The organism is Candidatus Aminicenantes bacterium, from assembly GCA_026393855.1.
Classification (GTDB): Bacteria; Acidobacteriota; Aminicenantia; order Aminicenantales; family UBA4085; genus UBA4085.
This window is the reverse complement of sequence record JAPKZJ010000011.1, coordinates 1-57671: the sequence shown is the minus strand read 5'-3', so window position 1 is coordinate 57671 and position 57671 is coordinate 1. Positions and strand designations below refer to the sequence as shown.

The 57671-nt window shown below is 64.9% G+C and carries 46 protein-coding genes and 1 pseudogene (1 of these 47 running past the window's edge); 28 read left to right on the top strand and 19 right to left on the bottom strand.

The genetic code is table 11. The features are described from left to right. The 7 genes from NTZ26_01600 to NTZ26_01570 form a co-directional block, all read left to right on the top strand. Positions 1 to 339, top strand: partial view of a hypothetical protein gene (locus tag NTZ26_01600; GenBank protein MCX6559185.1) — the end only. Its footprint begins 387 nt before the window's first position; 339 of the gene's 726 nt are visible here — the last part of the coding sequence; the start codon falls outside the window, past its left edge; it ends in the stop codon at positions 337 to 339. Then, a complete protein-coding gene (locus NTZ26_01595) occupies positions 336 to 1703 on the top strand; it encodes an MFS transporter (GenBank protein ID MCX6559184.1) in 1368 nt (455 codons plus the stop codon). The genes NTZ26_01600 and NTZ26_01595 overlap by 4 nt, the downstream gene beginning before the upstream one ends. A gap of 74 nt (positions 1704 to 1777) precedes the next feature. Continuing rightward, positions 1778 to 1996 carry a hypothetical protein gene (locus NTZ26_01590; protein MCX6559183.1) on the top strand — a complete coding sequence of 73 codons (219 nt, stop codon included), beginning with the start codon at positions 1778 to 1780 and terminating at the stop codon, positions 1994 to 1996. Continuing rightward, positions 1993 to 3522: a 5'-nucleotidase C-terminal domain-containing protein gene (locus NTZ26_01585; GenBank protein ID MCX6559182.1), complete on the top strand. Its 1530-nt coding sequence runs from the start codon at positions 1993 to 1995 to the stop codon at positions 3520 to 3522. Before NTZ26_01590 ends, NTZ26_01585 begins: the two co-directional genes overlap by 4 nt. Before the next feature lie 18 nt (positions 3523 to 3540). Then, positions 3541 to 4110, top strand: coding sequence for a thymidine kinase (locus NTZ26_01580; protein MCX6559181.1), 570 nt, complete (start codon positions 3541 to 3543; stop codon positions 4108 to 4110). 56 nt (positions 4111 to 4166) lie between these two features. Next, positions 4167 to 5369, top strand: a complete 1203-nt coding sequence (locus NTZ26_01575; protein ID MCX6559180.1) for a phosphopentomutase — start codon at positions 4167 to 4169, stop codon at positions 5367 to 5369. Positions 5370 to 5383: 14 nt separating this feature from the next. Beyond that, positions 5384 to 6187, top strand: a complete 804-nt coding sequence (locus tag NTZ26_01570) for a purine-nucleoside phosphorylase (protein ID MCX6559179.1) — start codon at positions 5384 to 5386, stop codon at positions 6185 to 6187. 368 nt (positions 6188 to 6555) lie between these two features. On the opposite strand, the gene NTZ26_01565 is transcribed toward NTZ26_01570, so the two are convergent. Next, the gene (locus tag NTZ26_01565) at positions 6556 to 9669 is read right to left on the bottom strand and encodes a carboxypeptidase regulatory-like domain-containing protein (GenBank protein ID MCX6559178.1); all 3114 of its coding nucleotides are present in this window, start codon (positions 9667 to 9669) and stop codon (positions 6556 to 6558) included. 188 nt (positions 9670 to 9857) lie between these two features. On the opposite strand from NTZ26_01565, the gene udk reads away from it, so the two are divergent. From udk to NTZ26_01550, 3 genes are read left to right on the top strand one after another with little or no spacing between them, the layout of a single operon-like run. After that, a complete protein-coding gene (gene udk / locus NTZ26_01560; protein MCX6559177.1) occupies positions 9858 to 10496 on the top strand; it encodes a uridine kinase in 639 nt (212 codons plus the stop codon). Between the two features lie 20 nt (positions 10497 to 10516). Then, positions 10517 to 11083 carry a phosphoribosyltransferase family protein gene (locus NTZ26_01555; GenBank protein ID MCX6559176.1) on the top strand — a complete coding sequence of 189 codons (567 nt, stop codon included), beginning with the start codon at positions 10517 to 10519 and terminating at the stop codon, positions 11081 to 11083. Continuing rightward, on the top strand, positions 11080 to 12327 hold the full coding sequence (locus NTZ26_01550) for an adenosine deaminase family protein (GenBank protein ID MCX6559175.1): 1248 nt from the start codon (positions 11080 to 11082) through the stop codon (positions 12325 to 12327). The genes NTZ26_01555 and NTZ26_01550 overlap by 4 nt, the downstream gene beginning before the upstream one ends. A gap of 66 nt (positions 12328 to 12393) precedes the next feature. On the opposite strand, the gene NTZ26_01545 is transcribed toward NTZ26_01550, so the two are convergent. From NTZ26_01545 to NTZ26_01505, 9 genes and pseudogenes are all read right to left on the bottom strand, one after another. Then, positions 12394 to 13689, bottom strand: coding sequence for a nucleoside permease (locus tag NTZ26_01545; protein ID MCX6559174.1), 1296 nt, complete (start codon positions 13687 to 13689; stop codon positions 12394 to 12396). Between the two features lie 199 nt (positions 13690 to 13888). Continuing rightward, the gene (locus tag NTZ26_01540) at positions 13889 to 14248 is read right to left on the bottom strand and encodes a type II toxin-antitoxin system VapC family toxin (protein MCX6559173.1); all 360 of its coding nucleotides are present in this window, start codon (positions 14246 to 14248) and stop codon (positions 13889 to 13891) included. Between the two features lie 3 nt (positions 14249 to 14251). After that, a complete protein-coding gene (locus NTZ26_01535; protein ID MCX6559172.1) occupies positions 14252 to 14446 on the bottom strand; it encodes a type II toxin-antitoxin system VapB family antitoxin in 195 nt (64 codons plus the stop codon). Positions 14447 to 14539: 93 nt separating this feature from the next. Then, positions 14540 to 15277: a YjjG family noncanonical pyrimidine nucleotidase gene (locus NTZ26_01530; protein MCX6559171.1), complete on the bottom strand. Its 738-nt coding sequence runs from the start codon at positions 15275 to 15277 to the stop codon at positions 14540 to 14542. Beyond that, on the bottom strand, positions 15274 to 16617 hold the full coding sequence (locus NTZ26_01525; GenBank protein MCX6559170.1) for a thymidine phosphorylase: 1344 nt from the start codon (positions 16615 to 16617) through the stop codon (positions 15274 to 15276). The genes NTZ26_01530 and NTZ26_01525 overlap by 4 nt, the downstream gene beginning before the upstream one ends. Position 16618: 1 nt before the next feature. Continuing rightward, positions 16619 to 16948, bottom strand: coding sequence for a MoaD/ThiS family protein (locus tag NTZ26_01520; protein MCX6559169.1), 330 nt, complete (start codon positions 16946 to 16948; stop codon positions 16619 to 16621). Then, positions 16908 to 18677: an aldehyde ferredoxin oxidoreductase family protein gene (locus tag NTZ26_01515; protein MCX6559168.1), complete on the bottom strand. Its 1770-nt coding sequence runs from the start codon at positions 18675 to 18677 to the stop codon at positions 16908 to 16910. Before NTZ26_01515 ends, NTZ26_01520 begins: the two co-directional genes overlap by 41 nt. 184 nt (positions 18678 to 18861) lie before the next feature. Beyond that, a pseudogene (deoC, locus tag NTZ26_01510) lies at positions 18862 to 19518 on the bottom strand (deoxyribose-phosphate aldolase). Between the two features lie 4 nt (positions 19519 to 19522). After that, the gene (locus tag NTZ26_01505; protein ID MCX6559167.1) at positions 19523 to 19963 is read right to left on the bottom strand and encodes a cytidine deaminase; all 441 of its coding nucleotides are present in this window, start codon (positions 19961 to 19963) and stop codon (positions 19523 to 19525) included. A 207-nt stretch (positions 19964 to 20170) separates the two neighbouring features. Here NTZ26_01505 and NTZ26_01500 point away from each other — a divergent pair, with 207 nt between their 5' ends. From NTZ26_01500 to NTZ26_01460, 9 genes are read left to right on the top strand one after another with little or no spacing between them, the layout of a single operon-like run. Beyond that, a complete protein-coding gene (locus NTZ26_01500; GenBank protein ID MCX6559166.1) occupies positions 20171 to 22657 on the top strand; it encodes an FAD-dependent oxidoreductase in 2487 nt (828 codons plus the stop codon). After that, a complete protein-coding gene (gene ssnA, locus NTZ26_01495; GenBank protein MCX6559165.1) occupies positions 22658 to 23989 on the top strand; it encodes a putative aminohydrolase SsnA in 1332 nt (443 codons plus the stop codon). It abuts the gene before it with no gap. A gap of 16 nt (positions 23990 to 24005) precedes the next feature. Next, a complete protein-coding gene (locus tag NTZ26_01490; GenBank protein ID MCX6559164.1) occupies positions 24006 to 25211 on the top strand; it encodes a YgeY family selenium metabolism-linked hydrolase in 1206 nt (401 codons plus the stop codon). Between the two features lie 9 nt (positions 25212 to 25220). Continuing rightward, the gene (thrC, locus tag NTZ26_01485; protein MCX6559163.1) at positions 25221 to 26447 is read left to right on the top strand and encodes a threonine synthase; all 1227 of its coding nucleotides are present in this window, start codon (positions 25221 to 25223) and stop codon (positions 26445 to 26447) included. Further along, on the top strand, positions 26448 to 27818 hold the full coding sequence (locus tag NTZ26_01480) for an amidohydrolase family protein (protein ID MCX6559162.1): 1371 nt from the start codon (positions 26448 to 26450) through the stop codon (positions 27816 to 27818). It begins immediately after the preceding gene. Next, on the top strand, positions 27806 to 30052 hold the full coding sequence (locus tag NTZ26_01475; protein ID MCX6559161.1) for a xanthine dehydrogenase family protein molybdopterin-binding subunit: 2247 nt from the start codon (positions 27806 to 27808) through the stop codon (positions 30050 to 30052). Before NTZ26_01480 ends, NTZ26_01475 begins: the two co-directional genes overlap by 13 nt. Further along, positions 30049 to 30531 carry a (2Fe-2S)-binding protein gene (locus NTZ26_01470; protein MCX6559160.1) on the top strand — a complete coding sequence of 161 codons (483 nt, stop codon included), beginning with the start codon at positions 30049 to 30051 and terminating at the stop codon, positions 30529 to 30531. The genes NTZ26_01475 and NTZ26_01470 overlap by 4 nt, the downstream gene beginning before the upstream one ends. A gap of 10 nt (positions 30532 to 30541) precedes the next feature. After that, the gene (gene ygeW, locus NTZ26_01465; protein ID MCX6559159.1) at positions 30542 to 31735 is read left to right on the top strand and encodes a knotted carbamoyltransferase YgeW; all 1194 of its coding nucleotides are present in this window, start codon (positions 30542 to 30544) and stop codon (positions 31733 to 31735) included. A gap of 8 nt (positions 31736 to 31743) precedes the next feature. Further along, complete coding sequence (locus tag NTZ26_01460; protein ID MCX6559158.1) at positions 31744 to 33198, top strand: pyridoxal-phosphate dependent enzyme; 1455 nt, start codon at positions 31744 to 31746, stop codon at positions 33196 to 33198. A gap of 5 nt (positions 33199 to 33203) precedes the next feature. On the opposite strand, the gene NTZ26_01455 is transcribed toward NTZ26_01460, so the two are convergent. The 5 genes from NTZ26_01455 to NTZ26_01435 form a co-directional block, all read right to left on the bottom strand. After that, the gene (locus NTZ26_01455) at positions 33204 to 33413 is read right to left on the bottom strand and encodes a hypothetical protein (GenBank protein MCX6559157.1); all 210 of its coding nucleotides are present in this window, start codon (positions 33411 to 33413) and stop codon (positions 33204 to 33206) included. Between the two features lie 472 nt (positions 33414 to 33885). Next, a complete protein-coding gene (locus tag NTZ26_01450; protein MCX6559156.1) occupies positions 33886 to 34317 on the bottom strand; it encodes a putative toxin-antitoxin system toxin component, PIN family in 432 nt (143 codons plus the stop codon). Continuing rightward, a complete protein-coding gene (locus tag NTZ26_01445) occupies positions 34314 to 34604 on the bottom strand; it encodes a type II toxin-antitoxin system Phd/YefM family antitoxin (GenBank protein ID MCX6559155.1) in 291 nt (96 codons plus the stop codon). Before NTZ26_01445 ends, NTZ26_01450 begins: the two co-directional genes overlap by 4 nt. A 168-nt stretch (positions 34605 to 34772) precedes the next feature. Then, on the bottom strand, positions 34773 to 35429 hold the full coding sequence (locus NTZ26_01440) for a phosphoribosylanthranilate isomerase (protein ID MCX6559154.1): 657 nt from the start codon (positions 35427 to 35429) through the stop codon (positions 34773 to 34775). A gap of 30 nt (positions 35430 to 35459) precedes the next feature. Then, positions 35460 to 36041 carry a TIGR00730 family Rossman fold protein gene (locus NTZ26_01435; GenBank protein MCX6559153.1) on the bottom strand — a complete coding sequence of 194 codons (582 nt, stop codon included), beginning with the start codon at positions 36039 to 36041 and terminating at the stop codon, positions 35460 to 35462. A 117-nt stretch (positions 36042 to 36158) separates the two neighbouring features. Here NTZ26_01435 and NTZ26_01430 point away from each other — a divergent pair, with 117 nt between their 5' ends. Both NTZ26_01430 and NTZ26_01425 read left to right on the top strand, forming a co-directional pair. Beyond that, complete coding sequence (locus NTZ26_01430; protein MCX6559152.1) at positions 36159 to 37604, top strand: FAD binding domain-containing protein; 1446 nt, start codon at positions 36159 to 36161, stop codon at positions 37602 to 37604. Further along, positions 37601 to 39871: a molybdopterin-dependent oxidoreductase gene (locus tag NTZ26_01425; GenBank protein ID MCX6559151.1), complete on the top strand. Its 2271-nt coding sequence runs from the start codon at positions 37601 to 37603 to the stop codon at positions 39869 to 39871. The genes NTZ26_01430 and NTZ26_01425 overlap by 4 nt, the downstream gene beginning before the upstream one ends. Before the next feature lie 138 nt (positions 39872 to 40009). Here NTZ26_01425 and NTZ26_01420 read toward each other — a convergent pair whose 3' ends face one another. Together NTZ26_01420 and NTZ26_01415 are read right to left on the bottom strand one after the other, a co-directional pair. After that, positions 40010 to 42115, bottom strand: coding sequence for a DPP IV N-terminal domain-containing protein (locus NTZ26_01420; GenBank protein MCX6559150.1), 2106 nt, complete (start codon positions 42113 to 42115; stop codon positions 40010 to 40012). Positions 42116 to 42159: 44 nt separating this feature from the next. Then, positions 42160 to 43314, bottom strand: a complete 1155-nt coding sequence (locus NTZ26_01415) for a galactose mutarotase (GenBank protein ID MCX6559149.1) — start codon at positions 43312 to 43314, stop codon at positions 42160 to 42162. A 162-nt stretch (positions 43315 to 43476) separates the two neighbouring features. Here NTZ26_01415 and NTZ26_01410 point away from each other — a divergent pair, with 162 nt between their 5' ends. Then, positions 43477 to 43884, top strand: coding sequence for a hypothetical protein (locus tag NTZ26_01410; GenBank protein ID MCX6559148.1), 408 nt, complete (start codon positions 43477 to 43479; stop codon positions 43882 to 43884). On the opposite strand, the gene NTZ26_01405 is transcribed toward NTZ26_01410, so the two are convergent. Further along, positions 43877 to 45085, bottom strand: a complete 1209-nt coding sequence (locus NTZ26_01405; GenBank protein MCX6559147.1) for a Gfo/Idh/MocA family oxidoreductase — start codon at positions 45083 to 45085, stop codon at positions 43877 to 43879. The two genes, NTZ26_01410 and NTZ26_01405, sit on opposite strands and share 8 nt — an antisense overlap. A gap of 176 nt (positions 45086 to 45261) precedes the next feature. Here NTZ26_01405 and NTZ26_01400 point away from each other — a divergent pair, with 176 nt between their 5' ends. Next, positions 45262 to 47244, top strand: coding sequence for a hypothetical protein (locus tag NTZ26_01400; GenBank protein ID MCX6559146.1), 1983 nt, complete (start codon positions 45262 to 45264; stop codon positions 47242 to 47244). On the opposite strand, the gene NTZ26_01395 is transcribed toward NTZ26_01400, so the two are convergent. Continuing rightward, positions 47225 to 49840, bottom strand: a complete 2616-nt coding sequence (locus NTZ26_01395) for a twin-arginine translocation signal domain-containing protein (protein MCX6559145.1) — start codon at positions 49838 to 49840, stop codon at positions 47225 to 47227. The two genes, NTZ26_01400 and NTZ26_01395, sit on opposite strands and share 20 nt — an antisense overlap. A gap of 189 nt (positions 49841 to 50029) precedes the next feature. Here NTZ26_01395 and NTZ26_01390 point away from each other — a divergent pair, with 189 nt between their 5' ends. The 5 genes from NTZ26_01390 to NTZ26_01370 all read left to right on the top strand — a co-directional run. Next, complete coding sequence (locus NTZ26_01390) at positions 50030 to 52135, top strand: M28 family peptidase (protein MCX6559144.1); 2106 nt, start codon at positions 50030 to 50032, stop codon at positions 52133 to 52135. 170 nt (positions 52136 to 52305) lie between these two features. Continuing rightward, positions 52306 to 54453 carry an alpha-galactosidase gene (locus NTZ26_01385; GenBank protein MCX6559143.1) on the top strand — a complete coding sequence of 716 codons (2148 nt, stop codon included), beginning with the start codon at positions 52306 to 52308 and terminating at the stop codon, positions 54451 to 54453. Between the two features lie 18 nt (positions 54454 to 54471). Continuing rightward, positions 54472 to 55959: a hypothetical protein gene (locus NTZ26_01380; GenBank protein MCX6559142.1), complete on the top strand. Its 1488-nt coding sequence runs from the start codon at positions 54472 to 54474 to the stop codon at positions 55957 to 55959. Further along, positions 55956 to 56915: an aminoglycoside phosphotransferase family protein gene (locus NTZ26_01375; protein ID MCX6559141.1), complete on the top strand. Its 960-nt coding sequence runs from the start codon at positions 55956 to 55958 to the stop codon at positions 56913 to 56915. Before NTZ26_01380 ends, NTZ26_01375 begins: the two co-directional genes overlap by 4 nt. 130 nt (positions 56916 to 57045) lie before the next feature. After that, on the top strand, positions 57046 to 57671 hold a 626-nt coding region (locus tag NTZ26_01370), incomplete at its 3' end, for a class I SAM-dependent methyltransferase (GenBank protein ID MCX6559140.1).

The window sequence follows — 57671 nt, the reverse complement described above, 5'->3', positions numbered from 1 at the left end:
CTCTCGCCGGCCATCCTCGACCAGGCCGGCATCCTCTACATCGACGTCCCCTACGAGGAATCCCTGCGCAAGAACCGCCGCCGCTTCAACCCCGACCGCCCCGATTCGATCCTGGAGCACGGCCTGCCGGACGCCAAATTGGAGCGCCTGTACAAGGACGTGGATTGGGACCGCTTCAAGGGGACGGATCCCGGATTCATCCATCTTCCCGGCGGCCGGATCCCGTATGCGGTGTTCGACAACATGCCCGAAAAGACCGACCAACCGGAGGTGCTGGGCGCCCACCTGGAGGAGGTGCTGACCATGCTGTGGACCCGCCGGCAGGAGGTGAGATCATGAGCCTGCTTTCGCGCAACCCGCTCGGCCATTCGCGCGCCTTCCGGCGCCGGCGCTTCCTGAACTGGTTCCCGCTGGGCCTGACCTACGCGACCATGTACATGGGCCGCTACAACTTCAACGTCGTCAAAAACGACATCGGGGCCCTGTACCACCTGGACAAGGCCCAGATGGGCTTGATCGCCACCTTCGGCTTCTGGACCTACGGCTTGAGCGTCATGATCAACGGCCCGCTGGCCGACCGCTTCGGCGGGCGCCGGGCGATCCTGATCGGGGCGCTGGGAGCCGGGACGCTCAACCTGGCCGTCGGCCTGATGTTCTTTAACGGCTGGACCGGCCACGTCCTCTGGAACATGAGCTGGCTGTGGAGCCTGAACATGTACTTCCAGAGCTTCGGCGCGCTGTCCGTGGTCAAGGTCAACAGCACCTGGTTCCACGTCCGCGAGCGGGGCATCTTCGGCGGCATCTTCGGCATCATGATCTCGTCCGGCTACTTCCTGGCCACCACCATCGGCTCGGTCCTGTTGGCGACTTTCGCCAACTGGAACGTCATCTGGTTCGTGCCGGCCGCAGCCATGGGCACGATGTTCCTGGTCGATCTCCTGATCGTCCGCAACCGCCCCAGCCACGCCGGGCAGGCCGATTTCGACACCGGCGACGGCTCCAACGCCCACCAGGCCGAGGACAAGCCGCTGGCTTTAAAAGCGCTGTTCGCCAAGGTCTTCCGCAACCCGATCGTCGTTTTCCTGATCGCGGCCGAGTTCTGCACCGGCTTCGTGCGCCAGGGGGTGATGCTCTACTTCACGGAGTATCTGGCCGAAGTCTATCACCTGCCGAAGACGAATGTGCTCTTCTGGTGGACGGGTGTGGCCTTCATGTTGGGCGGGATCTTCGGCGGGCTTCTGTGCGGCTGGATGAGCGACACGCTGTTCCAGTCCCGGCGGCCGCCCGTGGCCTTCGTGTTTTATCTGGTCCAGGTGGTCATGCTCGCGCTGCTCGGGTTCAGCCTGGGCCGCGGCACCTGGCTCGGCCAGCTCTGGGCGGTCGTCCTGCTGGGCCTGACGGCCATGTTTATCTTCGGCGTCCACGGGATGCTTTCGGGCACCGCCTCCATGGACTTCGGCGGCCGCAAGGCGGCGGCCACCGTGGCCGGGGCGCTGGACGGCGTGCAATATATCGGCAGCGGCCTGACCGGGTTCGGGTTGGGCTGGGTGCTGAAGACGTACGGCTGGGACGGGGTCGCTGCCGCCGGACACGCGCCTTCGCATGCCTGGATCTGGGTGGCCTGCATCATCCCCTTCAGCCTGATCGGAGCCTTCATCATGACCCGCATCTGGAAAGCCAAGCCGTCGGCCGCGGCTCACTGACGGCTGCGTTCCTTGACACGGCCCGGCGAGTCCCCTAGAATCGTCTCCCGATTCTCGGAATCGGAACGCCCCCCATGCTGATCAATGTGAACGGCCGGTCAATCGAGATCTTTTCGGGCGCCAAGGTCGGTGACGTCCTGCGCCGATACTCGCGCGCCGAATGGACGCGGGTCCGGCGGGGCGAGACGAAGGTCTGCGACCGGCACGGCCACGAAGTCGGATTGGACGGCGAGCTGATCGGCGGCGAAGAGCTGATCACGAGCGCCCGCGTCCCGGAGGAGCCCCCGTCATGAAGAGACCCCTTTCGCCCGGATCGATGCTGCGCCTGGCCGGCCTGACCCTGCTGGCGGCGTTTATTCTCTCGTCCTGCGCCGGCCTGCCGCCCGCGACAACCGGGTCGACCGCCCCGTCCGGCCCGGCTTCGACGGCGGCGACGACCGAGACCCATATCGTCATTTTCCACTCCAACGACGTTCACGGCCGGATCGACGCCTTCGCCAAGGTCAAGGTCATCCTCGACGCCGAGAAGAAAACCGGCGCCGACGTCTTCTACGTCTCGGCCGGAGACAATTTTACGGGCGACCCGGTCATCGACCGCTTCGACCCGCCCGGCGAGCCGATGCTGGATCTGCTCGGCCGGATGGGGCTCGCGGTCGTGTGCCCCGGCAACCACGAGTTCGATTACGGGCTGGCGACCGTTCGCAAGTTCGCGTCCCGCTTCCCGATGGTCTCGGCCAACATCGAGGCGCCGGTAGGCGTCTTCCCGGAGCTCCGCCCGTGGACGGTGCTGAAGACCCGGAACGGGACCGGGCTCGTCGTCTTCGGCCTGATCCAGATCGAGCCCGGCAACGGCCTGCCCTCGACCCACCCCGACAGGGTCAAGGGGCTGCGCTTCCGCGAGCCGCTGGCCAAGGCCCTGGAGATGAAGAGCCTGCGCGCCAAGGGCCAAGTCCTGATCGCCCTGACCCATATCGGCCATGATCAGGACCTCCTGCTGGCCCGGCAGATGCCGGAACTCGACCTGATCATCGGCGGCCATTCCCACACCCGCGTCGATCCGGCGGTGACCGTCAACGGCGTGCTGATCGCCCAAGCCGGCAGCGGCAACCTCTTCCTGGGCCGGATCGATCTGTGGCTCCGGGACGGACGGGTGGTCGAGAAGCAAGGCCGCTTGATCGACCTGGGCCAAGTGAAGGACGAGGACGCCTCGATCAAGGCCCTGGTCACCGAATACCGCCGCAACCCGGCCATGGCCCGCGTCTTGGCCGAAGCGCCGTTCGAGATCAGCGGCATGAACGCCCTGGGCAGCCTGATGACCGACGCCATCCGCCGGACCCACGGCCTGGATATCGCTTTCCAGAACAACGGCGGCATCCGGGTCGGCCGGCTGCCGAAGGTCATCACCCTACGCGACGCGTACACCCTGGACCCGTTCGGCAACCAGGTCGTCGAGATCGCCATGACCCCGGCCGAGATCAGGAGCCTGATCAAGGCCGCCTTCGAAAAGCGGGGCGACATCGACCTTCAGGTGTCGGGGATCACTTACGTCGTCCGCACGGACGCGACCCCGCGGGTCCGGGAGATCCTGTTGCGCCTTCCGGACGGGACTCCCCTGCCCGAAGACCGGACCTACAAGGTCGGCCTCTCCAGCTACATCGCCAGCTCGACCAGCTTCACCCACCAAGACCCCGGCCGATCCCTGCAAACCACCACGGTCGACGACCTGATCAGCTTCCTGGAGAAGGGCGCGGACCTGGGGCTTTACCGGGATATCATCCGGGCCATCTGGGAGAAGGCGCCGGCGCCTTCCGGAAACTGACCGGGGCGGGAGATCAAAATGGCTCAGCTTTATTTCCGCTACTCGACCATGAATGCGGGCAAGTCCACCGAAATCCTCAAAATCGCCCACAACTACGAGGAGCAGAACAAGCGCGTCCTGCTCTTCACTCCGGCCATCGACGATCGCTTCGGCCGAGGCCAGATCACCTCGCGGATGGGCCTCCAACGCGACGCCCAGATCATCGATGACGGCACCGACATCCTGCGCCTGGCCCGGGAAGTGGGGCCCGATTGTGTGCTGGTCGACGAGGGCCAGTTTCTGAGCCGCGAACAGGTCGTCTCTCTGACCCGGATCGTCGATCAATTGAACATCCCGGTCATCGTCTACGGCCTGAAGAACGATTACCGCAACCATTTTTTCAGCGGCAGCGAAGCGCTCCTCCTGCTGGCCGACAAGATCGAGGAGGTCAAGGCCGTCTGCTGGTACTGCTCCAAGAAGGCGACCATGCTGCTCAAGTTCAAGGACGGCCTTCCGGTCGGCGACGGTCCGCAGATCGAGATCGGCGGCAACGACAAGTACATCTCGGTCTGCCGCAAATGCTACGGGCAGAAGCTCGAGATCAAGTAGGCCGGCCGGGTCCCGCCTTTGACTATCCGCCGGCCCTGTGCTATTTGTCAGGGCGGATGGCCACTCTCCGCATCAACCGCATCGCCCTGATCGTCCTGGACTCCGTCGGCATCGGCGCGCTCCCCGACGCTGCGGACTACGGCGATGCGGGGGCCAACACCCTGGTCCACGTAGCTGAGCGCCGGGGCGGCTTGCGTCTTCCCCATCTCGCCAGTCTCGGCTTGGGGAACATCCTCTCCCTCCCGGGCGTCTCCCCTGCGCCTGCCCCGCTGGCGTCCTGGGGGCGCATGGCCGAGCGGGCCCGCGGCAAGGACACCCTGGCCGGCCACTGGGAGATGATGGGCCTGCCGCTGGACAAGCCGTTCGCCCTGTTCCCCGGCGGGTTTCCGTCCGATCTGCTGGCCGAGTTCAAGCGCCGGACCGGGGCCGCCGGCCTGTTGGGCAACAAGGCCGCTTCGGGCACGGAGATCATCGCCGAGCTGGGGGCGGAGCATGTGCACAGCGGCTTCCCCATCGTCTACACTTCGGCCGACAGCGTTTTTCAGATCGCCGCCCACGAGGACGTTATCCCCCTGCCGGATCTCTACGAGATGTGCCGGCAAACCCGGGATCTCTGCGACGACTGGATGATCGGCCGGGTCATCGCCCGGCCCTTCGTCGGCGCTCCCGGATCGTTCCGCCGCACGGCCAATCGCCGCGACTTCTCCATGTGTCCCCCCGGGGAGACGGCGCTGGACGTCCTGCGGAGAGACGGATGGCCCGTGACGGGGGTCGGCAAGATCGAGAATATCTTCGCCGGGAAGGGCATCGGCCGCTCCCGCCCCAGCCACGACAACGCCGAGGGTATGAGTCTGGTGCGGGAGGAATGGGCGGCCGGCGGGAGGGGGCTCCTCTTCGCCAACCTGGTCGACTTCGACATGCTCTACGGCCACCGCAACGACGCCGAGGGGTACGGAGCGGCCTTGGAGGCCTTCGACCTTGAGCTGGGCGCCTTCCTGCCCCGGCTCGGCCCCGGCGATATGCTGGTCGTCACCGCAGACCACGGCTGCGATCCTGTCTTTCCCGGGACCGACCACACGCGGGAATATGTCCCGCTCCTGGCCTACGCCCCCGGCCTAACGGGGCGGGCCCTCGGCGACCGAAGCTCGTTCGCCGACGTCGGCGCTTCCATCCTGGACGCGTTCGGGTTGAAGCATGAATTTCCCGGACGGAGCTTCCTGGCCGACATGCGCTCCGCCGGACCCGAGGAGGCCCCGTGAATCACTATGAACAGATGATGGAAGCGGCCGACTTCATCAGGACGGCTTGCCCGCTGCCGCCCCGGGTGGGAGTGATCCTGGGTTCGGGACTGGGGGAATTCGCCGATTCGGTTGCCGAGCCGAGTGGGGTCGCCTACTCCGCCATTCCCCATTTCAAAACCGCCGGCGTCGCCGGCCACGCTGGCCGCCTGGTGCTGGGTCGGGTCGGCTCGGTTTCCGTTGCCGTCTTGCAGGGGCGCATCCACTACTATGAGGGACACGAGATCGACGAGGTGGTCTTTCCGGTGCGGGTTCTGGCCGCGCTGGGGGTCCGCAGCCTGCTGCTGACCAACGCCGCCGGGGGCATCAACCGCGACTTCCGGCCCGGAGACTTGATGGTCATCCGCGATCACATCAACCTGACGGGCGTCAACCCGCTGCGCGGGAGGAACGACGATCGCCTGGGGCCGCGCTTCCCCGACATGAGCACCCTCTACGATCCGGCCTTCCAGGAGATCATCGTCGCCGCCCTGCTCGAAATGGGGCACCCGGCCCGCCGCGGCATCTATGCGGGCCTGGCCGGACCCTCCTACGAGACACCGGCCGAGATCCGCATGCTGGCCGCCCTGGGCGCCGACGCCGTGGGCATGTCCACCGTGGCCGAGGCCATCGCCGCCCGCCATATGGGGCTTCGCGTGGCCGGAATTTCCTGCATCACTAACCTGGCCGCCGGCGTTTCGGCCCAGCCGCTCCGCCACTCCGAAGTGACCGAAACCGCCGAGCGCGTCAAGGGCGACTTCATCCGCCTGCTGAACCGAGTCGTGCCCCAGCTCGCCTAAAAACAGGTTCATCTCCCTCTCCGGGAAACATCAGCGGTTCGGGGTGTCGGCCAACGGCGAAACCGCGCGGGTTCCGGCTTTTTACGCCTCTCCGCGAGGGCACCCAACGGGCGCCGAGGGCTGTTTGAGCACGCAACCATCTAACGGAATCGAAACGGAGAGGGTGGTCGCTAAGACCGGGAGATCTCGAATGCGGAGTTCCGAGGCGCCGAGCGGATTGGCGTAAAAAGGAGTGGTGAACCCGCGCCGCCGGGACGACACCTCGAACCGCGTTTCCCGAATCGGGATAAGAACCAAAAAAAATCCCCCGGCCGCGGGGCCGGGGGATTGTTGGTCTCAAGTCCCCGTCAGGGGACGCTCGATCATCCTCAGTTGAACTTGTAGCGGATGCCCAACTGGACCTGCCAGCGGGATCCGAGCTGGCTCAGAGCGTAGCGGCTGGTGCGATTCGTCCAGCCGATCTTCATCTTGCCGGTGGCGGCGTCGATGCCGTAGCTCGTCCAGGGGATGTCGTTCTGGCTGCTGACGTAGTAGTACAAACCCTTGTTGCGGTCGATCAGGTTGATCAGGTTGATGATGTCGACCGTGAGCTGAAGCTGGTTGTCCTTGAGGGCGGGGATCGGGAGATCCTGGGACAGGCGAGCGTCCAGGCTGTGGAGCCAAGGCTCGCGGCTCGAGTTGCGCGGCACGATCTTGCCGCGATAGTCGTTCAGGCCGGGGTCGCCCTTGATGAACGCGTCGAACGTCGCCCAGTTGCCTTCCTGATCGGCCAGGGCCACGCCGCTGCTGTTGGTGAAGATGACTTCGGACAGGCTGGCAGGCACATAGACCAGGTCGTTGCCCGTGGCGCCGTCGCCGTTAGCGTCAAAGTAGTTGTAGGTGGTCGAGTACGGCCGGCCGGAGCGGGCGCCGTAGAACATGCTGAGGCTCGTCGGGGCCTTGGCGAAGAGCTTGATCTGCCAGGAGAAGGCGGCGCCGAAGCGATGGCGCACGTCGTAGTTGGACCAGGTCAGCTCGGGCTGGTTGACGTTGTAGCGGATCGGGTTGTAGACGAAGTTGGACGCGGCCTGGGAGGACGTGCCGGAGTTGACGTCCTTGGCCTGGCCGTAGGTGTAATAGGCGCTCAACCAGGACTTGTCGCTGAAGTTCTTCTGGAGCTGCAGCGAGACGTTGTACTGGTAGCCCTGAGTGCTGTTGGTCAGGTAAATGACGTCGGTGAAGCTGGTCGAGACGTCGCGTTTGTACATGGTGCGGCCGCCCATTCCGGTTTCCCCGGTGGCGCGCAGGTTGAGATTCTGGTAGAGGATCTCACTCAGGTTGCGGGAGTAGACGAACTCCAGGGTCCCGATGATACCGAAGGGCAGTTCGTGGTCGACGGCCAGGTTGGCCCGCATGACCTGGGGATACTTGAAGTCCTTATCGATCAGGTCGATCTCGCTGGTCGTCCCGACGCCCGCGGCGGGCTGGTTCAGGGGGTCCGCTACGAAGGCAAAGGCCGGGTTCTTGATGTCGAGGCGGGTGAACTCCATGCCGGTGTTGGCGAACTGGTTGGAGATCCAGACATAGGGAGTGCGGCCGGAGAAGATGCCGACGCCGCCGCGAACCTGGGTGGACTTGTCGTTGAACATATCCCAGTTGAAGCCGAGGCGGGGCGAGAACATCAGGTTGCCCGTGGCCGCCTGGTCCGTCCGGATGCCGAAGACGGTGTTGACCAGCGGGTTGGCGGCGGGCGTGCTGTTGATGATCGGCACGTCCAAGCGCACGCCGAGGGTCAGGGCCAGGTTAGGCCGAATGGACCACTTGTCGCCGACGTAGCCGCCGAGTTGGGCCACGCTGAACCCGGCCGCCCATTGCTCGGAGGGGTTGGCGGTGTAGAAGTCATGGTAATACCGCGAGGCGATCCCGTTCTCGAAGTTGTTCAGGCTCGAGAACTCCCAATACCCGTAAAGGTTGCGGATATAGAGGTTGCTGAACTTGAAAAACTCGTTGTGGGTGCCGATGGTCAACATGTGGTTGCCCAGCGACCAGGTCAGGTTGTCGGTGATCTCGAGGATGTTCTGGTTCAGAGCGTTGGCGCCCGAGTACTGCTCGGAGCCGGCGGTCAGGCGGTAGCCGCCGTTGACCAGGACGTTGACCTGGGGGAAGAGGTCGGAGCCGATCTCACGCGCGTCGCGAATCGTGGTGTAGTTGACGATCAGCTCGTTGAACAGGTCGCGGCTGAGCGTGCTGTGCAACTGGAGAACCGTCGAGTTGGTCTTGCTTCGGCTGGTGTAGTAGTCGTCGCCGAAGGGGAAAACCGAGCTCGAGGCCTTGGAGGGGTTGAAGACCTGCAAGCCGTTGATGTAGTTGTGGCGCAGGGTCAGCCGGTTCTTGCTGTTGATGTTATAGTCGAGGCGGAAGAAGAGCTTGTCGTTGTCGTTGTTGACCTTGCGGTAGCCGGCCCCGAATCCGCCGGGATCGTAGCCGTACTTGCTCTTCAGGATGTCGACGAAGCGCTGGGCGTCGGCGACGGTGATGTTGGCCCCGCCGAAGTCGTTGGAGGTGCCGCTGTCGTCGATGACGTAGGTCGTAGGGACGTTGCGGCGTCCCATCTCGGCGCTGAGGAAGAAGAACAGCTTGTCCTTGATGATCGGGCCGCCCAGGCGGAGGCCGTACTGCTTTTCGGAGAAGGTGCCGTACTTGGTGTTGTCCGGGCCTTTGCCGACGTAATTCTCGTTGCGGCCGAAGTAATAGGCCGAACCGCTGAACCTGTTGGTGCCGGAGCGGGTGATGGCGTTCAGGCCGGCTCCGGTGAACCCGCCGTAGCGCACGTCATAGGGCGCCAGGACGATCTCGAACTCCTGCACGGCGTCGAGCGAGATCGGGGCGGACAGGCCGGGCGTGCCGCTGCTGCTCAGGCCGAACAGGTCGTTGTTGACGGCGCCGTCGATCTGGATCGAGTTGTACTTATTGCTGCGGCCGGCGGCCGAGACGGCGCCGCTGCCGCGGGGGTCGATCTGGGGGGAGATGCGGGCGAAGTCGTCGAAGCTGCGGCCGATCGAGGGCATGGTCTCGATGACGGTCGTGCTGATGTTCTGCTCGGCGCCCGTGCGCGACTGGCTGATCACCGGGTTGGGGGCGGTGACCGAGACGTCGACGTTGAGCTTCTCCTGAGCCAGGGTGAACTTCAAGCTGCGGCTTTCGCTCAGCTTCAGGATGATGTCCGTCTGCGACTGGGCCGTGAATCCCGGCATGGTCGCGGTGACGGTGTAGGGGCCGCCGACGCGGGCCCCGAGGATGTCGAACCGGCCGTCGAGGCGGGTGGTCGTTTCGAAGGGGGTTCCGGACGGAGTGTGGACGGCCTTAACGGTCGCGCCCGGCAGGGGCTTGCCGTCGGAGTCCAGCACCGTGCCGGTAAGAGCGGCGCTGGTCACGCCCTGGGCCAGGATCAGCCCGGGCAGAAGCAAACAACTAAGGACGATCGCAACAAGAAATTTTTTCATTAAATAATGTCCTCCCATGGCAATAGAGTAGCCTGGATGATATTACAGGCAGGGCTGAAAATCAACTCGGAAGCGAAAATTTCAGGCACATAAATATCCATATATTTACTGGATAATAATATATTCCTAATAACTTTTTTTTATTCTCGCTTTTTGCCTCGCCGCTCCGCATATGCTATTCTGTCGGCATGAAGCGCAAGCCGCTGATCATCGGGGTGGCGGGCGGCACGGCCTCGGGCAAGACGACCATCGCCAATGCCATCATGGAGTCCATCAATCATCCCCAGATGGTCATGATCCAGCACGACGCCTACTACCGCGACGTCAGCCACCTGCCGCTGGCCGAGCGGGCCAAGATCAATTTCGACCACCCCGACGCCTTGGAGACCGACCTGATGGTCCGGCATATCCAGGAGCTCATCGCCGGCCGGGCCATCGAGATGCCGGTCTACGATTTTTCCACCCACACGCGCCTGGCCAAGGGCCTGGTCAAGAAGCCGGCCAAGGTCATCATCATCGAGGGCATCCTGATCTTCTGCGAGCAGGCTTTGCTCGAGCTGATGGACGTCCGGATTTTCGTCGATACGGACAGCGACCTGCGCTTCATCCGCCGGCTGAAGCGCGACCTTCAGGAGCGCCAGCGCAGCCTGGAGTCGGTGATCGGCCAATACCTGGGCACGGTCCGCCCCATGCACATCGCCTTCGTCGAACCGAGCCGCAAGTATGCGGACATCATCATTCCCGAAGGCCACAACCCGGTCTCCACGGCCATGATGGTGACCATGATCCGTCAGCGCCTGCGCGGAGGCAACCGCGAAGAACCCTAAGCCCCGACCGGAGAAGCCCCATGACTGAAAAGCAGTACATCAAAGCCCAGGACCTGCTGGACGATTCCTTCCGGCTCGGCCTCAAAGTCCTGGACAGCGGCTTTCGGCCCGACTTTATCGTCGGCATCTGGCGGGGCGGAACGCCGGTGGGCATCGCCGTGCAGGAGCTGTTCGAGCACTACGGCCTAGCCACCGACCATATCGCCATCCGCACCTCCTCTTACGAGGGCATCGAGCAGCGGGGCAAGACGATCCGGGTTCACGGCCTGAACTACATCGTCGAAAAAGCCGACGCCGCGCACGGCTTGCTGATCGTGGACGACGTCTACGACACCGGCTTGAGCATTCAGGCCGTCATCGACTCCCTGAACCGCCTATCGCGGCGCAACACGCCCCACGACATCCGGGTGGCCACGGTCTTCTACAAGCCCGGCAACAACCGTACCGGGCGGCCGCCCGAGTACTTCGTCCATTCGACCGAGAACTGGCTCGTCTTCCCCCACGAATTGACGGGCCTCACCCCCGAAGAGATCGCCCGCCACAAGCCCGAGATCAACCGCGTCATCCAGGAACGCCGAACCAAATGACCATCAGCCGCGCCTTCATCGAAGCCATTCCCAAGACCGACCTCCATCTGCATCTGGACGGCTCGCTCCGCCTTCCGACCCTGATCGAGCTGGCCCGGGAGCAGGGCGTCAAGCTCCCGGCCTATGACGAGAGGGGCCTGCGCCGTCTGGTTTTCAAGAATAAATACTCCAGCCTGAACGAGTATTTGGAGGGGTTCGCCTATACCACGGCCGTGCTGCAGACGGGGCCGGCCCTGGAGCGGGTGGGCTACGAGCTGGCCCAGGACAACCAAGCCGAAGGGGTCCGCTACATCGAGGTCCGCTTCGCGCCCCAGCTTCACCAAAATCCCCAGATGACCTGCATCGAGGCCATGGCCGCCCTCAACCGGGGCCTGCTGCGGGCCAAGGACGAGTTCAACGCCCGGGCCGAAGTCAGGAGCGGCGCCGAGCCGCCCTTCGAGTACGGCATCATCGCCTGCGCCATGCGCATGTTCGACTACGGATTCTCGCACTACTTCGACACCCTGCTCAACGTCCACGCCCATTCCGACCGCAAGAGCGTGTTCGCCCTGGCCTCGCAGGAGCTGGTCCGGGCGGCAGTGGAGGCCAAGACCAAGTTCAAGCTGCCCATCGTCGGCTTCGATCTGGCCGGGGCCGAGGCCGGCTTCCCGGCCGAGGACCACGCCAAGGCCTACGCCCTGGCCCACAAGAACTTCCTGAAGAAGACGGTGCACGCCGGCGAGGCCTACGGGCCGGAGAGCATCTTCCAGGCCATCACCGACCTGCACGCCGACCGCCTCGGCCACGCCGTCTACCTGTTCGACGCCGGGATGATCAAGAGCCGCGAGATCAAGGACAAGAAGGCCTATGTCGCCAATCTGGTCGAGTACATCGCCGATCGGCGCATCACCATCGAAGTCTGCCTGACCTCGAACCTGCAGACCAACCCCGCCATCCGCAGCCTGGCCCAGCACTCGTTCCGGCTCATGCGCAAGGCCAAGCTGTCGGCCACCTTCTGCACCGACAACCGGACCGTATCGCAGACCACGGTCAGCGACGAAATCGAGAAGGCGGTGCGGGCCTTCGGCATCACCCCGCACGAGCTCAAGAACTTCATCATCTACGGGTTCAAGCGCAGCTTCTTCCCCGGGACCTACATCAAGAAAAGGGAATATACGCACCAGATCATCGAGTATTACGAGAAAATCGAAAAGCGCTTCGCGCGGGCGGCCCGCTCGCGCGCCGCAGCCGGCCGCAAGCGCTGACCGCCCGGTTCCCTCAACGGCCATGCCGTCGTCGGGGAAGGGCCCCCGGATTTCCCCCCTCGGGGATCAGACCGATTCCGTCTTCAGGGACGATTCCGACGGCTTGGCGCTGCCCATCTGCCGGCCGTCGTGTTGATGACGGAACAGGATGGCGAACAGAACCGCCACGGTCAGCGAGTACAGGGCGAAGGTGATCCAGATCCCCTTCCAGTTGAACTGGACCGCGAGCGGATCGCCGCTGAGCCTGAAATATTTGTCTATGACGATGCCGCTGATCCGGCCGCCTAAAAAAGCGCCCAGGCCGTTCGTCATCATCATGAACAGACCCTGGGCGCTGGCCCGGATCCTCGGTGCGCTTTGCGTCTCCACGAAGAGCGAGCCCGTGATGTTGAAAAAGTCGAAGGCCATGCCGTAGATGATGCAGGACAAGATGATCATCCAGAGCCGCTGGGCCGGGTCGCCGTAGGCGAACAGGCCGAATCGCAGGACCCAGGCGAACATGCTGAACAGCATCACTCTCTTGATCCCGAACTTCCGGAGAAAGAACGGGATGGCCAGAATGAAGAGAGTCTCGGAGATCTGCGAGATCGACATGATGATGGCCGGAAACTTGACGGCCACCGTATTCTTGAACAGATCGATTTTGGCGAAGTCGTGCAAAAAGGTGTCGCCGTAGGCGTTGGTCAATTGCAGGGCCGCGCCCAGCAGCATGGAGAAGAGGAAGAACAGCGCCATTTTGGTGTTTTTAAATAATCGAAACGCATCCAGCCCCAGCGATTGAGCCAGGGTCTGTTGGTCGCCTTTCCCCAGGGGGTGGCACTTCGGCAGGGTGAAGGCATACACGCCCAGGGCCAACGACGCGGCCGACGCCACATAGAATTGGGCCGGAGATTTTTCCAAGCCCGCCAGGCTGACGATCCACAGGGCGACGATGAATCCGATGGTGCCGAAGACTCGAATCGGCGGATAGGCCTTGATCACGTCCAGGCCCTCCGCCTTCATGGAGGAATAGGCGACCGTGATTGCCAGGGCGATGGTGGGCATGTAGAAGATCATGCTCGCCAGCATCACCCAGAAGAGGGTCGTCGGATTGTCGACCAGCGGCACGCAGAAGAGGATGGCCGCGCCGACGAGGTGAAAGACGCCATAGAGCTTTTCCGCCCGGACCCACTTGTCGGCGATGACGCCGGCGATCGCGGGCATGAACAGCGAGGCGATGCCCATGGTCGAGAAGATGGCGCCGAACTCCGTGCCGGACCAGTGCTTGGTCTGGAACCAATAGGCCCCGATCGTCAGAAGCCAGGTGCCCCAGATGAAGAACTGCAGAAAATTCATGATCACTAGTCTTGTTTTCAGTTTCATGGCGTTTTTCATTCTAACAGATTCAGGCCCCCGGAAAAATCCGTCTCAGACGATGTCGCCGGTGTATTTCCCCAGCCATCGGATCCGCAGCTCACGGTAGATCCTGACCAACCGCTCCATCCGCGAGTCGGTCAGGCCCGTCAGGTCCTGCGCGGCGGCGGCCGCCGGGTCCGCCGGACAAGAGATCGACCTTGAATAGTCAGGGGAAGGCGAGGCCGAGCTTCGCGGCGGCCTTTTTAAGCGGGATGTCCAGCGTCCAAACGGGGATGCCGTCAAGAAGGGCGGCGGCCAGCAGATGGACATCGATGAGACCGAGGCCGATGCCCATAAGCCGGCGGCCTTCGATCAAGCGCATGACTTCGTCCTGGCCGGCGGTCCTTGTCCGGGGCAAATCAAGCAGGCAGCCGAGCGTATCCGTACGAGAGGGAAGGTTCCCGCAGGCAAGCTCGCCGATGATGAAGGGATGACAAACGACGTCCCCGTTTTCCAGGAGGGCGGCCAGCCGCTGATTCCCGAGGCGGAAATGATCGACCCAGACGGATGTGTCGACAAGGACCATCGGTCACCAATTGCTTCTGCGTCGGGGGATCGGCTCGAGGTTCTTGGCCGTCCCTCCGAGCCTGGCCAGTCTTTTGGCGCTCTCCCGGGCGATAAGGTATTCCAAGCCTGTCCTGACCAGGGCCGTCTTCTCTTTAATGCCGGTCAATTCCGAAGCCTTGGCAAGAATCGTGTCGTCGATATTGATTGTCGTCCTCATATGCATAGATATGCCTTTATTATGCATATCTGTCAAGTCCCTTCACCATCGATCTTCATCACTATTAAGGACGTATGGCAGCCGGAGAGATTCTCAGTCCGCCGCCTTTTGCCCGAGTCGTTGGCTTAAGGGAAGGGCAAGACAGCCGGGAAGCTCCCGGATGGCCTCAATAACGAAGGCTGGGGCATGTCCGTCCGGAACGGGCATCCGGCCGGGATTGAGCCAGCAGAAATCCATGCCGGCGTTGCGGGCGGCGGCCATGTCCGAGGTCACGCTGTCGCCGACGAAGAGGACGTCGGCCGCGGCGAGGCCGGTCGTCTCGAGCGCGGGCGCGAAGATCCGCGGGTCGGGCTTGGCGATCCCGACTTCCTCGGAGATGACCACGGCCTTGAAAAACCGGGTGATGGGCGAGGCGGCGAAGCGCCGGCGCTGGACCGAGGCGATGCCGTTGGTGATGAGGGCCAGGGGGTACCTGCGGGCTAAGGATCGCACCGTCGCCAAAGCCCCGGGGAAAAGGGGCGGCTGGCCGGACAAGGCTTCCAGGTAGTAGACGCTGATCCTCTCCAAGGGCAGATCCGCCAGGTCGAGCTCCGCGGCCACGCGGCGGAAGCGCTCGACGCGCAGACGAACCTGATCAGTCTCGCCGCGCTCGAAGGCCCGCCAGACGTCGAGGTTGTGGCGGCGGTAGGCTTCGAGAAAAATGCCGAGCTCGACGCGGATATGGAATTCGCGAAGGCAAGCCTTGAGGGCGGCCCGCTCGGCCCGCGGGTAGTCGAAGAGGGTGTCGTCCGCGTCGAAAAATATGCCCTTGTATTTCGTGCCCATCGTCATCCGTTGTTCCAAGGATGGACGCCGTCTTTATCCACCATGTGCAGAATCATCTTCGTCGCGGCCGCGGGCCCGGGACCGATCCGGATCGCCTCGCCCAAGCGCTCCAGGACTTCCGCCGTGCACTCCGGGCGATCGCTGTGGACGGTGACCAGGCCTTGATCCCGCTCGACCCGGTCGCCAACGCGGGCCCGAAAGACGAAGCCGCTGCCGTAGCCGACCGCATCCTCTTTTCTCCGGCGGCCGGCCCCCGTCTCGATGGCGGCCATGCCGACGAGGAACGAATCGATGGCCTCGATAACGCCCGCGGCCGGGGCCTTGTATTCCGACTGCTGCAGGGCGGCGGGTAAGAGCGAATAATCTTCGCAGACCCTGGGATCGCCTCCCTGGGCGGCGATGAAGCGCCGGAAGACTTCCAGGGCCCGGCCCGAGGCGATGGCCTCCCTGAATAGGTCGCAAGCCTGGGCATAGCTCGTCGCCCGCCCCGCCGCCCGGAGCATGCCGTAGCCGAGGGCGGTGGAGACCTGCATGACGTCTTCGGGGCCCCGGCCTTTCAAGGCCTCGATGGATTCGACGATCTCCAGGCCGTTGCCCACGGCCCAGCCGAGAGGCTGGTCCATGCTGGTGATGAAGCCCAGGGTGGGGCGGCCGGCCTTTTCGCCGATCGAGACCATGGCCCGGCACAGGCGCAGCGCGTCCTGCTCGTCTTTCATGAAAGCGCCGCTGCCGGTCTTCACGTCCAGGACGATGCCGTCGGTCCCCAGGGCCAGCTTCTTGCTCATGATCGACGAGGCGATGAGCGGAATGCTGCCGACGGTGGCCGTGGCGTCGCGCAGGGCATAGATTTTTTTGTCGGCGGGCACGATGGCGTCGGTCTGACCGCAGATAGCCATCCCGCATTCGGCCAGCACACCGCGAAATCGCTCGGGGGTCAGGAAGACGTTCAGTCCCGGGATGGCCTCCAGCTTGTCCAGGGTGCCGCCGGTGTGGCCCAGGCCACGGCCGGACAGCATCGGCACCCGCACCCCGCAGGCGGCGACCAGAGGGGCGACGACGAAGCTGATCTTGTCGCCGACGCCGCCGGTGCTGTGCTTGTCGATCGACTTGCCGGGCACTCCGTCCAAGGAGATGCACTCCCCGGAAGCGAGCATCGTGTCGGTCAGGTCGGCCAGCTCCCTCTCATTCAAGCCGCGCAAGTAGACGGCCATCAGCCAGGCCGCGACCTGGTAGTCCGGGATCTCGCCCCTGGCATAGCCGGAAACCACAAAATCGATTTCGTCCCTGTCTAGCTCCAAGCCATCGCGCTTCTTGGAGATGATCTCGTACATACCGCTTGTCGCCATATCAGCCTCCGCCGGCGGGCGAGAAAAGATCGATATGATCGCCGGCTCCGATTCTCGTCTCCAAGCCTTCCCGGAGGCGGATGTTCTCGCCGTTGACCAGGATGATGGTCCCGGTCAACAGCCCAACATCCCGGTCCAGAAGCTCGTCCAGGAAGCTCCCCCCGGCCGCTTCTTCCGCCCTGCGCAGCAGGTCCAGAATCGGCAAGCCGTCGCCTTCGATTTCCACGGCGGCGGCCCTCACGCGGCGGCGCAGGAGCCCGTAGAACTTGACGGAGATCGTCCCGGCCAAGCTATAGCCCCAGCTCGGCCAGGGTTTGCGGCAACGGTGCACCGTTCTTGTCCCAGCCGCGGACGGCGTAATAATCGTCGAGCATCTCGTCGAGCCGCACCAGGCGGTGGCGCGACGGCCCTGTCGCCAGCTCCTCGTTGAAAAACCGCGGCGGCAGGGTGTCGTCGCCGCGGCCGAATCCGGCCCGATTGTTGAAGAGCCGCTCCAGAGTATAGATGCGGCGGCCGACGGCCATCAGCTCCTCGTCGCTGAAATCCAGGCCGGTGACCGTGCGCAGCATCTCGGTGAAGGTCGAGATCCCTAGGGCGAACTGCAGAAAGCGGCAGAGAACGGTCGAGTCCACCATAGCCGAGATATCTTGGAACAAGGCCACGAGCTCGGCCTTGCCCGCGGTGGAAAAGCGGTCCAGGAAAACAGGGTGGCCGAGGATTTCGGGGGCGATCATATAGGCCCGCATATGGCAGCCGCCCCGATTGGACGTGGCGTAAGACAGGGCCATGCCCTGGACACCGCGCGGATCGTAAGCCGGAATCTCCATCCCTTTGACCTGCATGGCCAGCTCGGGGCGGCCGTATTTAGCCGCCAGCCGCTTCGAGCCCAAAGCCAGCTCGGCGCCGATCCCCCGCCGGTAGACCGTGTCGGTCACCCATTCCCGAAGCTTGCCGGCCTCGCCCCAACGCGGGCCCTCCGGCCAGGCGCCGACGTCGCGAAGCTCCATGGCGCAGCCGAGGGTGCTGCCCATAGTGATGGTGTCAAGCCCCAGCTCGTTGCAGGCGTAGTTGGCCTCGGTAATCGCAGTCAGGTCGCTGATCCCCAAATGGGCGCCGAAGGCCCAGACTGTTTCGTATTCCGGCCCTTCGCCCTGCATATCCCGGGTTTTGGTCGTGCGGCCGCAGCCGATCGGGCACTTATAGCAGGCGCTCTGACGCTGCAGCAGCGTTTCGGCGATCTTCTCGCCGCTCGTGCCTTCGGCGTCGTTGAACACGCCGCGCCGGAAGTTCTCGGTCGGGAACATGCCGTGAGCGTTGATGATGTTGACCAGCACCGACGTGCCCAGAAGCTGCAGCGATTTGCCGGTCACCGGGTTCTTGTCGACGGCCCGGTCGACACGGGCCGCCAGGTCCTTGTAACCGGCCGGGTCGGCAATCTCCACCGACCGGGCGCCCGCGGCGGCGACCGCCTTCAGGTTCTTCGCGCCCATGATGGCGCCCATCCCGCCGCGGCCGGCGGCACGGTCCTTGTCGTTCATGACGGCGGCGAAGAGGAGCCCGTTCTCACCGGCCGGGCCGATGCAGGCCACCGAGGTCCGGGGCGGCGTCTCGGCTTGGATGCCCTTCTGCGTCTTCTGGGTGTCGAGCCCCCAAAACGCCGCGGCGTCGCGGATCTCGACTTCGCCGTCCTGGACGAGAAGATAGACGGGTGCCGCGGCCCGGCCCCGGATGATCAGCCCGTCGACTCCGGCCGCCTTGAGCGCCTGGCCGAAGACGCCGCCGGAGCTGGAGTCGCAGATGGTTCCGGTCAGGGGCGAGCGCGAGACGATCTGGAAGCGGCCCGAGGTCATCATCGTCCCGGTCAAGGGACCGGTCATGAAGATCAGGGCGTTGTCGTCGCCCAAGGGGTCGATCGGATCCGGGAAGAGATCGCCGTACAGCTTGACGCCCAGGCCGCGGCCGCCGAGGTAGCGGCGCCGCATCGCGTCGCCGACGTCGACGGTCTCCCGCGTCCCCCGCCCCAGGTCGATCTTGACGATTTTTCCGATCCAGCCGTGCATCATGTCTTCCCTATTCGTAGAACCGGTTGTACGTCGCGAGGTGCGGGCAGGTCAGGCATTTCTTTTTGTAGTAGGCGTAGACGGCCTTGGGCTGCTTGTCGAGGCTGGCGAAGCGCGATGGGCAGATGTGGCAGGGAATCTCTTCCTCCAGGAAGGCGGCCGGGGCGAACTTGTAGAGCGACAGCCCCTCGACGATCCCAACGCTGGCGCTCAATCCCAGTCGCGAGGCCCCGGCCCGGATCAGCCGCCAGGCCTCTTTGAAGTTGCGGATCCCGCCCGAGGCTTTGACGCCGATATCGGGGCCCACGGTTTGGCGCATGAGCCGGACATGGTCCGGGAAAGCGCCGAAAGGCCCGAATCCGGTCGAGGTCTTGACGAATTTGGCTCCGGCCTCGACGGACAGCTTGCAGCCGGCGACGATCTCCTCGTCCGTCAAGTAGCAGGTCTCAAGGATGACCTTGACCAGCGCCGGCCGGGAGGCTTCGACCACGGCCCGGATGTCGTCGCGGACGAAATCGAGCCTCTTGTCCCGAAGCGCCCCGACGGCGACCACCATGTCCACTTCGTCGGCCCCGTTCGCCACGGCCTCGCCGGCCTCGAAAGCCTTGGCGGAGCTCGTGCCGGCCCCGAGCGGAAAGCCGGCCACAATACAGGTCCGCACGCCGCTTCCGGCGAGGCGCTCCTTGACGAAGCGGGTGTAGGCGCTGTTGACGCAGACGGCATAGAAGCCGAAGGCGCGAGCCTCGTCGCAGAGGTTGGTGATCTTCTTCTCGCCGGAATGAGCCGAGAGCTCGGTATGGTCGATCATTTTGACCAGCGCGTCCCGGCTCAAGTCGATCATCGTCTTATTTTCCGACGGGTCGTTTCCGGCCCCGCGCCCGGGCGGGGGCTCTTTTTTTCAAGCGGAAGAGGAACGGCACGAGCTCGGCGACCGTGGTCGATCGGCCGGCGCCCGAGCGGTCGCACATATGGACGACGACGGTCGGCTCGGCGAACTCGGCGATGACCTGCCGGCAGGCGCCGCAGGGAGGGAGAACCTCCGCGGTGCCGCCGATGACCAGGATTTCTTTGATGATCCTCTCCCCGGCGGCGACCATGGCGAAAATGGCGTTCCTCTCGGCGCAGCAGGTCAGCCCCAGGGAGGCGTTTTCGACGTTGCAGCCGCTATAGATCCCGCCGCCGGAGCCGAGGACGGCCGCGCCGACGGGGAAGAGCGAGTAGGGAGCGTAGGCTTTTTCGCGCGCCTGCCGGGCCGCCGCCAGCAATTCCGCTTTGTGATCGGCCATGTTCCTCCGGCGCCCTGAGAGAGGGCGGTGCGCCGGAATTGTAGATTCGCGGCCGGAATAAAGCAAGGGAAAGAGCTCCCCGCCATCCTTGACATACCCGAGGGCGGAATCTATGCTTGTCCCGCGGCGATGCGGGACTCTGAAGCGTCCCCGGACCCGCCGCCGGACGGATCGAATGGGGGCGGCCGCCAAAAACGGAAGGCAGGCATGAACAAAAGCGGCGAATTCCTGACCGAGGCCCAATTCAAGGCTGAAGTCGATAAATGCGAATTTTGCCGTGAAAAGCCCTGCCGCGAGGCCTGCCCGGCCGACGTCTCTCCGGCCGACTTCATCATGGCGGCAAAAGTCGGCGCTTCCTCCGACTATCGCCGGGCCGCGGCGCTGATCATGGGCGCCAATCCCTTCGGCGGCGTCTGTGGCGCCGCCTGCCCCGAGAAGTACTGCGTCCAGGCCTGCGTTAAAGCAGGCGTGGACTCGCCCGTCCGGATCCCCGCCGTGCAAGCCGAGATCATCCGCCGGGCCAAGAAACTACGGATCATGCCCCGATTCACGGCCGGGCCGGAGACGGGCTTGCGGGCCGCCGTGGTCGGCGCCGGACCGGCCGGGCTCGCCGCGGCGGCGCTGTTGGCGCAGTACGGGCTGGACGTCGAGGTCTTCGAGCGCGGGATCCGCGCCGGAGGCATGGCCAACCTCATTCCCGCCGACCGCCTGCCGCAGGATGTCCTGCGCTCGGATATTCGCTTTCTCTCGGGGCTGGGCCGCATTCGCATCCGCTGCCGCCGAACCGTGGACGAGCCGCAAGCGCTGCTCGGGCAAGGCTTTGCCGCCGTCGTCGTCGCCACCGGGCTGGACCTGCCGTTGCGCCTGGGAATTTCGGGCGAAGAGCGGACGCGGGACTGGATCGGTTTTTTGGCTGAACCAATTTCCCGGTCCATGGTCGGCCGGCATGTTGCCGTCATCGGCGGCGGCGCCGTGGCCGCCGACTGCGCCGAGACGGCCGATCGCCGCGGCGCCTCGGTCGAGATGATCTGTCTGGAGACACCCGGGGAGATGCCCCTGGAACCCCACGAGAGGGCGGGATTGCTTCGGGCCGGCATCCTGATCACCGGCCGCGCGGCCGTAACCGCGATCCGCCCCGCAGGGCGCGGATCATCCGCCCGCATCCAGCCCATGCGCCTGCCCAAGGGTCAGTCATTCAGCCCGGGCCGCATGATCCCCGATTCGAAGCAGCCGGCCTTCTCACGGAGCTACGACGAGATCATCGTCGCCATCGGCGCCCGCTCCCGGCTCGCCGTCACGGAAGTTCCCGGTCTCTACTTCGCCGGAGACATGGCCGAGGGGCCGGGCACGGTCGTCTCCGCCGTAGCTTCGGGCAAGAACGCCGCCCAACGCGCCTTGGACGGCATCGCCCGCAAACGCACCCCCAAACAGACCGCCGGCAAAAGCCGCATCATCATGCCCGGTCGTAACCTGCGGCCCGTGCCCCTCACCGCGGACTTCTTCGGCCGGAAGATCCTTTCGCCCTTCCTCCTTTCGGCCTCCCCCGCCAGCGACGGCCTCGAACAAATGCGCCTGGCCTACAAGGCCGGCTGGGCCGGCGGTGTTTTGAAAACGGCCTTCGACGGCCTGCCGATCCACATCCCGGCCGATTACATGTTCGTCCTCGGCCGCGGCACCTACGGCAACTGCGATAACGTCTCGGGCCACGCCCTGGACCGCGTCTGCCGCGAGATCGAGGCTCTTAACCGCGAGTTTCCCGACCGCCTGACCATCGCCTCGACCGGCGGCCCGGTTACCGGCGCTCCCGAACGTGACCGCGCCGTCTGGCAGGCCAACACCCGGAAGCTCGAAGCGGCCGGGGCCATGGCCATCGAGTACAGCCTGTCCTGCCCCCAGGGCGGGGACGGCACCAAGGGTGACATCGTCTCGCAGGACGCCGATCTGACGGCAAGAATCATCGATTGGGTGCTGTCCGGCGCTTCGCGGCCTGATGTGCCGAAGCTCTTCAAGCTGACCGGCGCCGTGACGGCCATCGCCCCGATCCTGCAGGCCGCCCGCGCCGCCTTGGACCTTCATCCGGGCCACTCGGCCGGAGTGACGCTGGCCAACTCTTTCCCCGGCCTGGCTTTCCGGCCGGGCGCCAAGGAGGAATGGGACGAGGGCATCGTCGTCGGCCTCTCCGGCGAAGGCATCCTGCCCATCAGCAACTTGACTCTGGCCAAGGCAGCCGGCCTCGGCTGCCGCATCTCGGGCAACGGCGGCCCGATGAATTACCGCCAGGCCGCCGATTTCCTGGCCCTCGGGGCCGAGACGGTGCAGTTCTGCACCCTGGCCCTGCATTACGGGGTCGAGATCGTCGAAGAGCTGCACGCCGGGCTGAGCGGGCTGCTGGAGGCACTGGGGCTCGAGTCCGTTGCGGAGCTTATCGGCCGGGCCCTACCGAAGCCCATCCGCGATTTCCCCGACCTCACGGCCGAGAAGCGCATTTCGACCGTGGACCGCCGCCTCTGCGTTCATTGCGGCAACTGCAGCCGCTGCCCCTACCAAGCGATCGAGCTCGATCGCCGCAAAGTCCCCAAAACCGACCCGGCTCGCTGCATCGGCTGCTCGCTTTGCGTCCAGCGCTGCTTCGCCGGGGCGCTGTCGATGCGCGAGCGAAGCCAAGCGGAACGAAAAATCTTAAGAGAGGATTGAATGGCCGATCGCCTGCGGATAATCAACGGGCCTCTCTTCACGGGCGGCAGCGACTTCGCCCTGCTCGACGGTTGCGGCCTGCTCATCGAAAACGGCAGGGTGACCAAAATAGCGCCGGTGAACGAGCTGCCCGCCAAAAACGTGCCCACCATCGACGCCCGGGGCAAGCTGGTCATGCCGGGCCTCATCAACTCCCATATGCATTTCTACAGCACCCTGGTGCGCGGCCTGGGCAAGGCCGCCCCGGCCCACGATTTCGACGGCATACTGCGCAACCTCTGGTGGAGGCTCGACCGCAAGCTGACGCTCGAAGACACCTACACCAGCGCCCTGCTGATGATGCTGGCCGCCGTGCGCAAGGGCACTACGACCCTGATCGATCATCACGCCAGCCCCATGGCGATCCCGGGATCGCTGGAGCGCATCGCCGAAGCCGGGCTGGAAACGGGCCTGCGCATCGGGCTGGCTTATGAGATTTCGGACCGGGACGGCCCGCAAGCCGCCGACGAAGGCCTGGCCGAGAATGCCGCCGCAGTGCGCCTCTGCCGGGAGCGGGGCGGCGAGCACCTGCGAGCGCTGGTCGGCCTGCATGCCTCTTTCACCCTCTCCGACGAGACGCTGACGCGCGCCGCCATTCTGGCCGTCGACTTGGGCGTGGGCTGCCACATCCACTGCGCCGAGGCCGCCGGCGACCAGGACGACTGCCTGGCCAAGCACGGCGTCCGGGTCGTCGAGCGGCTGCAGCGCCATGGCATCCTCGGCTCCAAGACGATCGCGGCCCACGCCGTGCACGTCGATCCAGCCGAGATCGAGACGCTTGCCTCGACGGGCACGATGGTCGTGCATAACCCCCAGTCCAATCTGAACAACGCCGTGGGCATCGCCGACATCACGGCCATGACGGCTGCCGGCGTCCTGGTCGGACTGGGCACGGACGCCATGACCGTGGATATGCTCGAGGAGTTGCGGGTCGCCGTCTGGGCCCAGCATTACGGCCGACGCGATCCGTCGCAGGGCTTCATGGAAGCGACCGGGGCCCTATTTTCGGGCAACCCGGCGATCGCCGAGCGCGTCTGGGGCCTGCCCCTGGGCAAGATCCGCGAGGGCGGCCCGGCCGACGTTATCCTGGTCGATTACGACCCTCCGACCCCGCTCGACGCCGGCTCCATCCTGGGCCATCTCGTTTTCGGCGTGTCGCAAGCGACGGTGGACACCACGATCGTCGCGGGCCGAGTGCTTATGGAAAACAAGGTCTTAAAATTGGGGATCGATGAAGAGCGGGCCGCCGCCCGCGGCCGCGAATTAGCGACAGCCCTTTGGAAGCGTTTTTGAAAAGAGAGTCCCTCCCATGATCGACTATACGGCGATTTTAGATAAGGCCAGGAAAGGCGAACCGGAGCTGACCGCGTTTCTGGTCGATCTGGTTGCCATCCCCTCCCCTTCCGCCCAGGAAGGGCCGGTCACGGCGCGCATCGCCGCCGAGATGTCCCGGCTCGGCTTCGACGAAGCCCGCATCGACGGGCTGGGCAACGTCATCGGCCGCATCGGCAGCGGGCCGCGTGTCGTCGCCTTTGACGCCCATGTGGACACGGTTCTGCCGGGCGACCGGTCGCAGTGGTCGTTCGATCCTTTCGCCGCGCATGTCTCCGAGGGCAAAGTTTGGGGGCGCGGCGCCGCCGACCAAAAGGGCGGCTTGGCCGCCATGGTCCACGCCGGGCGCATCGTCCGCGAGCTGGGCTTGGACCGCGGCCTGACCCTGCTCTTCATCGGCAGCGTCCAGGAAGAGGACTGCGAAGGGATGGCCTGGAAATATCTGGTCGAGGAAGAGCGGATCCGGCCCGAGTTGGTCGTTCTGACCGAGCCGACCAGCCTGAATATCTACCGCGGCCACCGCGGCCGCATGGAGATCGAGATCGGGCTCCGCGGCCGGAGCTGCCACGGCTCGGCGCCCGAGCGCGGCGACAACGCCGCCTACAAGGCCGCACGCCTGGCCCTGGAAATCGAGAAGCTCAACGAGAGGCTGGCTGTCGACGCGTTCCTCGGCAAGGGTACGGTCGCCGTGACCGAGATTGCCTCCGATTCGCCTTCATTTTGCGCCGTACCCGACTCGGCCCGGCTCCACCTCGATCGGCGCCTGACCGCCGGCGAGACCAAGGCCGGCGCCGTCGCCGAAGTGCGCGCGGCGGCCGCCCGGGCCGGCGTTGCCGAAGCCGAGGTGGTTGTTCCCGAGTATCGCGAGCCCTCCCACACCGGGAAGATCGTGCCCTACGAAAAGTATTTCCCCACCTGGACCCTTGAGGAACGCTCGCCTTGGCTCACGGCCGCGGTCTCGGCTTTCGCAGGCCTTTACGGCCGGCCGCCCAAAGTGGACAAGTGGACTTTCAGCACCAACGGCGTCGGCATCACGCCGCCTTACGGCATCCCCTGCCTGGGGCTCGGCCCCGGCAACGAGCCGCAGGCGCATGCCGTCGACGAATTCTGCCCGGTCGAGGATCTGATCCTCGCCGCTGCTTTCTACGCCGCCCTGGCGGCGACCCTGGCGGACAAAGGCTGACCCCCCATCATGACCGAATTCCAATATCGCTGCAGCCGCTGCGGCCGGACCTATGCCCGGGACGAGGTCCGCTATCTCTGCCTCGACTGCGGGCGGGAATACGTGCCGGGGATGCCGCTCTGCGGCGTGCTCGAGGTCGATTTCGATTACGATCGCATTGCCCGGAGCTTCGAGCCTTCGCGGCCCGACTGGGATCTTTTTTCGCCGGTCGAGCGTGAGTACTACCCCGCCTACCCGGCGGGAAACACGCCCTTTGCTCCTGCCCCGCGGCTGGGCGAGCGCCTGGGCTGGACCGATCTTTGGATCAAAAACGACGGCCTCAACCCCAGCGGCTCGCTCAAGGACCGGGCCTCGTTTCTGGTCGTCGCCGAAGCGGCGCGCCTGAACGAGAGCACCGTCGTCTGCGCCTCGACCGGCAACGCCGCGAGCTCCCTGGCCGCGGTCTGCGCCGCCGCGGGTCGCCGAGCGGTCATCTTCGTCCCCCAATCGGCGCCCCGGGCCAAGCTGGTCCAGATGCTCATTTGCGGCGCCCGGGTCCTCCCGGTGCGCGGCAGCTACGACGACGCCTTCCGCCTATCGCTCGAATACACCCGGCTTCGCGGCGGCCTGAACCGCAACACCGCTTATCACCCGTTGACGATCGAAGGCAAGAAGACCGCCGGCCTGGAGATTTTTGCTCAAAACGGGCTTCGGGTCCCTGACGCCATCGTAGTTCCGGTCGGAGACGGCGTCATCATCAGCGGCATTCACAAAGCCTTCCGCGACTTGCGCGCCGCGGGGCTCTGCGACCGCTTGCCGCGCCTCGTCGCCGTGCAAGCCGAGTCATCGGCCGCGATCCACGACTTCATCGTCAACGGGTCTTTCCGGCCCGCCGCGTCCCCCTCGACCATCGCCGATTCGATCTCGGTCTCGGTGCCGAGCAACCCGGACCTTGCGCGCCGCGCCGTACAGGAGAGCGGCGGCTTCTCGCTGACGGTCAGCGACGAACGCATCATGGAGGCGCAGACTCTGCTGGCCGACCACACCGGAATCTTTGCCGAGCCGGCGGCGGCGGCGGCCGCAGCGGCGCTCCTCTCCGACGAAGCCCGGGAACGGCTCGATCCCGCCTGGCAGATTGTTCTGCTCGTCACCGGACACGGCCTGAAGGACATCGAGGCTCCGCTGGCGCGGCTGCGCATCCCCGAGGCGATTCCCGCCGATCTCGCGGCCCTGCCCGAGGAGCCGGCGGAGGCATAGATGAAGACCCTTCTCCGCGGCGGGACGATTTATTCGCGAGGCCAAAAGGCTCCGGGTGACGTCCTGATCGAAGACGGCCTCATCGCCGCCGTCGGCGACTGCCGCGGCCTGGCCGGAGGCGCCCGCGTCGTCGAGGCCGGCGGCTGCCACGTGCTGCCGGGGCTCATCGACCTGCACGTGCACATCGACGACGTCATCGGGCGCTATCGGCTCGCGGACACCTGGGAAAGCGGCAGCCGCACCGCGGCCGCTGCAGGGATCACGACCCTGGGCGGCTTTATCATCCAGAGGCCGGAGGAATCCCTGGCCGCGGCCGTCGAGCGCGCTGCCGGTCGGGCCGCCGGACATTCTTTCTGCGACTATCTCTGGCACCTGACTCCGACCCGCTTCTCGGAAGCCGATTGGACGGAAATCCTCCATCACTTGGAATCGGGCCGGCGCACCTTTAAATTTTACACGACCTACCGCGAGAACGGCCTCTACACGTCATACGCGAGGCTGCAAGAGATTGCCGAGCGTTTGGGGCCGGGCGGCGCGCGCATCCTGGTTCACGCCGAGGATGAGGACGTCCTGATCCGAGCCAAGGCGAAAGTCGCGTCGGGATCGCCTCTTCGCGCCGCGGACCATGCCCGGCTTCGGCCGCCCGAGGCCGAGCTGAAGGCAGTCGAGCGCGTGGCCGAAATCGCGGCCTCGACCGGGGTTTGGTTCCACATCGTGCACGTCTCGACGCCGGAAGCCGCGGAAGCCATCCTTCGCGCCGGGGATCGGATGCGGGCGGGAGCGCGCCTCTCTTGCGAGACGGCCCCCCATTATATATTTCTCGACGACTCCTGGCTTCGGCGCAAGGACGGCCATCGTTGGCTCTGCACGCCGCCGCTTCGCGACCCGGCCCGCGTCGCCCGCCTGCGCGAAATGGCCCATGCGGGGGCCTTCGACACCTACGCCACCGACCACTGCGCATTTTCCGTCGATGATAAAGATCGCGGCCGGGACGACCTGACCGCCGCGCCCATGGGCCTGGCCGGAATCGGCTCCCTGCCGCGACTGGCCTTCGCCCTGGATCAAGAGCGGCCGGAGCGGGCCTTCGCCGAGATGAGCCTGCGCCTGGCTGCGCATCCGGCCCGCCTGGCCGGGCTTGAGGCGCGCAAAGGCGCGCTGGATCCCGGCCTGGACGCGGATGTAGCGGTGTTCGAGTTGACGGACCGAGAGGAACCTCTGTCTTCGGGCAACGCCGGCAGCTCGGAGACCTACCCTGGGTTCAGCAGCCCGCTGCGACTGCGCCATCTCTTCCTGCGAGGCCGGCCGCTGGTGACCGATGGCGAGAGGGCGAGGGCGGAAGCGCCCTCGGGCAGGTGCCTATGGACGAACTGAAAGATAAAGCCTGGAGAAACGACGCCGCGGCCAAGGTGACGGGGCGGACTCGATACACCGACGACCTCAAGCTGCCGGGCATGCTCCACGCCGTTCCGGTCTACGGCGACTTCGTCCACGCCAAGCTGATCGCGGTGGACACCAAAGCCGCGGCCAAATCCAAGGGCGTCGTGCGCGTCCTTACCGCCCGGGACATCCCCGGAAACAACCGGGCCGGCCAGATCTTAAAGGACCTCCATGTCCTGGCCGACGACAAGATCCGCTATCACGGCGACGTGGTCGCCATCGTCGTAGCCGAAACCCGGGCGCAAGCCCTCGCCGCAGCTCGCCTTGTGAAAGTCCAGGCCGAGCCCCTGCCCGAAGTCCTCGACCCCGAAGCGGCTCTGACCCCGGGCGCCCCGCTCGTCCACGAGGAACACGGTACAAACCTCATCCACCGCCATGTCATCCGCCGGGGCGACATCGACGCCGGCTTGGCCGAATCGGCTTTTGTCATCGAGCAAGAATTCCGGACCCCCTTTATCGAGCACGGCTATCTCGAGCCGGAAGCCGCGCTCTGCCGGGTGCGCGACGACGGTGTCGTCGAGGTGCGCGGCAGCATGCAGCATCCGTATTCCACCCGCCGCTTCGTAGCCGATTTGCTCGGCCTGCCCCTGGCCCGGATCGAGGTCGTGGGCACGCCCATGGGCGGCGGCTTCGGCGGCAAGGACGACACGGCGGCGCTCATCTGCGCCCGGACGGCCTTGGCCGCGCAGCTCACGGGGCGGCCGGTCAAGATGACCTACGACCGCGAGTGGTCGATGCGCGAGAGCTATAAGAGGCACCCCTACCTCATGCGCTACCGCATGGGCGTCGGCGCCGACGGGCTCATCCGCGCCGTTCACTGCCGCATGATCGCCGACGGCGGGGCCTATTGCTCCGTCTCGCCCTGGGTGACCTGGCGTTCGACCGTGCAGTGCTGCGGCCCCTACGTTGTCCCCAACGTCGACGGGGAAGTGTCGAGCGTCTATACCAATCACGTCTTCACCGGCGCCATGCGCGGCTTCGGCTCGCCCCAAGTGAATTTCGCCGTGGAACAGCTCGCCGAGATGGCGGCCGAAAAGGCGGGCCTCTCCGGTGTTGAATTCCGCCGGCGCAACATGGTCCGCCAGGGAAGCCCTACGATTACCGGACAGGTCCTCGACGGCCACGCCGTCAGCCTGTCCGAGGTCTTCGATCGCGTCCTGGCCGCAAGCGGCTACGAGGACAAGCTGAAGCGCTCGTCCCGCGGCTGCGGCGAGGACGACTATTACGGCATCGGCCTGGCTATAAGCTACCGCGGCGTCAGCCTCGGCGCCGAAGGCACGGATTTCTGCGCCGCTGTGGTCAGCGTCCAGTTCGACGGGTCGGTCCTGCTCGAGACGGGCATCCACGAGAACGGGCAAGGCGCCGAGAGCGCCATGATCCTGCTTCTGGCCGAGGAACTTGGCCTCGACCGCAGCCGCATCGTTTACCGTCCATCATCGACCTCGTCGGTGCCCGACAGCGGCACCACGGTCGCCTCGCGGGCGACGATTATGGGCGGAGGCGCGGTCAGCCGTGCCGCGGCGACGGTGCGCCTGCAGATGGCCGGGGCCGTCGCCGACGAGCTCGGCTGTAGTCCGGAGACGGTTCGCTTTATCGGCGGCCGCCTGATCGCGCCCGATGGGCGGGACGTCGACTTCGTCGAGGCGGCGCGGCGCCGCTACCGAGATCAGAAATACCCCTACGCCCTCGGCGTCTTCCCCGCGCCGCGAGTGGATTGGGACGAATCCTGCGGCCAAGGGAAGGCCTACTTCACTTGGGTTTACGGCTGCCAGGCGGTGGAGCTCACGGTCGGCCGCCGCACGGGCCGCATCCGCCTGCTCAACGCCTGGGCCGCGCACGACGTCGGCCGGGCCGTCAACCGAGCGGCGCTTCTCGGCCAATTCTACGGCGGCATGGCCATGGGCGCCGGATACGGCCTTTTCGAGACGGTGGCGATGGACGGGGGGAGGTTGCGATCGCTCAACTTCGACACCTACCATATCCCGCGCTCGATTGACCTGCCGGAGATGACCGCCATCATCGTGGAAAACCGCGATCCCCTGTCGCCCTCGGGCGCCAAGAGCATCGGCGAACCGGCCAACGAGCTGATGGCCCCGGCCATCGCCAACGCCTATTATCACGCCACCGGGCGGCGTCGTTTCGAGCTGCCCATCGGCGGTGAGAAATGAAGTCAGCCGCCGCACACGATCTCGTCATCAACGGCCGCAGTCTGCGCGTTTCGGCCCGCGACCGGCGCAAGAGCCTTCTAACCTACCTGCGTGAAGACCTGGACCTGACCGGCGCCAAGCGCGGCTGCGGCATAGGCGCCTGTGGGGCCTGCACCATCCTGGTCGACAACAAGCCGCTGCGCGCCTGCCGCACCCTCGTCGCCGATGTCCTCGGACACGGCCTGACGACCATCGAGGGATTGGCACCGGCGGACGGCGGCCTGCATCCCCTGCAACAGGCCTTTATCGATCACGGCGCCATCCAATGCGGCTTCTGCACGCCGGGCATGGTCCTCACCGCCCACGCCTTCCTGCTGAAGCACCCCGAGCCGAGCCGCGTCGATGTGCGCAAATCGATCTCGGCCAATCTCTGCCGCTGCACCGGCTACCAGCAGATCATCGACGCCATCCTGGCCGCCGCCCCGAGCTACCGGAAATAGGAGTGCCTGCATGAACGAACCGACATTAGACGATAGACTGCGCGAATTGGCCGGGCTGCAGGCCGATCTCGCCAATCGCGACTTTCTGCTGACTTGGGAGCATTCGCTCGAAGAGATCCGCTCGATCTTGCTCACGGCCCAATGCCTGCGGACGCTCCACGAAGCGGGCCGGTCGCTGCGTCTCTTCGACACGGGATTGGCCGTCTCGATCTTCCGCGACCAGTCTACCCGCACCCGCTTCAGCTTCGCTTCGGCCGCCAATGCGCTCGGCCTGACGCTGTCCGACCTGGACGAGGCCAAGTCCCAGATCGCCCACGGCGAGACGACCCGCGAGACGGCCGTCATGATCTCTTTCCTGGCCGAGGCCGTCGGCATCCGCGACGATATCTACCTGGGCGAAGGCCATCGCTATATGCGCGACTTCGCCGCGGCCCTGCAAGAGGGATACGAGCAGGGCGCACTTTCGCGGCGCCCGTCGGTGATCAACCTGCAGTGCGACATCGACCATCCAACCCAGACGCTGGCCGATCTGCTGCATCTCGAACGGCGCTTCGGCGGGCTCGCCGGGCTACGCGGCCGGAAGTTCGTCATTTCCTGGGCCTACTCGCCGAGCTACGGCAAGCCTCTCTCCGTGCCGCAGGGCCTGATCGGCCTCCTCCCCCGCTTGGGGATGGACGTGACGCTGGCCCATCCCGAAGGCTACGACCTGCTGCCCGAGGTGATGGACGAAGCCAAGCGGGGGGCTGCCTCCGCCGGAGGCGCCTTCCGGGTCAGCCACAACATGGCCGAGGCCTTCGACGGCTCCGAGATCGTCTATCCCAAGTCCTGGACGCCGATGCGAATCGCCAAGCGGCGCACCGAGCTGCTGCGAAACACGGACCGGGCGGGACTGCAGGCGCTCGAAAAAGAAGGCCTGGAAGAGAATGCCCGCCATAAAGCGTGGTCCTGCGACGAAGCCCTGATGAAGCGCACGGCCGGCGGATCGGCCCTCTATATGCACTGTCTCCCGGCGGACATCAGCGGCGTGTCCTGCCCGCAGGGGGAAGTGAGCCGGGAGGTCTTCGAGCGCTACCGGCTGGAGACCTACCACGAAGCATCGTGGAAGCCCTTTGTCATCGCCGCCCTGATCTTCCTGACTCGCATGCCGGACCCGCAAGCGTCGCTGCTCCGACTGGCCGACGCGGCGACGCCGCGCATCCGTTGAGGTACCCGATGTCGAAAATCATCAAGCAGATCGACGAGACGGTCCGGCGCAAGACGGCGGCCCGCTGCCGCGAGCGCGGCATCGTCATCCCTTCGTTTGCGGAGCTCCGCAACCCGGAAAAAATACCCGCCTCCATCCGGGCCAAACTGCCCGGCCTGGGCATGAACGAAGTCCATCCGCTCAATCTCTACCGCATCAGTTGGAAGAACGATGTGAAAACGGGGCTTTACGGCCCCGTCAACGCCCTGGAGCTGCCGCCCGCCGTCACCGGAATCAAAGCGCGCGTCGTCGGCCTGGTCGGCAAGCACTTCCCCACCGGGGCTCACAAGGTCGGGGCCGCCTTCGGCTGCCTCGTGCCGCGGCTGGCCTCGGGCGAGTTCGATCCGGAAATCCATAAGGCGGTTTGGCCGTCGACCGGCAACTTCTGCCGCGGCGGCGCCTTCGATTGCGCCCTGCTCGGCTGCCGGGCCGTGGCCATCCTCCCCGAAGAGATGTCCCAAGAGCGCTTCGATTGGCTGCGCGAGATCGGGGCCGAGGTTATCGCGACACCGGGCTGCGAGTCCAACGTCAAGGAGATCTACGACAAGTGCAATGAGCTGGCCGCCGATCCCCTGAACATGATCTTCAACCAGTTCGCCGAATTCGGGAATCCCATCTTCCATTACCAAGTGACCGGCCCCGCGGCCCAGGAGGTCTTTGAGGCCCACCGACCGGAGCGAGGCCGCCTGGCCGCTTTCGTGTCCGCGACCGGCTCGGCCGGAACCATCGCCGTGGGAGACTACCTCAAGACCCTCCATCCCCAATTGCGCGTCGTCGCCACCGAGGCGCGGCAGTGCCCGACGCTGTTCATGAACGGCTTCGGCGGCCATCGCATCGAGGGCATCGGCGACAAGCATGTGCCCTGGGTCCACAACGTCCGCGCTACCGACGCCATAGCCGCGATCGACGACGAAGACTGCATGCGCCTCCTGCGGCTCTTCAATGAAGAGGCCGGCCATCGCTATCTGCAGGGCCTGGGGATGGCGGAGGCCGAATGCCGGAGCCTGTCGCTCCTGGGCATCTCGGGGATCTGCAACACGCTGGCCGCGATCAAAACGGCGGGCTATTTCGAGCTGGGCACGGACGACGTGATCGTCACCATTTTCACCGATTCGGTCGACCTCTATCGCTCACGCCTCGAGGAGCTGCGCCAGAGCCAAGGCGCCTACCGCGAAATAGACGCCGCCCGGGATCACGCCGCGGTGATCGGGCACCAGGGGGCCGACTGGTTCAAGGAACTGAATTATCACGACCGCAAGGCGATCCACAATCTCAAGTATTTCACCTGGGTCGAGCAGCAGGGCAAGGCCATCGAGGATCTGAACGCCCAGTGGCAGCCCGAGTTCTGGCAGGAGATGTTCACGGGCGAGATCGGCGCCTTCGAGAAGCTAATCGCGGACTTCAACCGCGAAGTCGGACTGTAATCGACTTAATATTTCTTCTCTTTACGGACTTCCCGAATCGCGTCGGCAACCTCCTTGTCGACTCCATACTCGGAAAAATGGTCATTGGCGGCAGCCATGCGGGCCTGGTAGCCGTCAGATCGATTGAGCAGGCCCTCTTTCATCGCTGCTGAGATTCCGACTATTTTCCAAGCTGGACCAGCTCGGAAGCAGGTACTTTCTGCGGCCATGTTCATAATACATCGACATCAATACGCCATATAGGACGGCGGTAATTGCAATAAATACCCAAGAAAAGGTCGATTGAGTCCTGCCTCTTATTATGCAATCCACGAACCATATAGCCAAACGATAGGTGATGGCGAAATATAGCCCGGATACTAATGCCAGCACCCGGAATCTGACGAAGTGAGGAGGCGGGACTCTAACGCCCAGTCGCCATAGAAGCCTTAAACCAAGCGGCATATAGACCGACCGCCGCATGCCTGTGGCCGCCAAGAGCTCAAGCGCTTTGTTTTTCCTAACTTCGAATTCGCTCGTGTTCGACATCGGGTCAACCCCCTCTAAAAGCTATTCCCGCCAGCGGATACGGAAAAAACGAGAAGGATTTCTTCTTGAAACGCCCCCCCCAACTATAAACAGAGGCTATCACCGAAATTCTGAAGCTGTCAATACCGATGACTGGGATTGGGTGACAGGTACCCAGCGTCAGCGGCCGGCTTTTTCGATCGCGGCCAAGAAAGCCGCCGGCTTCACGATCCTGGTTTGGCGGAACTTCTTAAGCGTGAGAAGATCCTCATCGCCCGAGACAAGATAATCGGCTTTCCCCGAAACTGCGGTTTCGAGAAGAAAGTCATCGTTGGGATCGCGACAGATCCGGACCCTCTCTCCGCAGGCCACGAGGTCGCCTCGCAAGGCGAATAAGGCGGCGATAACTTCCAGGTCCTTAGGCGTTGTGCCGTAACGCGTCCGGATTTTAGGTCGGCCAAGGACAGCGGCGATCTCATCAATGAGCTCGGTGGAAAAAACGGCCGTGAAGGCGCCCTCACAGAGGCGCCGCCAAAGAACCGCGGCCGGGCCTTTCGGACGGATCAATGCGGAAACGACGACGTTCGTATCGATGACCGCGCGGACTTTCACGCCTTCCGCTTCCGGACGTCCCGCACCGCATCGGCCACGTCTTTATCGACTTCTTCCTCGGAAAAGCGGTCATTGGCGGCCGCCATGCGGGCCAGAAGGGCGTCGAATCGCTTAAGAATGCCCTCTTCATCCGAGCGGAGAAACCGGAGGTACTGCTCGTAGGGGACAAGAACAGCCTCGGGACGGCTGCCGCGAGTGAGCACATAGGGGACATGCTCCTCGGCAACCTCGTCAAAAGTTTTGCGGAATCGTCTCTGAAGGTCCGTGACGCCGATAATCTTGTTCATGGGTTGACTCGCAAGCCTCTAATATACATACTGAAATATATATATAAATACATATAATGTCAAGGTCAACGCACTTCTCCGGCCGCGGCCGAAGAGGCATATCTGCAGACCCGTTTTAAGTTGTGGGTAAAGATGAACTCTGCAAAAAAACGAAGCCCCGTGCAGGCTTTACTGACTGACGGCCGAGACGGCGACCATGAACCGAGCGAGCTTTTGTTCGTCCAGCATCCCGCCTGTGCGGACGCCGGAGCAGAGATCGACCGCGAATGGCCGAACCTCGCGGATCGCTTCGACGACGTTTTCGGGATTCAATCCGCCGGCGAGAAAGACCGGAACCCTCGACTTCTTTACGATCTCAGCGCTTAGGGTCCAGTCGTGTGTCCGCCCCGTGCCGCCCAGTTCTTTAACCGGAAGCAATTGGTTGCCGGAATCGAGGAGGAGCGCGTCGGCTTCGCGAGCCGCTTCGACGGCTTCTTCGACGGACGCCGCATCGATGACGTGGATAACCTGGACGAGCGAGACACCGGGAAGTGCTTTGCGTAGCTTCGCATACGCTCCTGATGGAAGGCGATCGCACATCTGGATCGTATTGACTCCGCAACGCTTTTGTTGGGCGACGATCTCCTTGGGATCGATTCGGCTGGTGAGAAGAAACGTCGCGATCGGAGGCGGCACCGTGGCCGCGATTTCCGCGATCAGCGCCTCAGATATGACGCCAGGGCCGCTGGGCATCTCGGACACTAGGCCCAACGCCGACGCCCCCAGGCGCACGGCCAGGCGCGCTTCCTCAACCGAGCTGATGCAACAGACTTTGACGCGGATCATTCGCTTCTCCTGAGGGAGCCAGGCGGGCGCTTACTTGCGATTCACGGCGAAATCGATCGCTTCCTTGCCCCAGGGAGCCGCGTTCCGAATGGCGGGAACGACGTCCTCGGGCTCGTCGACGAAGGCCCACATCTTGAGATGCCTGGGGTGCATAAAATTCTCGCGGACGGCCTTTCCCAACATCTGGCGCAGTGGCTCGTAATACCCGTTCGTGTTGAGGATGATGATGGGCTTGGTGAACAGGCCCAACCTCTTCAGGGTGATGGCTTCCAGCAATTCCTCGAGCGTCCCGGTCCCCCCAGGCAGGGCCACCAGGCCGTCCACACCCTCCAGGAACTTGGCCTTTCGCTCGTGCATCGTCTCGGTCAGCTCGAGGTCCGAGATCCCTTTGTGGGCCCATTCCACCTCGTTCATGAACTTGGGCATGATGCCCTTGATCCGCCCGCCGCCGGCCAGGATCGTATCGGCGAGCTGGCCCATGAGCCCCTCGGCTCCGCCGCCGCAGACGACGTCGATGTTTTCTTTGAGCAGCTCTTTGGCGAGTCTTTCCGTCGCTTCGAAATAGGACTTGTCGACCGTGGCGCTCGAAGCGCAATAAATGCAGATTTTCATAGGTCCACACTACTACCGACCTCGGACCGAAATCAAGAATGAGAGGATAGCCGCGGGCTGCGCCGCTCGGCCAATCGTCCTTGACATGAATTAAACCGGAATCTATGCTTGTCCGCAGTGGCAGGCAAATTGTTTCTCCTCAACGACCGGGAGCAGATTATCCCCCGGAGCCTCGGGAACGTGCTCCTGGACATACTGCGGGACGACCTCGGACTCACCGGGACAAAGGACGCTTGCCGCGAAGGCGACTGCGGTTCGTGTCTGGTCCTTCTCGGCATCGCGCAGGGTGACGGAATCATCTACCGAACCGTCAACTCCTGCCTTCTCCCCCTGGGCGAGGCGGCGGGACGCCATATCGTGACCATCGAGGGCCTCAATCAGGCCGACTTAAGTCCGGTCCAACAAGCCCTTGTCGACGAGGGCGCGATCCAATGCGGGTTCTGCACGCCCGGACTCGTCGTCGCCCTGACCGGATTCCTTCTCGGCGGCGCGCCCGTGACCGAGGCCGACGGGATCGCCGAGCTGGGCGGCAACATCTGCCGTTGCACGGGTCATGTGGCCATCCGCCGGGCGATCGCCCGCTTGAGCGCGCAATTCCACGACCTCGAACCAGCCGGCGAACCGTCCTCCAAGGAGCGAGTCGCCGCGCTCGTCTCGCGCGGGATTCTGCCGGAGTATTTTCTCGATGCGCCCGTCCGTCTCGGTGTTTTGAATAAATCCGCCGCGGACGAGGCCCCGGCCGAGAAGCAGCGCGGCCACTCCCCTGTTTTAGTCGCGGGCGGTACGGACCTCTATGTGACCCAGGCCGAAAAGCTCCGCGATGAAGATCCGACCTTGCTCTCGCGGCGGGAGGACCTCCAGGGAATCCGCGTCGAAGGAGGCGAGATTCGTATCGGGGCGGCGACGCCCTTGTCCGCGCTCGAGGCGTCCCCGATCATCAAACAGCTATTTCCCGAGCTGGGTCGGCAATTGGCCCGCATCGCCTCGCGGCCCGTCCGCAACCGGGCCACGATCGCCGGCAACATCGTCAACGCCTCGCCGGCGGGCGATTGCTCGGTCATGTTCCTCGCCTTGAATGCAACGCTGGCTCTCGCGCGAGGCAGGAAAAAGAGATCCGTCGCTCTCCGCGATTTTTTCCGCGGCTACAAAGTCCTGGACCTGGCCGCCGACGAGATGATCGCCGAAATTCTCTTCCCGGTCCCCGACGCCGACACCCGGTTCGGTTTCGAGAAGGTCGCCCGCCGGGCGCATCTGGATATCGCCGGCGTCAGCTCGGCGATCCGGCTCCGCGTCCGAGACGGCCGCATCGTCGAGGCGCATGCCGCGGCGGGAGGCGTCGCGCCGGTCCCGCTCTATCTGCGCAACGCCTCCGCGCTGCTTCCAGGCCGGCCGATTTCGTCGGAAACCGCGCGCGCGGCGGCCGCCGCTGCGGCCGGCGAAATCGCGCCGATCAGCGACGTCCGCGGCTCGGCTGATTACAAGCGCGCTCTTCTGCCGCGCCTGATCATGGCCCACTTCCTGGCCCTTTTTCCCGAGAGAATCCGCGAGGAGGATCTCGCGTGAAGCACGACGACGTCCTCTTGCACGTGCGCGGCGCGGCCCGGTATGTCCGCGATATCCGCGTCCCCCAAGGGACGCTCCATGCCGTTCCCGTCCCTTCGCCCCTCGCCCACGGCAAGATCCGGCGGCTCGATGCCGCCGCGGCGGCCGCGCACCCCGGTGTCGTCGCCGTGCTGACGGCCCGCGACGTTCCGGGCGCCAACCAGATCGGCAGCATCATCCAGGACGAGCCCCTGCTGGCCGCGGACGAGGTTGATTTCGTCGGCCAGCCCGTGGCGCTGATCGTCGCGGAGAGCGCTGCCGCCGCCCGCGCCGCCCGGGCCCTGATCAAGCTCGACCTCGAAGCGCTTCCGCCCGAATTCGATCCGCGGCAGGCCTTCGCCCGCGGCGAAATCATCGGCCCGGGCCGGACATTCGCCATGGGCGACGTGGACAGGGCTTGGCCTCTCTGCCGCGTCGTCGTCAGCGGCCGCGCCGATTCCGGCGGCCAGGAGCACATGTACCTGGAGACCCAGACGGCCCTCGCCCTGCCGCGGGACGACGGCGGCCTGAAGGTCTATTCGGCGACCCAGTCCCCTACCGCGGTCCAGCGCGCCATCGCCCGCGTCCTGGGGCTGGCCATGCACCAGGTGGAAGTCGACGTGCCGCGCCTCGGCGGCGGCTTCGGAGGCAAGGAGGATCAGGCCACGGCCTGGGCCGCGCTGGCCGCCCTGGCCGCTTTCCGGCTGGGCCGCCCCGTCAAGCTGACCTTGAGCCGCCAGGAGGACGGGCGTTTCACCGGCAAGCGCCATCCGTATTCCTCGGATTACAAGATCGGGCTGACCGAGCAGGGCGAGATCCTGGCCTATGAGACGACCTTTTATCAGAACGCGGGCGCCAGCGCGGATCTCTCGCCCGCCATCCTGGAGCGGACGCTGTTCCACGCGACCAACAGCTATTTCATCCCGAACGTGCGCGCGACGGCCGCAAGCTGCCGGACGCATCTCCCGCCTTTCACCGCCTTCCGGGGCTTCGGCGGGCCGCAGGCCATGTTCGTCCTGGAGGCGGCCATCACCCACGCGGCCAAGGAGCTCGGCCTTCCCACCGCGGACATCCAGCGCCGGAATCTCCTCCGCCCGAGCGACGAGCTGCCGTACGGCCAGCGGTTCGAAACGGACAGCCCCGTTCGCTGCTGGGACGAGCTCGACAAGCGTCACGACTTCGCCTCATGCCGGGCCCGGGTCGAAGCGTTCAACCGCGATCACGCCCTGACCAAGAAAGGCTTGGCCGTGATGCCGGTCTGCTTCGGCATCTCGTTCACCAACACCATGCTCAACCAGGCCGCCAGCCTGGTCCACGTGTACACCGACGGCAGCGTCGGCGTTTCGACCGCGGCGGTGGAGATGGGCCAGGGCGTCCACCGCAAGATCCGTCGGGTCGCGGCTCACACCTTCGGCATCCATCTTGACCGGGTCCGAATGGAGAGCACCAACACCAGCCGGGTCGCAAACACTTCGCCCACCGCGGCGAGCAGCGGCGCCGACCTGAACGGCGAGGCGACCCGCCTGGCCTGCCGCCAGATCCTGGAGCGCCTGAAGCAGGCGATCGCGGCGGATCGCGGCTGTCCGGTGGAGCACGTCCACGTCGAGCGCGAGGAAGTCGCCTGCGCCCACGAGCGATTGGATATGTCCTGGGAGAGGCTCGTCGCCTGGGCCTACGCCCGCCGCATTCCGTTGTCGGCCTACGCGAGCTACGCGACGCCCGGCATCTATTTCGACAAAACGAAGGAGAAGGGCCGCCCCTTCGCCTACCATGCCGTCGGAACCGCCCTGATCGAGGCGACCGTCGACGGGCTGCGCGGAGTCCCGCGCATCGATTCCGTCAAGATCGTGCACGACGTCGGCCGCAGCCTCGACCCGGCCGTCGACCTCGGACAGATCGAGGGCGCCGTCATGCAGGGGATCGGCTGGATGACGAGCGAGGAGCTCGTCTTTTCGCCCGAGGGGAAGCTTCTGACCGACAGCCTGGCGACGTATAAAGTCCCCGATATCCACGACACTCCCGAAATGACCGTCGCCTTTCTTGACGGCCCCATGCCTCCGGCCGGGATCATGGGATCCAAGACCGTGGGCGAGCCGCCGCTGATGTACGGGATCGGGGCGTATTACGCGATCCTCGAGGCCCTGCGCGCGTTCCGCCCGGAAATGCCCTTGGCCTTCAAGGCCCCCCTGACAGCCGAGAGGACGTTTATGGCTCTTTGGCCGGAGGCATTCGCCGGTGACGGGGATTAAGGAAACCGGTAATTATTCCGTCTTCTCTGAAAACGATAAAATCGTTTTCAAACGGCAAAGGCTGGCATGAGGGGGTGGCAGGACGTGCGGCCCGGCCGTTGGAGGGGGAACCCACAAAAGGTTCCCCCTCCAAAGGATTCAGTTCAGCGGGACGGTCTTCATCATCAGGTTTTCGATGAAGAACTCCATCATCCGGTCGTTGTTGACGGCGGTGTGTCCGCGGTCGGGGCCGACCTGGACTTCGAAGTTCTTGCCGGCCGCCTGCAGGGCGGTGATGAGTTGCATGGCGTTGGTCGGGTGGACGTTGTTGTCCGCCGTGCCGTAGTAGAGCATCAGCCGGCCTTTGAGGTTTTTGGCGTAGGTCATGGCGCTGCCGGCCTCGTAGCCTTCCTTGTTCTCCTGCGGAATCCACATGTATCGCTCGGTGTAGATCGAGTCATACTGGTACCAGGAGGTGACGGAGGACTGGGCGCAGGCGGCGGTGAAGACGTCGGGGTGGCGCAGCAGGCACATGGCCGAGGCGTAGCCGCCGTAGGACGTGCCAAAGACGCCGACCCGGGTCTTGTCGAAGTAGGGCCGGTCGTAGAGGGACTTGACGCCGGCCGCCTGGTCGTCCATCTCCACGACGCCGAGCTTCAGGTAGATCGAGTCCATGGCCTTCTTGCCGCGGCCGGAGGAGCCGCGGAAGTCGAAGGAGGCCACCAGGAAGCCGTACTCGCAGAGCGCGGTCGGAGCCATGTACGACTCGCGGGCGCCGTTCCAGCCGGGTCCGGCGTAGACGCTGACCAGCAGCGGGTACTTTTTGGCCGGGTCGAAGTTGGAGGGAAACTGCAGGACGCCGTAGAGGTCGGTCGTCCCATCGGCGGCCTTGAACTTGAACAGCTCCGCTTTCCGGAAGCCCAGGGCGTCGGTCTTGGAGGTGTCGGTCTTGGCCAGATCGGCCACCAGCTTGCCCTTGGCATCCATCAGCCGGATGATCGGAGCGACGTCGTGGGTCTGGGCCGTGTCGACGAAATACTTTCCGTCCGGCGACAGGGACGCCTGGTGATTGAAGGCCGGATCGGTCAGCCGGACATCCTTCTTGCCGTCCAGGCCGACGCGATGGAGCTGCATCATCATGTGGTTGGCGCCGTCGCGGGCCATGTAGTAGAGCTGGCCGGCGGCCTCATCGACCTTGACGACATTGGCGACTTCAAAGGGGTGGTTCGTCACGGTGGCCAGGAGCTTGCCGCCGACGTCATAGAGGTAGAAGTTACGGAAGCCGCTTCGCTCGGAGATCCAGAGGAACCGCTTGTTGTCCTTGAGCCAGGTCATCGGGGGGCTGTTCTCGACCCAGCCCGTGGGCCATTCCTCGCGCAGGATGACGCGGACCTTCCCGGTGGCGGGATCGGCCGCCGTGAGCTCGAGGATGTTCTGGCGTCGGTTGGTCCGGGTGAACATCAGCTCTTTGCCGTCGGGGGTCCAATTGACCCGATAGATGTAGTGGCCGACCACACCGTCGTCGAAGGGCTTGCCGTCGCGGGCGTCGATCTTGACGGTCGTCTTGGCGGCGACGTCGTAAATATAGATCTCGGCGATCGGGTTGGGCTGGCCGGCCTTGGGATAAGCCTCGATGTCGGCCTTGCTGTAAAGCTTGACCTGATCCATCTGGAGGATGTAATCGGGGACTTTGCTCTCGTCGAATCGGTAAAAGGCGATCTTGGTGGAATCGGGCGACCACCACATGGCCGTCGTCTGGGCCAGTTCTTCGCCGTAGACCCAGCTGGCCGTGGCGTATTTGATGCGAGCCTTCTCGTTGCCCTCGGTGGTGACGGGAATCTCGTTTTTGCCCTCGCCGTCGGCCATCCAGAGGTTGCGGTCCTTGTAGAGGGCCTTCCACTTCTTGTCCGGAGACAGGGCCTCGGCCATCTGGCGGCCGCGCTCCACACCGGCCCGCATCATGGCCCGGTCGGGCGCCTGGCCGGTGGGGGCCGGGGCCTCGGCGGCCTTCTTGGTCGCCAGGTCGAATTTCCAGGTCTTGCCGTCCTTCGGGAAGGTGAAGGACTTGCCGTCCTCGGCCCAGCGGATGCCGCCCATGCCCATCATGCCGGCCCGGGCTCCGCCCGCACCGCCGCCCTGGAGCTCCTTGCTCATCTTGGCGTACTGCTCGTAGCCGGGGTACGTCTTGAGGCGATCCTGGGCGCCGGAAACGCCGGCCAGGAAGGCCATCAGGACGATCAGGATGAATACGGTTCGTTTCTTCATCGGGTCTCCTCTTTTTAGATAATCAGTTCAATCTCGGCGCCGCATCAGCGGGTCGAGAACTTGTGGATCGTTCGGGTGCGGTAGATCTCGCCGGGTCGCAGGATGGTCGAAGGGAAGGCCGGGTGGTTGGGCGAGTCCGGGAAGTGCTGGGTCTCCAGGCAGAAACCCCAATGCTGGCCATAAACCTGCCCGCCCTTGCCGGCGATCGTCCCGTCGAGGAAGTTGCCGGAGTAGAACTGGATGCCCGGCTGGTCGGTCAGGATCTCCATGACCCGCCCGCTTCCGGGCTCGAACACCCGGGCGGCCAAAGCCATCGCCCCGCCCCCGGAATTCAGGACATAGTTGTGATCGTAGCCGCCGGCAACCTGGGCGATGCGGGCGCCGATCGCGGTGGGCTTGCTGAAGGCCATCGGCGTTCCCGCGACCAGGTCGAGCTTGCCGGTCGGAATGAGGCCGGCATCGACAGGTGTGTAACGGTCCGCGGCCAGCAGGAGCTCATGCGCCAGGACGTCGCGTTTGCCGCCCGTAAAATTGAAGTAGCTGTGGGAAGTGAGGTTGACCGGCGTCGCCTTGTCCGTCACGGCTTCGTAGTCGATCCGCAGCTCGTCGTCGTTGGTCAAGAGATAGGCGACGCTGACCTTGAGATTGCCGGGATAACCTTCTTCGCCGTCCTGGCTCAAATAGCCAAGCTTGACGCCGACCCCGTTGGCTTCTTCGAACGGCTCTGCCGTCCAGACAACCTTGTCGAAGCCTTTCAATCCGCCGTGCAGGCTGTTTTCGCCGTTGTTGGCGGCCAGAGTGTAGGTTTTGCCGTCCAGGGTGAAGCGGGCTTTGGCGATCCGGTTGCCGGTGCGGCCGACGATGGCCCCGAAATAGGGAGTGGTTTTGAGGTAACCATCGAGGGATGCATATCCCAGGACGCAGTCGGCGAGAGCGCCGGTCCGATCGGGCAGGTCGAGCGAAACGAGGATGGCACCGTAGGTCATGATCCGGGCCTTGAGGCCATGCCTATTGACCAGAGTGAAAATATCGACGGCCGTGCCGTCGGGCAGGAGTCCGAAGGGGGCTTTGGTGACGCTCATGGTGGGTTGTCCTTTCTCGGCGGCGGGTGCTGGGGCCGGCGCCTCGGTCTTGCGGCATCCGCCGGCGGCGGCCAGGAGGGAGAGGGCGATAAGGGCAAGGGGCAGGGCTTTCTTCATGCGGATCCTCCGGCGGCGGGAGAACGATGTCGGCTCATGGGAAATAAAGCCAAAAAATAACAGAAATCGGGGGGAAAGACAAATCCGGACACCGCCCGGGAACTTCCGCCTCGGGGCTTCCGTATATTACAGGCGAGACCTATTTGTCTCATGGAGGATACGATGATCAAGCAAGCCCGATGGATTTTCGCCCTACTCGCTGTTTTGGCCCTTTCGACCGCTCTTACCGCCCAGGTCGCTTCCCAGCCCGCCCAAGCTGTCCCGGCCAAGCCCGAGGATACGCTGAAGCTCTACGCCGAGATCGCCGGCGAATACACTTTCGACTTGGGCGGACAGACCCAGGTCATCACGTTCGCCATCAAGGACGGCGCTCTCTATGGCGCGCCGGCCGGCGAATCCCAGGAGCTTCTGGTGCCGGTCAAGGACAAGCCCCTCAACTTCGGGGTCACGGTCTCGAGCAACGGCAACTCTTTCCAGCTCGAGTTCGTCCGCAACGACAAGGGCGTCATCTTCAAGTGCGTCCTGAACGGCGACGGAATGACGATCGAAGGATTGAAGACGATCAAGTAAGGGTCTGGCTCAAGGCCCCCGTGGCCGGGTCTTTGAAGATCCGCTTGGTCTGGCCGTCCGGCATCTTCTCGGTTTTGATCAGCACGAGTCCGCCGGAAGCGCTCGCCTTCGTCCCGATCGCGCCGGCGCCTGCTCCGACGGCATCCGCCGCCCACCGTTCCAGCCGGACCGGTTGCCAGCATTTGGATTTGGCCGAGGCATAGCAGGCATCGATGATGGCGTTGACGACATAGCCGTCCAGGAACGTCTCGCGCGGCGCCCGCCCCTCGTCCAGGGCGTCGAACATGTCCCGAAACATATGGACGTAGCCAAGGGCGTGGACCTCGTCCCCGACCGGAAAGAGCCAGCCTTTGTCCCCCTCGGCCTTTTCGGCCACATAGCCCCCCTGCCCGACCGCGGTGAACATCTCGAACCCGGTCCGCAGAAAGTGATCCAGCCGGATCGTCCCTTCCGTCCCCGCCACCTCGTCGCGCAGGTCCATCCCGCCGCGAAAGGTCCAATTGACCTCGACTTGGCCCAAGGCGCCGCCTTCGAAGCGGATGAGCGCCAGGCTGGAGTCTTCGGCGTCGATCGGATGGACGAGCGTGTCCGCCGTGGCCAGCACCTCAACCGGGCGCAGGCCCTTGCCGGCAAAGCTGCGGATGATCTCGATGCAGTGACAGCCCATGTCGACCAGGGCCCCACCGCCGGCGATGGCCTTGTCCCAGAACCAGGCGCTGTGCGGGCCGGGGTGGGTCTCGCGCGAGCGGACCCACAGAATGCGTCCGAGCGCGCCGGCCCGGACGGCGTCCAAGGCCTTGAGCGTCTTGGGGGCATAAACGAGGTCCTCGAGGTATCCGGCGAAAATACCGGCCTTCTCGACGGCCTCGAGCATCTCCAGGGCTTCGGCCGCGGTGCGGCCCAGCGGCTTGGTGCAGAAGACGGGCTTGCCCGCCCGGGCCGCCAACAGAACGGCCTCCTTGTGCAGATTGTTGGGGACGCCGACGATCACGGCGTCGGTGGTCGGGTCCTCGACCGCCGTCTTCATGTTCGATGTCGAGCGGGGGATGTCCCACTTGCGGGCGAAGGCAAGGGCCTCCTCCTCGGTCTGTGCGCAGACGGTCCCGACCCGGTCGCGGCCGCGGCCGCCGTGCAGGGTCATAGTGTAGAACGTGCCGATCAAGCCGGCGCCCAAGAGGGTGACATTATGGGTCTTGTTCATGGCGGATTCATCCTAAAACGCGGCGGTGCCGATTGCAAGTATAAGGAGCAGGCGGATGCCGCGGACCCCTTGACCCGGGGGCGAAGCCGAATAAACTAAAGAGCGTTCCCCCGTCGAGAGCACCCCGTCGGCCGGAGCGACGCCGAGCCGACCAAATTGATTCCAGGAGGCCTGTGATGAATACGCATAACAACCGCCCCTTCGACGGACGATGCGCCGGAAGGATCCGGGTTCCGCGGATCGGTTGGATGGTTTTGATCATCGGCGGGTTGGGGCTCGCCCTCATCCCAGCCGTTTCGGCCGGCTGGAGCGCCCAGGCGCAACCGGCCGCGGCTCCCGCCAAGCCGGATTATAGATCTCTCTTCCTGGCCGTGGGGTTCTCCCCCGCCTCGCCCGCGTTCTCCTACTTCTCGGTGGATTCGCTCGGCGGCGGCAAGCTAGCCTGGAATCCCGTCCTCGACGAGGCGCCGGCGGATTCGCCGCTGCGGCTCAAAGGGGAAGGCGAGGGCGTGTTCGTCTATGCGCCGGCCGAAAAGGGAGCCAGGCCGGCCTGGACGGTCAGCGTCACCGGCAAGAAGCTTGTTCTCCGCTCGACTTACGTCCCGGGACTCGATCCCCGGCCCTTCGTCCTGACTCTCAACCAGAAGTCCAACCACGCCACCCTGCTCGGGCTGATGAAGCCGGGGGAGAGGCGCATGGCTTTGCCCTGCGTCCTGCACCTGCCGGACATGGGCTCGCTGAAGATCAAAGCGAGTGTCCCCGGCCTGGCCTTGGATTACGACGCCCGCCGCTACGTCAAGACGCCGTTCGTGCGCGTGGCCTTTCCCGCCGCCACGGCCGCGGCGCCGCGCCTCGAGTACGAGCTCGAAGTCGCGGCGATCTACCCGGCCCTCCGCGGCCTCGGCGCCGATCCCCGCTATGACGGCTATCGCCGATCCTTCCTCAACCTCTTCCAGGTCAACCCGCGCGTCCAGATGCTGGCCAACAACGCCTCGAGCGACCCGGTTCCGTTTACCCTCTACATGGACGCTCTGATGGCGGAGACGGCCCCCGAGCTGGTCGAAGGCCTGACTTGCCTGGACTTGGTCCGCATGACCCTCGACCGCTATCTCGCCGGAGCCAAGGGCTACGGCCTGGTCGGATACGCCGTCGAGCCGGGCGACGCGGATCTTGTGGCCTGGAAAGCGCCTTGGAACTCGCTCGATACTTACCCCTCGCTGCTCCTAGCGGCCTGCGCCTACGTCTCGGGTTCGCATGATTTGGCCTGGGGGCGAGCTCATTACGAGGGGCTGGCGGCCTGGGCCTCGGCCATGATGGGCTCCGACAAAAACGGGAACGGGCTCATCGAGCACCCCCACACCGGAAACTTCGGCGACCGGGCCACCGCCGACAAACGCCCCTCCAACTGGTGGGATACCATCAATTTCGGCCACGAAGACGCCTATGCCAACGCCCTGGCCTACAAGGCTTGCCTGGATTTCGCCGGGCTGGCCCGCTCGCTCGGCCGTCCGACCGACGCCGACGCCTACGCGGCCAAGGCGGCCAAGCTGAAGGCGGCCTACCAGAAAGCCTTCTACAATCCCGCGAGCGGACTGCTGGCGGGATGGAAGAGCGCCGACGGAAAGCTCCACGACTACGCGTTCACCTTCGTCAACGGCATCGCCGTCGCCTTCGGGCTGGTCGAGGGGCCGGCTGCGAACAGCCTCATGGACAGGCTGCTCCTGAAGATGCGGGAAGTGGGTTTCTCCGGATTTCGCTATGGCCTGCCGGGCAATCTCGTTCCCATCCCGAAGGGAGACTACGTCAACCATAATTGGGCCGGCGCCCGGGAAGTCGGCGAACCGTCGCTCGAAGACGGCAGCGACGCCTTCCAGATCTATGAGAACGGCGGGGTTACGGCCTGCTACGCCTATTTCACCGTCAAGGCGCTCTACAAGCTCGGCCGGGCGGCCGACGCCCGGATGATCTTCCATCCCATGCTGCAATCCTATGCGGCCGGCGATTACCAGGGCTTCTGCGACGACGGAAGGTCCAAGGACTGGCGCGACTGGAAGGGCGGCTGCCACGGCTACGAGGGCCTGCTCTGCGACGGCTTCCTGGCCCTGCTGTGCGTCGCGGACGACCTGGCGGCCAAACCGCCTAGTCCAGCCGGTAAGTAAGAATCTTCCAAGGCGCGGCGGCGATCGCCAGGCGGCCGTCCTTGATGGACGCAGCGCCGATTCGATTTCCGAGCAGGTCGATCGCGGCGGCATTCTTCAAGGGCAGACGGAGTCCCACGCGTGCGGACGAAGCGCGGCCTTCGGTCTCGACGGCACGAAGCTCGTAGCCGCCCGCGGGTATCCGGCGGAATGCGGTGACTTCGAGGCCCTCGCCTTCCACACCCAGAAAGCTCCGCGAGGCCGGCTCTCCGCCGGCTCCCGGCTTCCGCACAACGCAATCCAGGGGCCGGGCCAAGGCGGCCGCGGCGCGTCCCCGCTCGGCGTTGCTCATGGGCCCGCCGTGCGGCCAAAGGCCGTAGCGGTACTCGGCGTAGGCCGGCCAGCCGAACTCGCCGGTGAAATGCGACTCCCACTCGCGCATGGCCAGGTTCGAGATCCGACCGCCCTGCTCCTTCCGGAAATACTGCGTGCCGGCGTGTAGGACGAGCAGGCTCCGATCGCGCCCGACGAGATCGACCCAGGTCAGGGCGTGGAAGGCGAGCTTAGCCGTCTCCTCGGCCCCGAACGGAAAATCGCGCAGAATTTTTTGCACGGGAAAGCCCGGCGCCAACGACATCCAATAGCCTTCTTTGATATCCGGCGGATTGACATCGGACTGGGGCGGAACCTGGGCCAGGACGCGGACCGTGACCTCGACATAAGGGCGGCCGGCGGCCAGGGTGATGCGAGTCTCGAACTTGAGATAAGGCCAGGAATGCTGGGCCCGAACCGTGGCCCACAGGGGCCCTCGGGCCAGCCAATCGATCCGGCCGCTCGAAGCGGCGCTGTCGTATTGCTCCGGCGGGTTCGGCCGGGTCGACAGGCTTTTAGTCGGCTTGCCCGTGAACCGCGGGAACGCGGCGGCCGCGGGATCGAGCGTTTCGCCGCAGCCCGCCTTTCCCTCCAGCCCGGCGATGCCGCCGGTCTTCGCATCGAGACGCACCTTGATGAACTCGTTTTCGAGGACGAGGTTCGCCTCGTCGAAGCGGAGCGAGGCCGGCGTGGGATCCGTCTTTTCACCGGAATACCGGACGGCATAGGAATCGTAGCCGGCCGCCGGAACGTCCCGGGCCAGGAAGACGACTTCGGCCATGTCGAGAAAGCCGTCCGCCCCTTCGTCCGCTTTGGCCACCTGCGAGGGAACGATCCGGCCCGAGCGATCGCTCACCACGATGCTTTTCGTCTTGGCCGGTAAAGGATAAAGCCGCCCCGTCGAGACGAGGTCGGTGCGGGGCCGGGCCTGGGCGTTGAAGACGAGCGCGGTGCCGTCGTTCGGCGCCCCCGTCGGGCTCCCGACCCGGTCGCCCAGAAACGCCAGCGCCGCGTCGAGGACGGCCTGGCCCTGCCGGCGGGCGGCATCGATGTGGTTGTAACCGAGAGCGCCCCAGGTGAAGTTGTGCAGATCCTCGATGCGGTCGAAGGGGGCCATCCGGTCGCCCTGCCAGCGCGAGTATTCGCAGAGGCCGACGTCGTGGCTTTGCGAAGCCAGCAGGTCGCGCCAGGCCTTTTCCATAGCCTCCGCCCGCGACGCATATCCCTGGGCCGCCGCGATCGCGTCGAACGTCTCGGCCGCTAGAAGGAGGGGCTCCACTTTGCGGTCGAGGATGCGGATCTGGTCGCCGCCCAGGCCCCAGGTCAGCGACTTGTCCCAGGCGTCCATGGGCAGGTAGACGGCGTCGGACGCCTTGCGACTGTATTTGTCCAGGTAATCCTTGATGGTCACGAATTCCACTTGTTCGAGGGCCCGGTAGCGCTCGGGCGCGGTGAGATAGGCCGGCGTCTCGGGCGACTCCCAGCCGAACTCCTCCCAGGCGAAGATGAGCGGCTTGCCCAGGGCGGAGAGCTTGCGGAACTCGGGCGAGGCGGCCAGCTTCTTGAGATCCGGCGCGTATCCGAAAAGGGCGTTCTTGGGGACGCACGGAACATCCGTGCCATCGATCCCCCGCCAGCGCAGGACGTTGACGTCCTGCCGGGGACAGCCGGCCCGGCCCCACGTGTCGAGCTGGGCCAGACTGGCATATGGAAACCCAGCCAACGCTACGATCTGCGGGATCTGGGGGTGGGTGAACTCCTCCTCTTCGAGGAACGTGGCCATCTCGTAGCCGAGGGTCCGACGGATGACCTCCCGGCCCATGACGATCTGGCGGATGTTCGATTCACCGCCGATGGTCGTCCCCATCGGCTGACCATAGGTGCCCCCGATCAGCTCGACCTTGCCCGAGGCCAGGTAGGCTTTCAGCCGCTCGGCCACTTCGGGGAACTTCTCGGCCATGAACTCATAGGCGCGGGCATCGAGGTTGATGCAGGTTTTGACGTGCGGCGGCCGGTCGGCCATTTCCATGGCGTCGGTGGCGGACAAGACGCACGACTCGATGCCCAGCTGCCAGCCGATGCCGATGTAGCTCCAGTGATTGCAGATGGTCAGGCACAGGCCGGGCGAGGCCTGGGCCGCGGCTTGGAACGGCCGGGCCAGCGCGGGCCAGGCGGCGAGCACTCCGGCTCCTCCGGCCGTACTCGTGCGCAGGAAATCTCTCCGAGTCATTTTGGGTTTCATCATTGGAGGCTCCCTTGATTCAGCATCGCGACTTCAATCTCATATGCCAAGCCGGGATTTTTTTCAATCTAAAAACTCGGCGGATTCGAGGCCAACCTTTTCCCGTTCCGGTCAGTATGTCATGATAGGCGGGCCCGAGCGGCGGGCTCTATCTCCGCGAGAATATCGGGCGGCCCATCCAAGGAGGCTGAGGTGAATAAATTCAAGGCGCTGATGGCGATCGTTCTTTTGGCCGCGGGCATTCTGCCCGCCCAATTCGGCCGCGTCGAGCCGCCGACGATAATATCCCGCCAGGTCATGGCCGAAATCGTCAACGAATCCTCCGGGGACATGGCCCTGCAGAACGAGATCCTGATCGCCGGCGTCAACGTCAATCGCCGGGCCGAGGAATACGCCAACGGCTACTTCGAGCCGAAGTTCCTGATCGAGAAGCTCCGCGCATACGGCGTCCCGGACGCCCGCATCATCGACCTGCCCGCGGCCCAGGCCAAGCTGTGGGACGCGGTTTCGGCCGAGCTCTGGGTCACCAAGCCGAGCTTGCTCAAGATCGCCGACCTGGACGAAGTCCCGGCCAGCCTCTGCTCCGGGAGCGCGGACGCCGACGTCACGGCCGAGCTCGTCTACGTCGGGCCTGGAAATAAGGAAAAATTCTATGAGGGGAAGGACGTCAAGGGCAAGATCGTCCTGGTCAACGGCTACGCCGGCGGAGCCCGGGCCTTGGCCGTCGATAAATTCGGCGCGGCCGGCCTCGTCGCCTATTCCTCGAGCCACCCGGAATTCGATCCCGACCAGGTTGGGTGGAGCGGCATCGGATCGGGCGACAAGCTGAAGCCGACCTTCGGCATCATGGTCTCGACCCGGCAGGGCAACGACTTCCGCGATCAGCTCGAGCGCGGGGCGAAGATCGAGCTTAGGGCCGTGGTCAAGGCCCAGATGGTCCCCTATAGGGAACAGATGGTCGAGGCCCTGATCAAAGGCACCGATTTAGCCGCCGAGGAGCTCGTCTTCACCGCCCACCTCTATGAAGGCTACGCCAAGCAGGGCGCCAACGACGATATCTCGGGCTGCGTGTCCCTGCTGGAAACGGCCCGGGTTCTGCAGAAGCTCGTCGCCGACGGCAAGATCCCCCCGCTGCGGCGCTCGGTGCGCTTCCTCTTCGTTCCCGAAATCTCGGGGACGATCGATTACCTCAAGAAATTCCCTGAGATCGGCAAACGCTTCTTCGCCAACATCAACGAGGACATGGTCGGCGAGTCGCTGGCCCGCAACCGCAGCTTCTTCTGCGTCGTCCAGACCCCGTGGTCGCTGCCCACCTGGCTTAACGACGTCATTCGCGTCTATGTCGACTGGATGGTCGAGACCCAGCGCTACGACGGCGCCGGGACCCTCTGGCCCGTCTGGTCGCCCACCGGCACCCGCGACCCGTTCCCCGCCGTCATGGACAAACATTCCGGCGGCAGCGACCACATCGTTTTCGTCGACGGCGGCGTCCGCGTCCCGGCGGTCATGTTCATCTGCTGGCCCGACATGTGGTACCACTCCAGCGGCGACACGCCGGATAAGTCCGACTCGACCCAGCTCAAGCGGGTCGTCGTCCTGTCGACGGCCGCGGCCGTCACGCTGGCCGGGGCCGGACCGGCCGAAGCCGAGAAGATCATCGTCGAGGTCGGCGGCAAGGCGCTGGCGCGCCTCGGCCTGGATAAGATCCGAGCCGAGCGCCGCCTCGCCGACGCCCCGCCGGCCGACGTTTTCGCCGCTTATAAGGACGCCCGGAACATCCTGGCCCAAGGCTTCGTCCGCGAGGCGGAGACGCTCGAATCGACGCGTTTCTTTATTAAATCCGATCCGCGGCTAGGGACGCTTCTGAAAAGCCAGCTCAACCTGCTGGAGGCCTGCCGGGCGCCCTTCACGAAAGTCCTCGACGAGGCTTATCAGTCGCGCTGCCGCGCCGATGGAATCAAGCCGCAGGGCGTCGCGGCCACGGCCGACGAAGTCCGGCTGGCCAAGGTCGTCCCGGCGCGGACGGCCAAGATGACGGGCCCGCTCAACCTTGAGGAGTACTATGCCTTGGACCTGGACAAGGACGCGCGGCCGCTCCTGACCAAGCTCAGCGCAACGGAGAGCGAGATCCGCAACTTCGTCGACGGCCGGCGGTCGGTCCTTCAGATCCGGGACGCCGTCGCGGCGGAGGCCGTCTTCAAGAACGTCCCGGCGCCCGTGCTGGTTGACGTTGAGAGCTTCCTGAAGCTGCTGGAGAAGTTTGGCTACGTGACCCTGGGCCAGACAGCAAGCCGGTAGCGGGAGCTTTTTCCGCCCAGGGGGCGGCTGATTGGCTTGCAAATAGTTGAACTATTCGCCATTCTACTTGCGTTTGGTTCAACTGAACGCAACCGCGTTGTCGGCAGCGTTGATTTCCTGCCGGGCCGATGATAACTTGGAGCGGCGATCCCGCTTCCCGGAGGTTGATCATGACCCGCCGCCGCCGTTTATCCGCCATCACTCTTTTCTTCGCGTCCGTCCTATTCGCGTCCGCGTACCCAATCCACGGCGCCGCCCGGGAAGCCCAAGGCCGGCCGAACGGCGGCGTCCCGATCGTTCCGCCCAACGCGCCCGCGCAGATCGATATCCATGACGGCCGCATCGTCGCAATCTACGCCGGGCAGACGATTTTCGAGGGAACGTTCGCGGGTAATCCGGCCAAGCTCCAAACGCGGTCCCGGGTCTTCCGGACGGGCGAGCGGATCGAACAGGTCGTCTACTTGTTCGGCGGCGGCAATCCGCCGCTCAAGCTGGCGGGCCTTATCCAGGGCGGCGCCGAATCATTCGCCTGCGAGGCCGACCGAAGGGACCGCCGCGGCGCCGGCCCTCTCATCGTCCGGCACGTCTCAGGCCGAAGCCGCAGCCTCCTCAACCGGGCCGTATACGACCGCTCTTCCGATTGGGCGCTGTCGGTCGACGCCGGCCCCTCGGCCGCCGTGGCGCCCGAGGGCGATGCGGCGGGTACTTTCCGCCTGACCGCAAGCGGCAACGAGATCATCCTCCGCTTCCGGCCCCGCTTCTACCAAAAGCACCGTGGCCTGGCCTTCTACGAACCCTGGACTTACAAGCCATGGCCGGGCTCCGTGGCCGGCTGGATATCCTGGTTCGCCTTCTACGCCGACATCACCGAGAAGGACGTCGTGGAGACGGCGGCCGTCTTTTCCGAGGCGCTCAAGGCCTACGGCTACGACTACTTCCAGATTGACGACGGCTTCCAGCAGATCCAGGGCGCGCCGGAGAAGTGGCTCAACCCCAACGTTAAGTTCCCCAAGGGCCTCAAGTATCTGGTCGACGTCATCAAGAGCCACGGGCTCATCCCCGGACTCTGGACGGCGGCTTCATGCCTGGATGAGGGCCTTCCGGCCGCCCGCCCCGAGTGGTTCGTCCGCGACGCCGCGGGCAAGCCGGTCACAGGCAATTGGGTCGGCGCCGTCCTGGACGCCTCGATCCAGGCCGCCCTGGACAACATCGTGACCCCGCTCTACAAGGGGCTGATGGCCCAGGGCTGGCGCTACATCAAGCTCGACGCCCTGCGCCACCTGCGCTACGAGGGCTACAATGCCAACCGGGACTACTTCGAGAGGAAGAAGGTCGACCCCGTGGCCGCCTTCCGCCAGTACGTCCAGACCGTCCGCAACACGATCGGGCGGGACACATTCCTTCTGGCCTGCTGGGGCATCCGGCCCGAGCTCATCGGCCTGGCCGACGCCTGCCGGATCGGCGACGACGGCTTCGCCTACGCCGGGCTGTCGCAGTACAACTCCTTCAACAACGTGGTTTGGAGAAACGACCCCGACCACATCGAGCTCGACGCGGACGGATACCGTTCGACCCTGGTCACCACCCTGACCGGCTCACTGATGATGCTGACGGACAAGCCGGCCGTCTATCGCACCGCGGCCATCGAGCCGGCCAAGAGGACGGCCCCGGTGCTCTTCACCCGGCCCGGCCAGATCTTCGACGTCGACCCCTCGCGCTCGGACCAGATCGGCCGTGTGGATTCCGAGGTCAGCGGCTCCGGGCCGCGGCCGTTCGACGCCGGCTATACCCCGGCCTGCTTCCTTTATTCGCTCGAGATCGAGCGGCCGTTCGAGAGCTGGCTCGTCCTCGGCCGCACGGGCGGCGACTTCGCCGAGATCCGGCTGGCCGACCTCGGCCTCGATCCGGCCAGGGAGTATTTCGTCTTCGAATTCTGGTCCAAGCGGCTGCTCGGCAGCTTCACCGGCTCGTTCGCCCCCGGCCCGCTTGATCCGAAGTTCCGCTCCCAGGCCTTTGTCATTCGCGAGCGCCTGCCGCGGCCCCAGCTTCTGGCCACGAGCCGCCACATCACGGGAGGCGGGGTCGATCTGGACGACGTCCGCTGGGACGGCTCGGCCCTGACCGGAAAAAGCCGCGGCGTTAAAGGCGATCCCTACGTCATCTATGTGACGGAGCCGACCGGCTTCGTCCTGGACCGAGCGGATGCCGACGGGGCCAAGGTGGAGAGGACCGAGCGCGAGGGCGGGATCGTCAAGATCACCCTGGCTCCGGCCGCGAACGGCCCCTTTTCCTGGACGACGCGCTTTTCCCCCCGCTGAAACGGCAAGGAGCCACAGATGAAAACCGCCCGTTTCGCTCTCGCCGGAGCGGCCCTCGTCAGCGCCTCCATCCTGCTCGTCGCCGGACAAGCGCCTGCGCCGCAGCCGCGCGTGTCCAGCCCGCTCGAGTTTTCATCGAATTTGCCCGCGCTCGACCGGGCCTTCGCCTGGGCCAAGGCCCAGGCTCTGGACTACGTCTTCACCGGCGATCCGGTCGGCGATTGGTATGAGGCGGCCCTGCCCCGGCGCGAGGCCTTTTGCATGCGCGACGTCTCGCACCAGGCGGCCGGCGCCAACGCCTTGGGCCTGGCCGCGATCAACAAGAATCTCTTCCGCAAGTTCGCCGCCAACATCTCGGAAGCCAAGGACTGGTGCACCTATTGGGAGATCAACCGGCACGATCGGCCGGCGCCCATCGACTACCGCAACGACAAAGAGTTCTGGTACAACCTGCCCTCGAACTTCGACGTCCTCGACGCCGTCGGACGCCAATATCTCTGGACCGGGGACCGCACCTATCTCGACGATCCGGCTTTTTTGAACTACTACGAGCGCACGGTCAAGGATTACGTCGAGCGCTGGGCCCTGGCCCCGGACAAGATTATGTCCCGGCCGGCGATCATGAACCTGGCCGTGCCTCTCGACCCCAAGGACCCGTACCGGGCCAGCCGGGGTCTCCCCAGCTACAACGAGGATGAAGAGGGTCTGAACGTCGGGGCCGACCTGCCGGCCGCCCAGTACGCGGGCTATAGGGCTTACGCGCTGCTGCGCCGCGCGCGCGGCGACGCCGCCGAAGCCGCCGCCTTCGACAAGAAAGCAGCCGATCTCAAAACCTTCTTCCATCAAACCTGGTGGGATCCGGCCGCCGGACGCTATTTCGTCTTCCATTCTCCCGACGGCCTCTTCCGCCACGGCATCGGCCAGGAATTTCTGGTTTATTACGGCGTGACGGCCGAGGGCGGACCGACGAGACAGGCTGTCCGCGAGCTGGTTCTGCGCCAAGACATCAACATCGAAATGAGGTCCTATTATCCGGAGATTCTCTTCCGCCACGGCGAGGACGCCGCCGCCCTGCGCACAATCCTCTATCTTTGCGATCCGGCTACCAAGCGGCGCGAATACCCCGAAGTGTCGTTCGCCGTGATCGGCGCCCTGGCCTGCGGCCTGATGGGCCTCGAGCCCGATGCTCGCGACGGTTCAGTGACCACGCTCCCCGGCCTGCCGGTCGATCTGAAACGGGCCGAGATCCGGAACGTCCCGGTGCTGGGAACGGTCGTTTCCGTCAAACACGAAGGACGGGGCCGGACGGAGTTCCGCAACCTCGGACCTTCGACAATCGTCTGGAAAGCCGTCTTTCGCGGCCGCCACGATACGATCCAGATCGACGGGCGGGTTCAAAAAGCCATTCTCGAAAAAGGCCCGGACGGCGGCGAGATCTCGTTCGTTCGGATCCCGGTCGAACCCGGGCGCACCGCGACTGCGGCCGTTGAGACCATGCGGCCATGACCGGGATCAACGCTGAATCCGCCGCCGCCGCGCTCTCCGTCTGGCGCATCCATCCGGCCCGCATCCGGCCCGATCTGGACATCACCGGCAGCCCCGAACGGACACTGGCCCGCGTCGTGGTCGAGGACGAGGCAGGCGCCCTCTTCATCCTGGAGCGACTCGACCCGGCGGTATTGGAGAGAAAGCGCGAGATCGCCCGTGCCGTGGCGGCGCTGGCGGCCGATCTGCCCGAGGTTTTGCCCTTTCTCGCGGCCGAAACGGGAGAGACCGTCGTCAAAACCGAAGCGGGTTTCTTCCAGGTTTCGCGCTACATTCCCGGAGTCGCCCTCCCCCGCCCCGAATACCTGGATCAAGCCTGGCGGGGTCCCGCCCTGGCCGATTTCCTTGTTCGCCTGCGCCGATCGGAAGCGGCCGGGACGCTCGCCTCCGCCGGCGGTTCGGGCTTTTCTCTGGCGACATTCATCCGACGCTTCGCATCCCGCCTGGCTGAACACGAGCCGGCCCTACTCGAACGGGTACGCCCCGCGCTCGAGCATCTGGGAAAGAGCTTGTTTCTCCGGGAAGACGCCCTGCCCCAAGCCTTCGCCCACGGCGATTACCACCCTCTGAACATCGTCTGGTCGGCCGAGGGCATCCGCGCCGTCATCGATTGGGAGTTCTGCGGCCGCAAACTCGAGCTTTACGACGCCGCGATTCTCGTCGGATGCCTGGGCATGGAGCATCCCCGGGCCTTGGGCGAAGACATCGTCGTTGCGGCGATCGGGCGCCTGCGCGCCTCGGGCGCCTTCGCCGCGGAAAGCTGGGCTGATTTCTTCGATCTGGTCCTCGGACTTCGTTTCGCCTGGCTGTCCGACTGGCTGAAGCGCAAAGACGCCGAGATGATCGATCTCGAGGCCGTCTATATCGAGCTGCTATTACGGAACAAGGACATCCTTCTCCGGAATTGGGGACTTTAAGCTGACACGTCTCTTAGGCAACGTTATCTCCCCCTGAATCGTATTCAAAAGGGGGCCGCTTTTTCCGATCGACCCCGCAAGGACCGGATAGAATCACGCGAGGACGCGGACGATCGTTGGGAGAAGATGGATGTTGCTAAAATTCGCACTGCTGATCCTGACGGCTTTCAATCCTGCCCCGGCTTTCTTCTCTCCCCAGGCTAATACGTCGCAGGCCATTCCGTCCGTCGATCGCCTGACCGATTCCTTTGAACAAAGAGCCAACGAAGACATTTCCCCTGCCCTGGTCATGGACCTAGTCGGCGTCAAGCCCGGCATGGTCATCGGCGAGGTGGGCGCAGGCCGCGGCCGGGTGACGGTCCACCTGGCCGATCGCGTCGGCGAAAAAGGCAAGATCTACGCCAACGACATCGATACATCCTCCCTCGAATATCTGCGCAGCCGTATCAAGCGGCTGGAGCTGACCAACGTCGAAGTCGTGGATGGCCTTGTCGACGACGCCCGCCTCCCCGCCGGCGCTCTGGATATGATCCTCATGGTCATGGTCTATCACCATCTGGACAAGCCGATCCCCATGCTCCGGAACCTGCTTCCTTGCCTGAAGCCCGGAGGCGTAGTGGCCATGGTCGAGCCGTCTCCCGCCCACACTGAGAGGGGGATGCGGGATCTGACCCGGCAACAAGTCGCCGAGGAGGCGGCCGAAGCCGGGTATAAGCTGGAAACCGTGATCGAGGGGAAGTTCGAGCACGAAAACGT

What these genes read in the sequence shown, in the direction of transcription:
- NTZ26_01595 (MCX6559184.1), top strand. Translation starts at nt 336, where the DNA reads ATGAGCCTGCTTTCGCGCAACCCGCTCGGCCATTCGCGCGCCTTCCGG.
- NTZ26_01590 (MCX6559183.1), top strand. Translation starts at nt 1,778, where the DNA reads ATGCTGATCAATGTGAACGGCCGGTCAATCGAGATCTTTTCGGGCGCC.
- NTZ26_01585 (MCX6559182.1), top strand. Translation starts at nt 1,993, where the DNA reads ATGAAGAGACCCCTTTCGCCCGGATCGATGCTGCGCCTGGCCGGCCTG.
- NTZ26_01580 (MCX6559181.1), top strand. Translation starts at nt 3,541, where the DNA reads ATGGCTCAGCTTTATTTCCGCTACTCGACCATGAATGCGGGCAAGTCC.
- NTZ26_01575 (MCX6559180.1), top strand. Translation starts at nt 4,167, where the DNA reads ATGGCCACTCTCCGCATCAACCGCATCGCCCTGATCGTCCTGGACTCC.
- NTZ26_01570 (MCX6559179.1), top strand. Translation starts at nt 5,384, where the DNA reads ATGATGGAAGCGGCCGACTTCATCAGGACGGCTTGCCCGCTGCCGCCC.
- NTZ26_01565 (MCX6559178.1), bottom strand. Translation starts at nt 9,669, where the DNA reads ATGAAAAAATTTCTTGTTGCGATCGTCCTTAGTTGTTTGCTTCTGCCC.
- udk (MCX6559177.1), top strand. Translation starts at nt 9,858, where the DNA reads ATGAAGCGCAAGCCGCTGATCATCGGGGTGGCGGGCGGCACGGCCTCG.
- NTZ26_01555 (MCX6559176.1), top strand. Translation starts at nt 10,517, where the DNA reads ATGACTGAAAAGCAGTACATCAAAGCCCAGGACCTGCTGGACGATTCC.
- NTZ26_01550 (MCX6559175.1), top strand. Translation starts at nt 11,080, where the DNA reads ATGACCATCAGCCGCGCCTTCATCGAAGCCATTCCCAAGACCGACCTC.
- NTZ26_01545 (MCX6559174.1), bottom strand. Translation starts at nt 13,689, where the DNA reads ATGAAACTGAAAACAAGACTAGTGATCATGAATTTTCTGCAGTTCTTC.
- NTZ26_01540 (MCX6559173.1), bottom strand. Translation starts at nt 14,248, where the DNA reads ATGGTCCTTGTCGACACATCCGTCTGGGTCGATCATTTCCGCCTCGGG.
- NTZ26_01535 (MCX6559172.1), bottom strand. Translation starts at nt 14,446, where the DNA reads ATGAGGACGACAATCAATATCGACGACACGATTCTTGCCAAGGCTTCG.
- NTZ26_01530 (MCX6559171.1), bottom strand. Translation starts at nt 15,277, where the DNA reads ATGACGATGGGCACGAAATACAAGGGCATATTTTTCGACGCGGACGAC.
- NTZ26_01525 (MCX6559170.1), bottom strand. Translation starts at nt 16,617, where the DNA reads ATGGCGACAAGCGGTATGTACGAGATCATCTCCAAGAAGCGCGATGGC.
- NTZ26_01515 (MCX6559168.1), bottom strand. Translation starts at nt 18,677, where the DNA reads ATGCACGGCTGGATCGGAAAAATCGTCAAGATCGACCTGGGGCGGGGG.
- NTZ26_01505 (MCX6559167.1), bottom strand. Translation starts at nt 19,963, where the DNA reads ATGGCCGATCACAAAGCGGAATTGCTGGCGGCGGCCCGGCAGGCGCGC.
- NTZ26_01500 (MCX6559166.1), top strand. Translation starts at nt 20,171, where the DNA reads ATGAACAAAAGCGGCGAATTCCTGACCGAGGCCCAATTCAAGGCTGAA.
- ssnA (MCX6559165.1), top strand. Translation starts at nt 22,658, where the DNA reads ATGGCCGATCGCCTGCGGATAATCAACGGGCCTCTCTTCACGGGCGGC.
- NTZ26_01490 (MCX6559164.1), top strand. Translation starts at nt 24,006, where the DNA reads ATGATCGACTATACGGCGATTTTAGATAAGGCCAGGAAAGGCGAACCG.
- thrC (MCX6559163.1), top strand. Translation starts at nt 25,221, where the DNA reads ATGACCGAATTCCAATATCGCTGCAGCCGCTGCGGCCGGACCTATGCC.
- NTZ26_01480 (MCX6559162.1), top strand. Translation starts at nt 26,448, where the DNA reads ATGAAGACCCTTCTCCGCGGCGGGACGATTTATTCGCGAGGCCAAAAG.
- NTZ26_01475 (MCX6559161.1), top strand. Translation starts at nt 27,806, where the DNA reads ATGGACGAACTGAAAGATAAAGCCTGGAGAAACGACGCCGCGGCCAAG.
- NTZ26_01470 (MCX6559160.1), top strand. Translation starts at nt 30,049, where the DNA reads ATGAAGTCAGCCGCCGCACACGATCTCGTCATCAACGGCCGCAGTCTG.
- ygeW (MCX6559159.1), top strand. Translation starts at nt 30,542, where the DNA reads ATGAACGAACCGACATTAGACGATAGACTGCGCGAATTGGCCGGGCTG.
- NTZ26_01460 (MCX6559158.1), top strand. Translation starts at nt 31,744, where the DNA reads ATGTCGAAAATCATCAAGCAGATCGACGAGACGGTCCGGCGCAAGACG.
- NTZ26_01455 (MCX6559157.1), bottom strand. Translation starts at nt 33,413, where the DNA reads ATGAACATGGCCGCAGAAAGTACCTGCTTCCGAGCTGGTCCAGCTTGG.
- NTZ26_01445 (MCX6559155.1), bottom strand. Translation starts at nt 34,604, where the DNA reads ATGAACAAGATTATCGGCGTCACGGACCTTCAGAGACGATTCCGCAAA.
- NTZ26_01440 (MCX6559154.1), bottom strand. Translation starts at nt 35,429, where the DNA reads ATGATCCGCGTCAAAGTCTGTTGCATCAGCTCGGTTGAGGAAGCGCGC.
- NTZ26_01435 (MCX6559153.1), bottom strand. Translation starts at nt 36,041, where the DNA reads ATGAAAATCTGCATTTATTGCGCTTCGAGCGCCACGGTCGACAAGTCC.
- NTZ26_01420 (MCX6559150.1), bottom strand. Translation starts at nt 42,115, where the DNA reads ATGAAGAAACGAACCGTATTCATCCTGATCGTCCTGATGGCCTTCCTG.
- NTZ26_01415 (MCX6559149.1), bottom strand. Translation starts at nt 43,314, where the DNA reads ATGAAGAAAGCCCTGCCCCTTGCCCTTATCGCCCTCTCCCTCCTGGCC.
- NTZ26_01410 (MCX6559148.1), top strand. Translation starts at nt 43,477, where the DNA reads ATGATCAAGCAAGCCCGATGGATTTTCGCCCTACTCGCTGTTTTGGCC.
- NTZ26_01405 (MCX6559147.1), bottom strand. Translation starts at nt 45,085, where the DNA reads ATGAACAAGACCCATAATGTCACCCTCTTGGGCGCCGGCTTGATCGGC.
- NTZ26_01400 (MCX6559146.1), top strand. Translation starts at nt 45,262, where the DNA reads ATGAATACGCATAACAACCGCCCCTTCGACGGACGATGCGCCGGAAGG.
- NTZ26_01395 (MCX6559145.1), bottom strand. Translation starts at nt 49,840, where the DNA reads ATGATGAAACCCAAAATGACTCGGAGAGATTTCCTGCGCACGAGTACG.
- NTZ26_01385 (MCX6559143.1), top strand. Translation starts at nt 52,306, where the DNA reads ATGACCCGCCGCCGCCGTTTATCCGCCATCACTCTTTTCTTCGCGTCC.
- NTZ26_01380 (MCX6559142.1), top strand. Translation starts at nt 54,472, where the DNA reads ATGAAAACCGCCCGTTTCGCTCTCGCCGGAGCGGCCCTCGTCAGCGCC.
- NTZ26_01375 (MCX6559141.1), top strand. Translation starts at nt 55,956, where the DNA reads ATGACCGGGATCAACGCTGAATCCGCCGCCGCCGCGCTCTCCGTCTGG.